The following is a 56,021-nucleotide window of genomic DNA, read 5'->3' as shown; positions in this document are numbered from 1 at the left end:
GTCGAGGAACAGGCCGAGTTCCTTGCGGTCCTCGGTGAGATAGGCGATGCCGGCATCGAGCGCCTCGCGCGGCGAGCCGATGGCGATCGGCTTGCCGTCGAGCTCCAGCGTGCCGGCGCTGCGCCGGTCGGCGCCGAAGATGAGCCTGGCAAGTTCGGTGCGACCCGAGCCGACCAGGCCCGCCAGCGCCAGCACCTCGCCGTGATAGAGGTCGAAGGAGCAGTCCTTCAGCAGCCTGCCGTCGGACATGCCGCGCACCGACAGCGCCACGGCGCGCTTTTCGCCCGGCGGGCGGTGATCCTTCTTGTAGAACGCCGAGAGATCGCGGCCGACCATCATCGAAACGAGGCGCGAGGCGCTGAGGTCGGCGCGCTCCAGCGTGCCGACATAGCCGCTGTCGCGCAGCACGCTGACGCGGTCGGCGAGCTGGTAGACCTCTTCCATGCGATGGCTGATGTAGATGATGGCGATGCCTTGCGCCTTCAGCGTCGCGATCACCTCGAACAGCCGCTCGGTCTCGCGCGAGGTCAGCGACGTGGTCGGCTCGTCCATGACGATGATGCGCGCATTGGTCGACAGCGCACGCGCGATCTCGACCAGCTGGCGCTCGCCCAGTGACAGGCCGGAAACCAGGGCACGCGCCGAAAAGGAAACGCCGAGCCGGCCGATGATCTCGGTCGCGCGCCGGTTGCACTGGTCGCGGTCGACGATGCCGAAACGGCGCGGTTCGTTGCCGAGGAAAATGTTCTGCGCCACGGTCAGATTGGGCGCCAGCGACAGTTCCTGGTAGATCACCGCGACGCCGCTGGCGCGCGCCTTGATCGGATCGCCGGTCGCGGCGGGCATGCCATCGATCAGGATCTCGCCCCCGGGATCGGGACGATAGGCGCCCGAAAGCACCTTCATCAGCGTCGACTTGCCGGCGCCGTTCTCGCCCATCAGCGCGTGCAGCTCGCCGGCCTGGACGGTAAGCGAAACATCCTGCAGGGCGCGGATCGCGCCGAACGTCTTCGAAATATGGCGCATTTCCAGCACCGGGTGGCGTTCCGCCCCCATGCCGGCTGTCTCCGTTTTGGCCTGCGCGCTCATCGGGCTGCGACCTTGCCGGCGGTCCCGGCGACCAGATCGCGCCAGCCGTCGCGGTAGCCGGCGAGGCTGGTGAAGCGCGCTGCTTTCACCGGCTCCGGCGGCTCGGCGGCGAATTCACGCCCGACGCTCTCGAAAGCCAGGGCCGCAGCGCCCGTGGCGCTGCCTTGCAGCGAAGCGCCCTGCATGAAGGCCTGCTCCGGCCGCAGCTGCGCCAGCAGGCTGGCGAGCAGGCCGCCAGTGTTGAGCCCGCCGTCGACGATCACGGTGTTGCTGGAATGGATGAGGTCGAGGCAGAGGTCGAGCATCAGCGCGACATAGAGCAGTGCCACGGCCGCACGCTCGCCGGCATCAGGCGTGCGTCCGACCAGCCGGCCCGAACGGCCGGGCATCGGCCCACCCGGCGCGAAGCTCGGCAGCGCCATCATGCCGGCATCGATCGCCCGCTGCACCGCCGCGCCTTCGACCGGGCCTTGCCAGCCGTCGCTGATGGCGGCGAATTCGCGCCCGCCCATGAAGCGGATGGTCGGCACCGGGCCGCCGTCCACATCGACATTGACCAGCATGTCGCGATCGCGGTCGAGCGCCTCGAGCGGACAGTCGGGATTGAGCACGATGACCCAGGTGCCGGTCGAAACCACTGTCACCGAGCCCAGCCCCTGCCGCCGATAGGCATGGAGCGCGGCATTCGAGTCGTGGACGCCGTTGTGGATGGCGAGCGGCCGCGACGCGCTGCCGAAGTCCTGCTCGCCGATGACAGTACCGGCACGCGCGAAGGCCGGCATCTGGTGGCGCCACCCCTCGGCGTCGACCAGTGAGGAAAAATCGTGACGACGCGGCGCCCACAGATGCGAATGGCAGCCGAGATAGGACACTTCGCAAACCGGCCTGCCGCCAAGGCGCCAGCTCCAATATTGCGGATAACCGAGGATCCATTTCGCCGTCGCGAAAGCGTCGGGTGCGGCCTCCTGCAGCCACAGCATGTGGCGGCCGTAGTTGAAACCGAGCGGCAGCCGCGGCGAGAACGTCTCGGCGTAGTCCGGAATGCGGCGATCGATCCGCGCGGCGATTTCGGCCGGCGGCTCCTGCTCATAGTCGAGGATCGGATGCGTCAGCGCCGCGTCGTCCACGAGGGCGAAGGTGCAGCCATGGCCCGACACCATCACCCCTTCCACGCCATGGTTTTCGATCGCAGCGGTGACGGCGCCGAGCGCCCAATCGTGGAGGTCGGCCTCATCGAGCACGCTGAAGCCGCCTTGGCGCGTCCATTTCGGCTGGGTCCGGCGCTCGTCGAGAATGCGTCCGTCCTGGCCGAAGACGAACAGCTTCGAATTGGTCTTGCCGAAGTCGAGCACCGCGACCTTCATGCGATGGCTCCCATGGTGGAAGCAATCCGCACCATGACGCCGGCATCCTCCAGCATGCGCGCGTCGGCATCGGAAAGACCGTCGTCGGTGACCAGCGTGCCGATGCGCGACAGGGGCAGCGCAACGTTACGGGCCTGGATCGAAAGCTTGCGGCTGTCGGCCAGCACGACGATCTGGTCGGCGCACTGGCTAAGCTCGACGATCGAGCGCACCAGCAGCGGGTGCGATTCCAGCAAGCCTTCCTGGCCGATGCCTTGCGCGCCGAGAAAGAACTTCGAAGCGTAGAAAGGTGCCGGATGGGTGAGCGAGTGAATGATGCCCGGCTCGCGATGCAGGTCGCCGCCGGCAACGGTCAGGCTGCAATGGCCATGATCGCTCAGATACGCCGCCAGCGGCATCGAGTTGGTGTAGAGCCGGATGCTGCGCTCGGCGAGCTTGACCCCGAGATGGAAACAGGTCGAGCCGCCATGCACGATAACCGCGTCGCCGTCGCGCACCATGGTCGCGGCTAGGTTGGCGATCTGCCGCTTGGCCTCGACCGCGAGGTCGCGATTCTCGTCATAGGGCCGGGCATAGGCGACGCCGGCCTGCGACGTGCCGTCGAGCGCCGAAACACCGCCATAGACCTTGCGCGCCTCGCCCGCCTCGTCGATCCGGTCGATGTCGCGCCGCACCGTCGCGGCCGAAACGCCGAGCCGCTCCTGCAGCTCCCGCACCGAGGCGAAGGGGCGATCACGCAAGAGTTCGACGATCTGACGCTGGCGGCCGGAGTCGCTCAACTGTTTCCTCCAAAACGCCGTTCTGCGACGGCAGTTGGTGTAACTTACTCAACATTAGCTCGATTGCAAGCCACAACTGACGGTATTCGATCACGGTTGACGGAACTCACTCTTATCTGCGATATCAACCCGTCGAATGCCCGACCACCGCATTCGACGGTTGGCGGATTGTTGGAGGAGATGCGTGATGGCGACCCAGGCGGATGCGCAGGAATTGGCGGCGCTGCGGGCGCTTTCGGCCGCCATCGGACAGGATCCGCATCTGACCCAGGCCGCCGGCGGCAACACCTCGCTGAAAGCCGGAGACACGCTGTGGATCAAGGCTTCCGGGACCTGGCTGAAAGACGCGCTCGCCGATGACATCATGGTGCCGGTGGCGATGGCGCCATTGCTCGAGGCGGTTGAACGACGCGATCCCGCCGCCGACCAGCCTCAGGCCTTCGCCATCGGCGCGCTCAACCCGCGCGGGCTGCGTCCCTCGATCGAGACCACGGTGCATGCCTTGATGCCGCAGCGCGTGGTCCTGCATGTCCACTGCGTCGACACCATTTCGCTTGCGGTGCAGGCCGATTGCGAGGTCCTGGCCGCGCGCCGGCTCGCAGGCATCCAATGGGCCTATGTTCCCTACCGCCGGCCGGGCCTGCCGCTGGCCCAGGGCATCTCCGAAAGGCTGCGGCCGGGCATCGATGTCCTGATCCTGGGCAATCACGGCCTCGTCGTCGCGGCCGAGACCGTCACCGGAGCGGAGGCGCTGTTGCGCCGCGTCACCGGGCTTCTGGCAAGGGCGCCGCGCGAAGCGGCCGCGCCTGACATCGCGGCACTGACCGCGCTTGCCGCAAACTCCGGCTACCGCTTGCCCATCGACACCGAGGCGCACGCGGTCGCCATCGATCCCGACAGCCGCCGCATGGCATCGGGCGGCAGCCTCTATCCCGACCATGTCATCTTCCTCGGCAAGGGTTCGGTGGTGGCTGCGCCCGGCGAGGACGTCGCCGCTGTCGTCAGGCGTCGCGGCGCCCAGCCCCTGTCGATCCTGTTCCCGGGGCTCGGCGTCCTGATGCGCGCCAATGCCAGCGCCGGCGCCGACGCCATGCAGCGTTGCCTTGCCGACGTGACGGCGCGGGTCGATGTCACGGCGACGTTGAATTACCTTACCGAGGCGGAGAACGACGAACTCGTCAACTGGGACGCCGAGCAGTACCGCCAGAAACTGAACGCCTCCGGTGGCTGACATGTCGCCCGTCGCCGGCTCGCCTCTCTCGGATCGCCTCGTCATCGGCGTCGATATCGGCACCTCGGGCGCCCGCGCCGTAGCCATGCGCCCGGACTTTTCAATTGCCGGCCAAGCCGCCGTCCGCCTCGACGCATTTGGCCAGGACCCGCGCAGCCCGGCGGCATGGTGGCAAGCGGTCCGGGCAGCGCTGGCGGAGTTGATTGCGGGCATCGACCGAACCACAGTCCGCGCCATCGCCGTGGATGGCACCTCGGGCACGTTGCTGCCGGTCGACGGTGCCGGACGGCCGCTCGCCGAACCGCTGATGTACAACGACAAGGTCGCCGGCGACGATATACTGGCCGCGATCGCGCGCGAGGCGCCGGCGGGCAGCGCCGCGCACGGCGCGACCTCAGGCCTCGCCAAGGCGCTTCACTTCCAGCATCTGCCGGGCGTGGCGGCGGTGCTGCATCAGGCGGACTGGATCGCCGGACAGTTCTCGGGCCGCTTCGACGTCAGCGACGAGAACAACGCCTTGAAAACCGGCTACGATGTCGAGGCCCGCCGTTGGCCGGACTGGATCGCGGCGACCGGAATGCGCATGGATTTGCTGCCTGACGTCGTCGAGCCGGGCGACGTCACCGGCACGCTCACCGCGGCGATGGCGGATCTGTTTGGCTTGGGCCGCGACGTGATCGTCGTTGCCGGCACGACCGATGGCTGCGCCTCTTTCCTGGCGACGGGTGCGGCGGGGGTCGGCGACGGAGTCACGGCGCTTGGCTCCTCGCTTACCATCAAGATCCTGTCCGACCGGCCGATCTCGGCGCCGCGATACGGCATCTACAGCCACCGGCTGGGCAATGCCTGGCTGGCCGGCGGGGCCTCGAATTCCGGCGGCAAGGTGCTGGCGCAGCATTTTCCCCTCACGCGCATCATCGAGCTCAGTGCCATGATCGACCCGGCGACCGAGACCGGCCTCGACTATTATCCGCTCGCCACATCGGGCGAACGCTTCCCGATCGCCGATCCGGCGCTCCCCCCGCGCCTCGTCCCGCGCCCGGTGGATGATGCCGACTATCTCAAGGCGATGTTCGAAGGCATGGCCGCGATCGAAGCGCTCGGCTATCGCCGGCTTGGCGAGCTCGGCGCGCCGGCGCTGACTTCGGTGCGCAGCGTCGGCGGCGGCGCGGCAAATCCGGCGTGGAGCGCGATCCGGCAGCGTAAGCTCGGCGTTGCGTTCTTGCCGGCTTTGTCGGACGAGGCCGCTGCCGGAACGGCGCGGCTGGCGTTGAAGGGTGCGAACGAGGCGGGGCTGCTATGAGCGGGAAACTGGCTGAACGCCTCGACGGCATCGGAGCGCTGGCGGAGCGCTACCAGGTCTTCCTGGTCGACCAGTTCGGCGTGCTGCATGACGGCTCGGCCCCCTATCCCGGCGCGGTGGCGGCCTTGGCGGCACTGAAGCGCGCCGGAAAGACCGTGGTGCTGGTCTCCAACTCCGGCAGGCGCGCCAAGCCCAACGAAGACCGTTTGCTGAGGCTCGGCTTCGAGGCCGGAAGCTGGGATCATTTCGTTTCCTCCGGCGAGGTGGCGTGGCGATCCTTCCACGAAATGGCGGCGACCGGAGCGTTGCGGCCCGGCACGAACTGCCTGTTGATCAGCCGCGATAATGACCGCACAGCGATCGAGGGCCTGCCTTTTGTGTTGACCGGAGCCGGCGATACCGCCAACCTGGTACTGATCGCGGCCAGCGAGGGCGACCGCTACGACCTGGACCATTATCGCCGCCTGCTGGCGCCGGCGGCGGCGCGAAAGGTGCCATGCTTCTGCACCAATCCCGACAAGATCATGCTGACGGCGGTCGGGCCTCGCTTCGGCGCCGGCGAGATCGCCGATCTCTACGAGAGCCTGGGCGGCAGCGTCACCCGCATCGGCAAGCCCGGCCCGGCGATCTTCGATGCCGCACTGGCGCTGGCCGGCGAGCCCGACCGCGCCAGCGTGGTCTGCGTCGGCGATAGTGTCGAGCATGACATAGCGGGCGGAAACGGCTCCGGCATCGCCACGGCGCTGGTCCTGAGCGGGATATTGGCGGACACTTCGGATCTTGTCGCTGTTTTCGACGAGGAGCAGGCCTGGCCGGACTACGTCACGGGGTCCTTCAGCTTCCGTTGACCGCCTCGAGCATGCGCCTTGCGCTCTCTTCGTCGGTGATCAGGATGGTCGGCGCGATCAGGTTCATGGCGCCGAGCAGCGCCGCTGTCTTCTCTTCGCCGCCGGACGTGAGAATGCGGATCGGCGCCTTGCGCAGCCGATCGACCTCCACCGACATCACATGGCTGTTGACGGGGTGGTCGACGAGATCGCCATTGCGGTCGAAGAAATGGAACAGAAGGTCGCCAACGGCGCCACGCGCAACCAAGGCCTCGCGGTCCGCCTCCTTAAGAAAGCCGCCGCGAGAGAAGGTAGTGGCCGAAGCGATGCCGCCGACGCTCAGCAGAACGGCATCGAGCACGTTGGCCATCTCAAAAACTTCCTGCAGGCCGCAACGCTCGACCAGCGCGATCTTTGTCTCGACGCTGTCGACGACGGCCGGCGTCGGGATCAGATAGCCGTCGCCCTGGAAGATTTGGGCGAAGCGCCAGGCGAACTCGGCCGGGTTGTAGCGGCGCACGACGCCCACACCGCCCAGCAGCGAAATGACCTTGAAGTCGGTGAGCGATTTGGTGCTGATGAAGGGCAGGCTCGAGAAAAGCGTCTGACCCCAGCCGACGCCGACGCGCATGCCGGATTTCATCGTGTCGGACAGGAAAATCCCGGTCTTCGCGCTGATCGCGGGAATCGGATCGGCATTGGGCGCGGTCAGCGGCGCCACCAGCGCCTGCTTCAGGCCGAACGTGCGCTCCAGCGCGCGCTCCAGCCGCACGATCTCTGACAACTCGCTTTCGATGGTGATTTTCACCTCGTTGCGGGATCTCGCCTCCGCCAGCATGCGCACGATGGTGACGCGGCCGACGCCGAGCACGTCGGCTATCTCGTTCTGCGTCATCTGCTCGACGAAATACATCCAGGCGGCGCGGATCCGGAGGCGGTCCGTACGGCTCTCGTTGACGACCTGTTCGGGCGCCTCGGCCCCGCCGTTTTCGCTATCGCCCTGCCGTCGCCTGCCCAACTGTCTGTCTCCCCGCTCGGCGATGTAGGAGTCCCTCGCCGATTCTCCACGCTGGTTTAATATCGCCTATTGATCTACCAATCGATAGGAACAATGTAGGGTCAGCGGCCGGCTCTCGGCGGCCGAGGCCGGTAGACGTTTTCGAGGCGATTCGCGATGCTCCGACAAATCTCCAGGGATGTCCGCGTCAATTTGAAGGACCGGCTGCGCGACGTCCGCGACATCATTCGCCAGAGCCGCCACGACAGCGACAGCGAGGCCAATCTCGTGCGGGAAGCAACCAGCCATTTGCCGCCGTTCCCGGGCAAAGGCATCGAAGGCCTGCTCGGCCATGCCGCCAGTGCCTTCGACGAAGCCTTGTCGATCGCCGAATCCTTTGTCCCGCATGACCGCCCGACGAAGATCGACGGAACGACTGTGAAAGGCCTTGGCATCTATTTCCCGGCCGGCAACGAGGAACGCCGGTCCAGCGCCGAGCGCGTCTTCCGGCGCGACATGTACTATCTGACCAGGACCGTGCTCGCCGCCCTGAAGATCGACAATGCCCGGATCCACGAGGCGGATTTCGCCGCCGTCCACGCCGCCATGCAAAAACGCCACGCCGGTCTGCTGGCCGCGATGCCCGCCAGACCCGGCCCCGCCGCGCTGCCGGCCGTCGCCGCTGCCTGTGCGGCGCTGCTGGTCGAGTGCCTCAACCACCGTCCTGTCCGCTTTGTCGAAGCCGAACCGGATGCAATCGGCGACCGGGCGCTCGACATAGCTTGCTTGGCCCCCGTCGTCCTGGCCTGCGGCCTGGCCACCACGGCCAGCGACGGTGCGCCTGAGCCCGACATGCTGGAGACCGCTGTTCTGGCGGCCGGCATCCGTCACGACCGCGTCGTCAAGGCCTGTGCCAAGGCGAGCCCGGTCGATGAATTGACACCTGTCTTCGCCACCTTGCTTGCCCATTTGCCGTAGCTGCCGGTTCTGGCCGAGACTATCGCCCGAGCGCCATGTCCGCGATGGTCTTCTTGGCGCGCTGGATCGAGGCCGGGCTCATCGAGAGCTCGGTCAGCCCCATCTTGAGAAAGGCCGGGATGAGGTCGGGGCGTCCGGCCGCCTCGCCGCACATGCCCACCATGATGCCGGCGGCCACGCCGGCTCTTGCCGTCAACTCGATCGCCGACATGACGGCCGGGTTGGCGACATCATTGAGCTTGGCCACGGTCGGGTTGAGCCGGTCGGCGGCCATGATGTACTGGGTCAGGTCGTTGGTGCCGATCGAGAAGAACGACACCTCTTTCGCCAGCGCCGGCGCGATCAGAACGGCGGCCGGCGTTTCGATCATCACACCAAGATCGAACGCCGCATGCGGCACGCCTTGCGCCTTCAGTTCCGCCGCGCACTCGGCAACCAGAACCCGCGTCTGCCGTACCTCCGATATGTCGGAGACCATCGGGAGCATCACCTTGATGTTGCCGTGCACGGCTGCCCTGAGCAGCGCCCTGAGTTGGCGCTTGAAGATATCCGGCCGGTCGAGGCACATGCGAATGCCGCGCCAGCCGAGGAAGGGATTTTCCTCGTCGGGAAATTCGATGCCGGCGATCGGCTTGTCACCGCCTATGTCGAGCGTGCGCACGATGACGGGATAGGGCGCGAATGCCTTGGCCAGCGCCGCATAGGTCTCGGCCTGCATGTCCTCGGAGGGCAGATGCATATGGCGCATGAACAGAAGCTCGGTGCGGAACAGGCCGACGCCCATGGCGCCGGCTTCCTGCGCTGCCGCGATTTCCTCCAGCGAGCCGATATTGGCGGCGACCTCGATGATCCTGCCGTCCGCGAGTTTTGGCGTCACGGTCTTGAAGACGGCCAGTCCGGCGCGCTCCTTGACCGCCGCCTCGACGCGGGCGGCGAAGTCCGCGCGGGTCGCCGCATCGGGGTCGACGATTACCTGCCCGCCATTGCCGTCCACGGCCACCTCGCGCGCGCTGCGCAGGGCATTGATCTGGTCGCCAAGGCCCAGCACTGCCGGAATGCCGTGCGAACGGGCGATGATGGCAATATGCGAGGTGGCCCCGCCATGGCCGCATACCACCCCGCCGATGCGCTTCAGCGGCGCCCGCGCCAGGTCCCAGGCGCCGATGTCGTCGGCGATCAGGATGGCGCCTTCGGGGATATTTTCGAGGCTGGCGTCATCCTGGCCGAGCAGCGCCAGACAGATCTGTCGTCCGACCGCATGGCAGTCGTCGGCGCGCGCGTTGAGATAGTGATCATCGACCGCGCTGAAATCGGCGGCTATGGTGGAGGCGGCGGTGATGACGGCTGAGACAGCGTCATTGCCGCTTTTGATCGCCTTCTCGGCCTCGCCGGTCAGGCTGTCGTCGGCGGCGATGTCCCGTAGCGCCGCGATGATGCCGCGATCTCCGGCGGACAGGGTGTCCTGCGCCAGCGCCTTGTCCATGCGCGCCTGAACGGCGGCGACGGCGGCGCGGAACCTGTCGATCTCGCCGGCGATCTCCTCCGCCTGCAGCATGCGGCCCTGTCCAGCGATGTCAGGCGGAAAATGCGCGAAGGCAGGCCCGATGGCGACGCCCTCGCTCGCCGCGACGCCGCGCAAACCGGCCACGCCTGAAGCAGCCGGTGCGGGTTCGGACGCCGGCACAATGTCCTCGCCCGTATTGGCGGCCGGTTGCGGATCGTCATCGTCGAGACCTGCCTTCGGATTCTCGAGATAGCCGATCAGCGCCTCGATCGCCTCGATGGCGTCCGCGCCATTCGCCCGCACGGTGACTTCCTGGTTTTCCTTCACCGCCAGCAGCATCAGCTTGACCGAGCTCTTGGCGCTGACCGCCTTGCCGTCCTTGACCAGCTCGACATCGGATTCGAAACCCTTGGCAAGCTTGACGAAGCGCGTGGCGGGACGGGCGTGCAAACCTTCATGCACTCTGACGATGGTCGAGCGTTCCATGGCAAATACTCTGTTGTGGCGCCGCGCCGACATGGGTCGCGGCGCGAATGCTTCAGGCGGCGATGGTGATGATCGCGTCTGTCTTCAGGGCGGCCACGAGCGCTTGGGTGTCGACCTGCGAAGCGCAGATCTCGCCCGGCCGCTCGGCCTCGGTGGCGCCATTGAACGAGATGACGACATGCCCCATCTCGAGCACCTTGCTCCAGGCGCTGGAGCCGACCGCCGTGATTGTCGCGGAAACAGGTCCAAGGGTGATCGACGCGCCCTTCTGCGGCGCGCCTTCGCTGGGCCCGAGTTCCGTCTTGTGGAGCACGGAAACCTCGGCAAGCTCCGGCGGCGAGCCATCCGCGAACAGGATGAGCACGCCCCCTTCGGCAAGGTCCGCTACTTCAGGCCCGATGGAAGTGACCCGTGTTCTCAGCAGAACCGTCATATGGCGAACCTCATTTCCTTACTTTCCTCGAGGGGGTCACGGACGCCCGTGAACCCCTCTATCTCCGTGCTTTGGCGCAATTCCCAAGGGAAAGCGCTACGCGCCTTTTTCCGGGAAAGCCGTTTCAGGCTTTCCCGGAATTTGCTTAGAACACGATCAGACTGACGACCCAGGCGATCAGCACCGAGACCGGGCCCATGATCTGGCGGCTGATGAGAACCGCCGGGACGCCGATTTCGATCGTCTTGGGCTTGGCTTCACCGAGCGCCAGGCCGACCGGGACAAAGTCGCAGCCCACCTGGGTGTTGTAGGCAAACAGCGCCGGCAGCGCCATCGCCGGCGAAATCGTGCCGTTGGCGATCTGCGGACCGATGATGGCGACGCCGATGACCTGCGCGATGACCGCACCCGGTCCCAGGATGGGGGACAGGAACGGCAGGCCGCAGATAGCCGAGATGATCAGCAGGCCGACGATGTTGTTGGCGAGCGGTCCCATCGGCTGGGCAAGCACGTCGCCGATGCCGGTGTACAGGATCAGGCCGATGAGCATGGTCACGAAGGCCATGAACGGCAGCACGTTGCGCACCACCTGGTCGATCGTACGGCGGCCGGCATTGAAGAAGATGCCGACCACGCGGCCCATGACGCGGCCGATCGAGCTGATCAGGCCGATCAGCCCGCCTTCGCTCGGCAGCGGCCGTGGTGCCGCGGCCGCGGTGTTGTTGCCTGGACTCATCGATGCTGCTCCCCCCGCAGTGGTGACCGCCTCGGATCCGTCCGCCATCGTGACATTGGCCGGCTTCACGCCCGAAACGTAGATGTCCTCGGTGATGAACTGGGCGAGCGGCCCAGCCTGGCCGACCGGCGTCAGGTTGACGGTCGGGATGCGCTTGCGCGGATAGACGCCGCAGCGTGCGGTGCCGCCGCAGTCGACGACGACGACCGCCATCTCGCTTTCGATCGGCGGCGCCTTGAAGCCGTCGACGGCCGTGGCGCCGGTCATGTCGGCGATGAGCTGTGCCACGGGATGGATGCCGCCTCCGGTGACGGAGACGATCTTGTCGCGCTGTGCGGTCGGCTCGATGACGAGCGGGCCGCCCCAGCCCGTGGAGCCCCGGGAGATCCTTACGGCTTTGTATGTCTTGGCCATGATGTCCTCCCCGCCCTTACAGCTCGATGCCCTGGCGGCGTGCCATGATGGCGGTGATGCGCTCGGTCAGCATGCCCTTGAGCAGGATGACGACGAGGCCGACGATGGCGTACCAGATCGCCACCTTGACGTGATAGCCTCCGGCGACGACACCCCGCTTCTCGAGGTCGAGCAAGGCGACCAGCATGCCGCCCCAGACGAAGTATTCGCCGGGGTTGATATGCGGGAACAGGCCGAGCGGCGGATGCACGTAGGAGACAGCCGCGTCATAGAAGGCGGGCTTGTGCTTTTCTTCCAGGAACGATCCGAAGGTGTAAGCCATCGGATTGGTGAGGAAGAACACCGCCAGCAGAGGCAGCAGTGTATAGCGGGTCAGCGCGATCCTGCCGGCGCCGCGTGCCAGGCCGTGGACGCGCTCCTCGCCGACCAGCTCGGTGACGGCGTAGAAGGCGGTCATCAGCACCACCAGTGTCGGGATGATGCCGGTGACGAAGCCGGCGAACACTTCGCCGCCTTTCTGGAAGATGCCGATGAAGTATTTGCCGATTGCGGTCAGCCAGCCGAGTTGCTCTTCCTGCTGCACATTTTTCAGCTGTTCCTTCAGCTGATCGGCGGTGACAGGCGCGCTGTCGGTCTGCGCCTGCGCCAACACCACGAGATGATCGGTGGCATGCTCGACGCCGAGCCTGCCATGCCAGGCAGCATCCGAGACCATGGTGCCTGCAACATGCAGGTTATGCACGGCCATGTCGGCATGCTGCGCCAATAACGAAAATACAGACATTTCTCCTCCTTATGCCGCCCGCCGGTTGATTCCGGCCGGTGCGCGGCGTCCTCTAGGCCCTTGCTACGTTCAAGCCGGACAAGCCCGGCTTCTTCCCCGGCTCCGACCGTGCTTTGTCGATCTGTTCAATCGCCCGTTTCACGGCCTCGGCCACACCGGGTTCCCCCTCCCCCAAGATCGCAGGGTTGGACCGGAGTTGATCGAGGGGAACACCCTCGAATTGTTGATGTCGTTTGAATTTGGTGAATACCGAGCGCCCGCTCATGACCATCATGCGGCGCACGATCAGGTCCGGCGTCACCACGACGAGCGCGATGGTGCCCTTGGCCAGCCGGCCGCGAAAATTGCCGGCCCCGACGAAGCCATCCTTGTACTGGTCGGTGACGCCCCGGAAGACGTCCGAATAGTGCCGCATCTGCAGCCAGACGCCGAGCGACTGCAGCGCCCACACAATAACCAGCAGAAGCAGTCCCCACTGCCAAATCGCCATTCGGTTCTCCTCCCGAAGCCTTCATTGAACCGCATCTTGGACGGATGCGCGACAACAGCAAAGTGAGAACATTTGTTTCCGAGAATGTCAATATGTATGATATTGACCTCGGTCACGGTCATCCACAGGGCCGTCGGCCGATTTCGGCGACGGCACGGTTGTGCTAGCCTGTCGTCAAACGGGATATGTGAAATGGAACTGCCCTTCAGGGATGAACTGGCCCTTATGCCCGACCTTCGCCATCGGTTGCGGCAATTGCGCTGGTTCCGCGCCACGTTTCGCGGCAGCGCCAAGGTGGTGTCCGACACATTCGGCGTGCGTTTTGAAATCGACGAAGCCAGGCTCACAAGGGCTTTTCTCGACTGGGTCGAGATCATGGAGGCGCAGAAGCGTTTCGCCGCGATCGACCGCGCCGACTTCATCGTCTTTGCCGCCGGCCTCGTGCTGCGCGAACTGATACGGCAGGCGCCGGCCAGGGAAGTCTCCGGCCTCAGCCATCTCGTCGAGACCGAGCAGAATGCCGGCACGCTGGAAATCGTCCGCTTCTGGCCTGAGGGGTTCCTCTACACCAATTATTGCGTTTCGGTGATTTCGGCGATCTACGAGCAGGAATTCGGCTCAGCGCCCAGCATCGACAAATGCGCCGACGACCTGCGCACATGGTGGTCCTATCGCGAGAACGTGACCGAGATGCCGGCCTATGCCGTGGCTTTCCTCGACCGCTTCCTTGGCGCCGAACCGAACTGGATCACGCCGGATCGCGCGCAATCGCGGCAGGCCATGCAAAGGGCGCTTGGGTCGGCCCGGGCCAGCGATGCGCTACGCCAGCTTTGACAGATTTTGGCGCCCGACCACCACGCTATTGAACATTTGACTTTTTGCCGGTAGCAAAGTGCAAAACTCCGGGGAGAAGCGCGTGGCGCGATCAAGGCCTATCATTTTCGATTGCGACGGCGTTCTCGTCGACAGCGAACCGCTGGCCGCGAGGGCCTATGAGCGCGTCTATGAAAAGCACGGCATGCCGGGCGTGCACGGCGGCATCATCGCTCAGTGCATCGGCATGAAGCAGTCCGACATCATCGTCAAAATCAGGGAATTGACCGGCCATCAGTTTCCGGCGGCGGCGGATGGCGACATCTGGACCGAGACCAGGATCCTGTTTTCGCAGGAACTGAAGCCGACACCAGGAATCGCCGCGTTTCTGGAGGCGCTTGAGGGCGACCGCTGCGTTGCCTCGTCGTCCTCCGTCGAGCGCATAAACCACAGCCTGGCAGTGACGGCGCTGGCACGGTTCTTCGGCGACGCAATTTACAGCTCCTCGATGGTTAAGAACGGCAAGCCCGCGCCGGACATTTTCCTGTTCGCCGCGGCAAAGATGGGCGCCAATCCGGCGGACTGCATCGTCATCGAGGATTCGCCCTTCGGTATCCAGGGCGCGGTTGCCGCCGGCATGACGGCGATCGGCTACACCGGCGGCGGCCACACCTATCCCGAGCATGGCGCGCGACTGAAGGCGGCCGGCGCCGATTTCGTCTGCACCGACTGGCAAGAGATCAGCCGGCAATTGTCCGGGCTCGGTGTCCCCGCCTAAGAGCTTGTTCTAGCGAGTGGGTAGTCCAAGCCGAACCCATTCGTCTGGCGGGATTACAGATCCTACACGTAGGCCGAACGACAAAACCCTGGTCACATCGCTGTCGACCTCGCAGCGGAAGCCCAGATGGTACCACGTGCCCGTTGCGCGAAAAGCGACATCCGGGGCGTTGAGAATATTGCCGGCCTTCAGCGGCACGCTTGGGATCAAGTCGGGGAAATATGAGGCGTCCAGCAATTGCTGCTGCAATGCGCTGGCGCAAAGTTTGGCACCACGCTGGGCGCGCGGCACGCCGCCCATCGAGGTCGTGGCCAGCGCATCGCCGGTAGCGTCTTGCGAATAGAGCTTGCGAACGCCCGGAAGCCCGGAATAGCGACGCGACGCGGCACTGGCGACATCAGGGGAAGTTGGGCTTCCCGCGCTCCCGTTGGAGGACTTCGAAACTTTTGAAGAGCCGGGCTTCGGCGCATTTGCGGGTTTGGGCGTCGGCTTTTCAGCCGATATGGGAAGCTCGACCTCAGTGTCGCCGTCATCGGCGGCCAACGGCGGTGCCGCGGCCGTTTGCTTGTCGGCGTCGGGGGTTTCCGCCTCCTCAGCATCCTTCAGGGACTCGGCATCCTTCGCGGCGGTTGCCGGCTTCTCGCCGGCCTCGGGCAACTCTGCCGGCTTTTCGGTGGCCGCCGGCGCGCCAGACTTGGTCTCCGCAGGCTCAGGCGTCACGGGCGGCTTGGACGTCTCCTCCTTGGCAGGCGCTGGCGAACTGTCTTGAGCGCTGGCTCCGTCCAGGGATTTCCTGGGGCCGGCGTCCTTGTCGCCGAACTGAAAGACAGGTCTCAAGGTCTCGATCGGCGGCGTCTTGCGCGACTGCTTTTCGGGCGGTTCTTCAGGCTTCGTTTCCGGCGGCTTCTCGGCTTTGGGCTCCTTTGGCGGTGCGGGAGCAGGTTTCGGTTTTGGCTGATCGGGCGGAGGCACGAGCGCGACATTTACCGGCTGGTCCTGCTGCGGCTCCTGGGCTGGCCTCGGCAGGTTGTAGAACACCAGCGCTGCGAGGAGCGCATGCAGGATCAGCGATGCGGGCAGCGCCCACAACAGATCCCGACGCCGCTCTCGTGCCTCGTCCTTCATGCTGACCGATGTGGAATGAAATAGCGGCGGCTTCAAGCATAGGCTTTGGATTGATGCAATTTAACCGCTGCACAGCTCGGTGATCTGGATGATCCGCGCCGCTGCGCCGCCCGTCGAGGCGTTGGCACGGCTGGTCGAGCGACCGTGCCGTCCTGAATATTCGCAACGACCCTGTTCTGTGACGAGTGACTAGCCTTGCCGCTGGTGCTGGATCTCGTCCAGAAACTGTCCGTCCAGCGGCGTTTCGCCAAACCAGTTCAGCCGGTTGATGCTGACGAAGCCGGCATCGATCGCCTCGTTCTCGTCGCCCGGCTCACTTGCGTGAGCGCGCCCGCGCGGGACTGTGATGACGGTGCGATCGCCGTCGCTCTCCAGGATTTCAGCCTTGCGGCCGATCTTGTCGCGGCCGATGCGCGGCTGCCGGATCCCGGCCGGCAGCGAAGCCGGCAGGTTGATGCTGAGCCAATGGCCATATGCCGCCCACTCTTCACGCGACCGCCAGAGCGAGGAGATCAACGCGCCGAGCCACTCGTCGTCGACACCGCTGAAGTCCGGATTCTTCACCCGGGAAAAGCCGATCGCCGGAATACCCCAGAATGTCGCCTCGCGCGCAATGCCCAGCGTCCCGGAATAGGCAAGGTCCTCGGCGACGTTGCGCCCGTCATTGACGCCCGCCAGAACCAGGTCGGGCTTTTGGCCATCCGCGAACAGCCAGGCCATCGCACTCACCACGCAGTCGGCCGGAGTACCGGAACACGAATACCAGCCGGGCTTGACGCGCCGCATGATCAACGGCCGCGCGATCGTCAGCGATGCGCCCGCGGCGGTGCGCTTGCCGTCGGGTGCCACCACCCACAAATCGTCACTCAGGCTGCCGGCCGCCTTGACCAGCCGGGCAAGGCCCGGCGCCTCGATGCCATCATCGTTGCAGATCAGGAGTCTCATGTCTCTTTTCCTCGGCGCACCGTGATGCTCTGGCCGGTGCGGCATTGCGGGCGCAGCGATGGAATATGGGCTTTCAGATCGTCAAGGAGTTCGCTCGCGCAGGAATGACCGAGCGCCTCCGGGCGCCCTGCCTTCTCCCAGATATCGACATTGCCCGACAGCGTTGGGTGGGTGGGCATGCGCACCCAGTCCGCCCGGCCGGCCTTGTGCAGCAGATCGCCGGGGGAGCCGGAGGGCAGATGCCCGGTCAGCAACACCGGAAAGCCGGCCCGGTCGGCGCGCGGCAGCAGGCGGGACGAAGGCCCGGCCTCGCCCATGCCGTCATCGGCCAGCAAGGGCAGCGAGGGCAGCGGGTCGGCGTCGGTCCAGTCTGCGGCACTACCCAGCCGCAAGCGCAGCATCTCGGATACGCCAGGCAGCAGCGCTGAAGTGGCGGCGATCTGCGCTTCGAGCGAAGCACGCATGCCGGCGTGGATGGCGAAGGGTCCCGGCAAGGCCGCGATCAATTCCAGCGACCGCCCCGACAGCGGCGTCGGCAGAAGGCATCCGTTCGAATGGCGCGCCACCCAGCCCGAAATGGCCTCGGCGCGCGCCGCACCCGGCACGGGATCGGCGCCATAGGAGGCGTCGAGAACGAGAAGATCGCATTCGGGGATCGCGTCCATCACGAAGACATTGCTGTCCGGCACCACGTCGGCCGAATAGACGACGCGGCTCTTGCCATCGTCGACGGCAAACCAGACGCCGCCGACGACATGTCCCGACCTCCCCGTCCTGATCGTGAGATTGCCGCTCTTCAGCAAATCGCCGGGTTCGAAAATCTCGATGCGATCTTCCGGAAAGGGAAACCGCTTGAGATCCCCGGGATCGGCATAGCCGGCGAGCGTGGCCGGAGCCTCGGCACGGGTCTCGGCCGTCATGAAAATCGGACCGGCATAGCCGCGCGACAAAAGCCAGCTCAGAGCACCGACGTGATCCTCGTGCGCATGCGAGACAAACAACGCGTCGATGTCGGCGATCGACCCGTCAAGTGCCGGATAGTACTCCGCCCCTGTGGCCCCGACCTTGATGCCGATATCGAGCAGGATGCGATCGTTTCCGCTGCGGACGGCAACGCTGGTGCGGCCCTTTTCGCCGAAGCCGCCGGCCAGGTCCAGCTTCATCACGACGCCGCCTCCGCCGGGATCAGCCAGCCAGACTTGATGCGCAGGCGCGCCTGGGCTCCGCTCTCCAGCACGACCGGGTCGGGCTGCTCGAAATGCAGGGTAAGATCAGGTCCTGCGGAAGGCGTAAATTCGATGCGCGCCGAGCCACCCTGGTAGATCACCCGCTTGACGAGGCCGTCGAAGCCGGGGCCGTCCGGCGAGACGTCGAGATCGGCCGACCGGCAGCAGATCCTTGCGCCGGCGCGCGGCCGCTCGCCTGCCCGGCAGCGGACGACCAGCTCGGTTCCGAGAACCCTGACCTTGCAATGACCCGCCTCCTCGGAGCTCAGCACGTCGGCCGGAAGCAGAATGCCCTGCGAAATGAACGAGGCCACCATTTCATTTGCCGGCTCATGATAGAGCTCGCGCGGCGTCGCGAGCTGGACCAGGCGACCGTGATCCATCACCGCGATGCGATCGGCCAGCGCCATGGCCTCGGCCTGATCGTGGGTGATGTAGACGATGGTCGTGCCCGTGCGCTTGTGAAAGGCGGCGAACTCGTCCTCCATCGAGGCCCTGAGATGCACGTCGAGATTGGCGAGTGGCTCGTCGAACAATACCAGCGAGGGCGCGGCGACCAGGCAGCGCGCCAGGGCCACGCGCTGGCGCTGGCCGCCGGAGAGGTTGGCCGGCCTACGGTCTCCTAACCCCTGTAGATTGACCAGGGCCAGCGCGTCGGCAACCTTCTGGCGGGCGACCGCCTTGTCCAGCTTTGCAACCTTGAGCGAATAGCCGATGTTCTCGGCGACCGTCATGTGCGGCCACAATGCGTAGTTCTGGAAGACGATGCCGACCCGCCGCTTCTCTGGTGGAACGCTGCCGCCTGCACCCGACACGACCTCGCTGCCGACGCGGATTTCGCCCGACGTCACCTTCTCGAAGCCGGCGACAAGCCGCAGCAGCGTCGTCTTGCCGCAGCCGGAAGGCCCGAGCACGGCAAGGAATTCGCCGTCGCCGACATCGATCGAAACGTCCTTGACCGCATCGAACTCGGCGAAGCTCTTGGTCACATGGTCCAGGGTCAATCGCGCCATGGCAGAACTCCACTCGGAAGATGAGGGGCAAGCAGGTTGGTCACCAGCATCAGCACGAAGGTGACCGCGACCGTGATGACGGACATCGCCGCCGCGTAGTTGGAATCGCCGCCCTGTTCGAACGAGAACATCACCACGCCGATTGTCTCGGAACCTGACGACCACAGCAGCGCCGAGACCGTGAGCTCGCTGAGCGCCGTCATGAAGATCAGCAGGCCGCCGGCGATCGCCGCCGGCGCCACCAAAGGAAAGACGATGGTGCGCATGCGCGTGAACAGGCCGGCGCCCGCCACTTGTGCAGCCTCCTCCAGCGTCCGGTCGATCTGGTGATAGCCGCTGATCGTCGGCCGCAAGGCCAGCACCAGGAAGCGGGCGAGATAGGCGTAGAGGATGATCCAGACCGTGTTGTAGAGCTGTATGCCGGTCAGCGGGATCGGCCGCAGGAACAGCAGCAGCGATGCGATCGCCAGCACCACGCCGGGCAAGGCATAGGGCAGTTCGACCGAAAGATTGAGCAGCCGCACCCAGCGCTGCTTGCCCCAGGCAATGAGATAGCCGATCGGCACGGCGACGAGGACCGCGAAGAAGGCGGCGGCGATAGACAGCCAGAAGCTGTTGAAGAAGGCGCGGCTGGCGGCAGCGTGCTCGAACAGCACGAAGCGGTAATTGTCGAGCGTCGCCGTCTTGGCGCTGAGCGCGATGCCGTAGCCGGGAACCAGCGACGTCAGCACCAGCCCGAACAGCGGCAGGAACAACACCAGTACGACCAGCAGCCACATGCCGGCCTGGACGACCGGACGCCAGCGGCCAAGCTCGTAGGGCTCGGCGGGCAGCGAGGTGGAGCTGATGCGGTAGTCGCGGCGCCGGCTCATGACCTCCTGGGCGATAATGCCGGCCATGGCGATGATGCCGATCAGCACCGACAGGAACGCCGTCTCGCCGAGCACGGCCGGCCCGCCGCCGGCCAGTTTTTGATAGATCAAGGTCGGCAGCACGAGATAATTGGCGGGAATGCCGAGAAAGGCGGGAATGCCGAAATTGCCGACGCAGGACACGAAGGCCAGTGCCGCTGCCGCCATGATCGACGGTGTCATCAGGGGTAGCACGATGGTGACGAGCACGGTGAACCAGCTCGCGCCGCCGGCTCGCGCCGCCTCGACCAGTTCGCGCGGCAGCTTGCGCAGGCCGGCGCGCACCAGCAGGAACACCAGCGGGCCATACTGCACGCCGAGCAGCAGGATGATGCCCGACGTGGAATAGAGCGGGTTTTTGGTGCCCAGCGGCGGTGCGGCGCCGAACAGCTTGAGGAACGGGCTGGCCGGTCCGAACAGTTGCAGCCAGGCAAGCGCCGTGACCTGCGGCGCGATCATCAGCGGCATGACGTAGCAGAGCACCAGCGCGCTTCGGCCGCGTATGTCGGTCAGCGTGATGAGCACCGCCACCAGCGTTCCCGACAGCACGGCAAGCACCGTGCCGCCTATGCCGACGACAAGCGTATGCCAAGTAGCGATCCAGGTCGCCGGACTTCTCAGTCCGGCCTCCAGGGCCATCGTTGACACCGTGCCGCCGGGTGCCACGATTTCCTTGATCAGGCGCAGCATCGGCAGCAGGGACAGCAGCACGATGACGACGGCTACCGCCGCCGTCAGGACCATTTCCTGGCCCCGGCTTTCCCTGATCGTTGATGGCATGGTTGCTTTCCTGAAATTCGACCAGCGCGCAGTGGGGATGCCGCCGAAGCGGCATCCCGGCCGGATCGCCGAGCCTTGTCAGCCGCCGAACAGTTCCGAGAACTTCGCCTTGTCGGCGTCGGTCTTGGCGACGATTGCCTTGGTGTCGAACGACATCACCTTGACCTTGACGCCTTCCGGCAGCCATTCGGGCCGGCCGACCGAGGCCCGTGCCGGCAGGTAGCCCATGGAAAGCGCCAGCTTCTGGCCTTCGTCCGAAAGAATGAAGTCGACGAACTTCTTGGCGCCGTCGACATTCTTGGCCGTCTTCATGATCGCGACCGGTTCGGTCACGGCCGGCACGCCTTCCGAGGGGAACACGAATTCCACCGGCGAGCCCTTCTTCTTGGCGTTCATCGCCATGAAGTCGACGAGGATGCCATAGGGCTTCTCGCCTGATGCCACGGACTTCAGCACCGCGCCATTGCCGCGCACGCTGACGGTGTTGTTGGCCTTCAGCTTCTGGAAGAAATCCCAGCCGTAATCGGCATCGCCGGCGAAGCCCGAAAGCAGGTAGGCGGCGGCACCTGAATAGAGCGGGCTCGGCATGACGAGACCATCGGCATAGGCCGGCTTGGCGAGATCGGCCCAATGTTCCGGCTTCTCGGCGGCCGCGGTGTTGTAGACGATGCCGGTGGTGATCAGCTTGCTGCCGAAATAGGTCTTGTCGGCGTCGTAAGCATCCGGCTCGATGCCGTCGAGCTTTGCCTCGGGATAAGGCAGCAGCCGGCCGTCCTTCTTCAGCAGCTCCATCGAGACCGCATCGGCGATCAACAGCACGTCGGCCTGCGGGCTGCCGGCGGCGAATTCGGCCGCCATCTTGGTGAGGATGTCGCTGGTACCGGAACGATAGATTGCCACGTCGATGCCGGGCTGCGCCTTCTTGAAGGCCTCGACGGTCTTGGCCGCATCGGCTTCCGGCTGGGATGTGTAGAGCGTCAACGTTTCGGCACTTGCCATGCCGGCAAACAAAGTTGCCGCGAGCGCCAGCTGGCTTCCCAGCAGCTTGATGAATAGCGTCTTCATAAGACCTCCTGTCCTGTCTGTGCACGACTGGCCCGGCCCCGGCCGGTTCCCTGTCTCTTCCTCCCTGCACGGCGCATATGACTGGTGGATGACACAGCGCGTGAGATATACAAAATATGTTCATATGTTCGATGTCAATTACAAATGAACAAAACTGTGCAACAATCGACACGCCGGACATCCGGTGCCAGTTGACACGCGGCCGGCCTTTCTCCGAAGAGGCGATGCGGGGCCCAGGCCAAGGCTCATGAGGACGAAAAGCGATGCCCGTGGAAAAACCCAGACCGGCCCGCTCCGGATTGCCGATGGTGTCGTCGGATCTCAACGTCAAGACGGCGTGGCTCTATTATGTGGAGGGCTTCACGCAGGAGCAGATCGCCGAGAAGCTCGACGTCTCCAGGGTAAAGGTCATGCGCACGCTGGCCGCGTGCACGGCCGAAGGCATCGTCGTCACCATGATCAACGCGCCGACCGCCGAACAGGTGGCGCTCGAACGTGCACTCGAGAAGCACTGGGGCCTCGACGCCGCCGTCGTCATCCCGACGCCTTCGGCGCAAGACCACCTGGAGAAGGCGATCGGCCACGCCGTGGCGGCCTATCTCGGCGAGCAGATGCAGGACGGCATGACGCTGGCAATCGGCGGCGGCGCGACCCTGCATGCCAGTTTGGGCTTTCTCGCCCGCCGGCAGCTGAAGCACGCCTCGGTCGTGGCGCTCGTCGGCAGTCTGCCGCATTCGCAATGGATCAATCCGTCCATCGTCGCCGCCAAGGTCGCCGATGTCTTCGAGGTCGACAGCTACCAGATCACCGCGCCGGTGACGGTCGACAACCCCTCGCTGCGTGACCTGCTCTGGGCGCAGCCGGCGCTGCAAGACGTGCGGCAGCGCGCTGCCGCCGCCGATATCGCGCTGCTTACCGTCGGCGACATGTCGCCGGACGCGACCATCTTCCGCCACGGCATCGTGCCGTCGTCGCTCATCGCGTCGCTGAAAGCGAAGGGCGCGGTCGCCAACATGCTGTGCTATTTCGTCGATGCCTCAGGCAGGCTGGTCGACCACGAAGTCAACGGCCGCGTCATGGCCATCGACCTCGATGTCGTCGGCCAGGTGCCGAATGTCGTGCTGGCCGCCGGCGGAAAACGCAAGGTGGCCGCGATCCTCGCCGCGCTGAAGGCCGTCAGCACCAATGTGCTGATCACCGACAGCGATACGGCGACGGCGCTGCTGGCAAAGGCTGGCTGACGCTGCTTCCAGTGCCGCTTAGATCAGGCCGCGTTCGCGCAAGAAATCCTCGACGCCGACATGGGTCATGGATTCGAATTCGGCGATCGCCTCGGCCACCCGCCTGCGCTGGGCCGCCAGCAGCGTGAACACCTGCTTCATCTCGCCGGAAACGCCGAAGCGGCCCCAGCGCTCCGCGATATGCGCAGGCAAGCCGATGTCGGCGCAGAACGCATCCAGGCTCTCATAGCCGAGACTGGCGACGAGTTGCTTGGTTTCGTCCGCCGACATGCGCGGCTCGAAAGCGTGATCGTGCAGGCGCTGCGCCACCAGCTTGATGTCGGACGGAGACGCGCCCATCACCTTGCCGAACAGGGTCTTGACGTCGGATGGATCGAATGCGGGCATGCTGACCTCCCTTGATCACAGTCCACCTGAAACATGGGCGAAGGGTTCGCGCCTGACAAGTCGATTCTGTGGTGAGCCGGCGCATCATTCGACGCCGGCTCACGTCAACGTGACCTACACCAGCATGCCCATCGGGTTCTCGATCAGCTTCTTGAAGGCGACCAGCAGTTCGGCACCGAGTGCTCCGTCCACGGCGCGATGGTCGGTCGACAGCGTCACCGACATCACCGTGGCGATTCTGATCTCGCCGTTCTTGGCCACCGCCCGCTCCTCGCCGGCGCCCACCGCCAGGATCGTCGCATGCGGCGGGTTGATGACGGCGGCGAAATCCTTGATGCCGAACATGCCAAGGTTCGACACCGCCGTGGTGCCGCCCTGATACTCTTCCGGCTTCAGCTTGCGGCTGCGCGCGCGGCTGGCCAGGTCCTTCATCTCGTTGGAGATCACCGACAGCGTCTTTTCATCCGCCTTGCGAATGATCGGCGTGATCAGGCCGCCGGGGATCGAGACGGCGACGCCGACATCGGCATGCCTGTGCTTGACCATGGCGCTTTCGGTCCACGAGGCATTGGCATCCGGCACCGCCTTCAAGGCCATGGCCATCGCCTTGATCACCATGTCGTTGACCGAGAGCTTGTAGGCGGGCGCCTCGCCCTTGTCGGTCTTCTTTAGCGGTGCGGCCGCATTGAGCTGCGTGCGCAGCGAAAGCAGCGCATCGAGCTCGCAGTCGAGCGTCAGGTAGAAATGCGGGATGGTGGTCTTGGCCTCGACCAGCCGGCGCGCGATGGTCTTGCGCATATTGTCATGCGGGACGAGTTCATAGGAGCCTTCCTCGAACAGGCGCAGCACGTCCCCCTCCCGCTTGAGGGGAGAGTGGCCGGCCGCAGGCCGGTCGGGTGGGGTCGCTTCGACGGGGCTCGGCGCAAAAGCGGTGCCTCCTGAGACGACCCCCTCCGTCCGCTTCGCGGACACCTCCCCCTCGAGGGGGGAGGAGAGTACCGCATCGATATCCGCCTTCACGACGCGGCCATGTGGGCCTGTGCCTGATATGCCGGAGAGATTCAGTCCTGCTTCACGAGCCAATCGACGCGCCAAGGGTGTAGCGCGGGTTTTTCCCTCCCCCTCGAGGGGAGGGTGGCCGGCCGAAGGCCGGTCGGGTGGGGTCGGTTCGACTGGGCTCAGCGCGAGGGCGGTGCCTTCTGAGGCAACCCCCTCTGTCGACTTCGTCGACATCTCCCCCTCAACGGGGGAGATTGGCGCCTTGTCCTGCTTGGCCCCGTAGCTTTCATCATCGGCATAGATCCACGCAACCGGCGCGCCGACGGGGATATCGACGCCTTCCTTGCCGGAGACATCGCGCAGGATGCCGCTGGCCGGCGCGTCGATTTCCATCGCCGCCTTGTCGGTCTCGATCTCGAACAGCACGTCGCCCTTCTTGACCCGGGCGCCTTCCTCGGCGAACCAGCGCGAGATCTGTCCGGTCGCCATGTCCATGTCGACCTTGGGAAGAATGACTTCGGTCGGCATGTCTCAGCGAACCCCTCTCACGAGGTCGCGGGCGGCGGTGATGATGCCGGGAACCTGCGGCACCGTCGCCTTCTCCAGCTCCGGATTGTACGGGATCGGCGTCTCCGCGCCGCCCAGCCGCACGATCGGCGCGTCGAGATAGTCGAACGCCTCGCTCTCGGCGATCATGGCGCTGACCTCGGCGCCGATGCCCAGCGTCTTGACCGCTTCGTAGACGCACATCAGCCGCGACGTCTTCTTGACGCTGTCGATGACGGTCTGCTTGTCCATCGGCCGGATCGTCCTGAGGTCGACGACTTCGACGTCGATGCCTTCCGCTTCCAGCGCGGCCGCGGCGTCGAGCGCCTTCTGCACCATGATCGAGGTGGCGACGATGGTGAGATCGCGCCCTTCGCGGCGGATATCGGCCTTGCCGATCGGCACCGTGTAGTAGCCTTCCGGAACGGGGCCCTTCATCTTGTAGAGCAGCTTGTGCTCGAAGATCATCACCGGATCGGGATCGGCGACGGCAGCCAAAAGCATGCCCTTGGCATCGTGCGGCGTCGCCGGCTGGATGACCTTTAGGCCCGGCACATGGCCGAGCCAGGCCTCCAGGCTCTGGCTGTGCTGCGCGGCGGCACCGGTGCCGGAACCGGCGGGAAAGCGCATCACCACGGGCACCGAAACCTCACCGCCCAGCATGAAGCGCATCTTGGCCGCCTGGTTGACGATCTGCTCCATGGCGAGCGTGGCAAAGTCGGAGAACTGGAACTCGAAGATCGGCCGCATCCCGGTGAGGGCCGCACCCACCGCGACACCCGCGCCGCCCAGTTCCGAGATCGGCGTATCCATCACCCGGTCCGCGCCGTAGCGCTCGACCAGATCGCCGGTCACCTGGAAGGCGCCGCCATAGACGCCGATGTCCTCGCCCATCAGGAAGACGCGTTCGTCCATGTCCATGGCGATCGCCATGGCTTCCTGGATCGCCTGGGCGTAGCTCAGTTCACGCGCCATCGCGTCCATCACGCCTGCTCCGTATACACGTAATTTCCGGTCTCGCTGACATCAGGCGACGGGCTCGCCTTGGCGAACTCGATGCCGTCGGCGATTTCCTTGGCCACCGCTTCGCGGATCGCCTCGATGCCCTTGTCGTCAATGAACCCGAAGTCGCGCAGCTCGCTTTCGAACAGGGTGATCGGATCGCGGTTCGACATCCAGTCCTCGATCTCCTCCTTGGTGCGATAGCGGTTGCGGTCGCTCTTGGAATGGCCGCGATGGCGGTAGGTCTTGGACTCGATCAGCGTCGGCCCCTCGCCCGCGCGTGCGCGCTCGACGGCCTTGTAGGACGCCTCGGCGACCTCCGAAAAAATGTTGCCGTTGACGATGACGCCGGGCATCGAATAGGCGGCGGCGCGCTCGGCGATGTTCTTGACCGCGGTCGAGCGGGCCGTCGACGTCGACATGCCGTAGCCATTGTTCTCGCACACGAAAATCACCGGCAGCTTCCAGATCGCCGCCATGTTCAGCGCCTCGTGGAAAGCGCCCTCATTGTTGGCGCCGTCGCCGAAGAAGGAGACCACGACCTTGCCGGTCTTCATCATCTTGGAGGAGAGCGCCGCCCCGACGGCGATCGGAATGCCGCCGCCGACGATACCATTGGCGCCCAGATTGCCCTTGGCCACGTCGGCGATGTGCATCGAGCCGCCGCGTCCCTTGCAGTAGCCGGTGGTCTTGCCGAAGAACTCGGCGAACATGCGCTTGACCTCGGCGCCCTTGGCGATGCAGTGGCCGTGGCCGCGATGCGTCGAGGTGATCTGGTCATCCTCGCCGAGCGGCATGCAGATGCCCATGGCGCTGGCTTCCTGCCCGATCGACAGATGCATGGTGCCGTGGATGAGGCCGCGCGTGTAGCTCTCCTCCGCGCCCTCTTCGAAGCGGCGGATGAGGTACATCTTGTAGAGCACCTGTCTGAGCTGCTCGGCGCTGTACTGGCGATAGACGAAGGGCAGGTTGGCGCGGCTGTCCGCGACGGCTTTGCTGGCTGCGGCCATGATCACACCTCCACGGTTCCGTAGACGAGCTTGTCCTGGCGCGCGCGCAGTTCGGCGATCTTGGAGCCGGGAGCCGGGGCGGCATTGGCGTAGGTGATGAGCTCGCCCTTCTTGATCGGCGCCGTCACCGAACCGCCTTGCAGCAGACCGCAGGGAATGGCCCTGGCGGCATGTGCTTCCGGCGCCGTCATGATCCAGGCGCGGTAGCAATATTCGCCGATCGCATCGAGCTTCTCGCCCGGCTTCATGTCCTTCTTGGCCACGGCTGCGACTTCGGCCACCGGCTTTGCCAGCGGCACCATGTCGGCCTTGCCGTAGAGCACGACGCGGGCGCAGGTCAGGGGCACTTCGAGCGAGGTCAAATGGTAGGGCCGATGGAAGGTGAAGTACGGGCCCTTGCCCATCTTCAAATCTTCCATGCGCTCCGAAATGCGCGGATGCGACATGTCGGCGACGACGAACACGCCGGGCGCGACACCCTTGCCGATCGAATAGTCGACGACGCCGACCTTCGACAGCACGCCGCCGTCCTTCTGCGGCACCAGCACCTTGGACAATTCGCCGAGCGTCGCCGCCGGACCATGCATGCCGGCCTTGTCGGGCACCAGCCCGGTGGCGTTGGCGATCGCCGCCATCTCGACCATGGTCTTGGAGCCGTCGACGAACTCGACCAGCATACGCACATTCATGTGCCGGCGCTTGGCTTCCTCTTCATAGTCGGGCGGCGTGGCGTCGATGTTGAGCGGATTGTTCTTGCCCTTGCCGGCGGCGACGATCGGATGGCCCATGGCCGAGACGAATTCGATAAGCTCCATGCAGGAAGACGGCTCGTCGCCGGCGCCCAGCGAATAGGTGACGCCGAGCCGGTCGGCCTCGCTCTTGAGATAGGCGCCGATGGTGACGTCGGCCTCGACATTCATCATCACCAGGTGCTTGCCGTGCTCCATGGCGCGCAAGCCGATCTCGGCGCCGACGGCGGGAACGCCGGTGGCGTCGATGACGACGTCGATCAGGTCATTGTTGATGACCAGGCTGGCGTCGTTGGTGACCGCCACCTTGCCGGCCTCCATGGCGGCCGTCATCGCCGAGGCGTTCGACACTTCGCGCGCATGCCCGGTTTCCTGGAAGGCGATATCCACGGCCTTACTGGCGGCGGGCAGGTTCAGCTCGGAAATGGCGCCGATCTCAATACCGGACATATGGGCGACGCGGGTGACGATGTCGGTTCCCATCTCGCCCGAACCGATCAAGCCGATGCGGATTGGCTTGCCCGACCTGGCCCGCACCTCGAGATCACGGGCAAGGCCCGTCAACGAAACATTGGAAGCCATACCGCTCATTCCTCCCGTAATGCTGCTATTCAATCACCTGACGGGTATTGAACATCTGTATTTCTGTCAAGACTAATGTCCAGATTCGTAGCACTTTTGTACCCTTTCCAGCATCACGAGCAAGGTGGGAAAACCGGCAAATCCGACAACCAAACGGCTCGCGACGGTTCGACGCATTCGGGCCCAGAAAGTTCGGGCTCAAGACGCGCTTGCGCGTCCCGACGCCGAGGGCTGTGCCTCTTGCAGCATCAGCGAGGAACAGAACCCCTCGCCTGGGCTCTATTGTGCCGTCCAGCCGCCGTCCATCGGCAAGGTCGTGCCGGTGATCTGCCTGGCTGAATCCGAGCACAGGAACAGCGCCAGGGCGGCAAGGTCCTGGACGGCGACGAATTCCTTTGTCGGCTGTGCGGCCAGAAGCACATCGCGCTTGACCTGTTCCTCGGTCATGCCGCGCGCCTTCATGGTGTCGGGGATCTGCTTCTCGACCAGCGGCGTCCAGACATAGCCGGGCGCGATCGCGTTGACGGTGATGCCGTCCTGCGCGACTTCCAGCGCCACCGTCTTGGTCAGGCCTGATATGCCGTGCTTGGCCGAGACATAGGCGGATTTGAACGGCGAGGCGACGAGCGCATGAGCGGAAGCCGTGTTGATGATGCGGCCCCATTTGCGGCTCTTCATGCCAGGCAGCGCCGCTTTTATCGCGTAGAAGGCCGACACGAGGTTGATGCGGATGATCGCTTCCCATTTGTCGTCCGGGAATTCCTCGATCGGCGCGACATGCTGGATGCCGGCGTTGTTGACCAGGATGTCGAGGCTGCCGAACGCCTCTTCCGCCTCATGCACCATGGCGCTGACCGCCGCGCCGTCCATCATGTTGGAATCGGAGTAGCGGCATTTGACGCCGAAATCCTTCTCGATGCCGGCGCGCTCCTGCTCGATCGCCGTGGCCTCGCCCAGGCCGTTGATGGTGAGATTGGCGCCTTCGGCGGCGAAGGCGCGGGCGATGGCCAGGCCGATGCCGCTGGTCGAGCCGGTGACGAGCGCATTCTTCGAAGACAGGGAACCCATGGGTGATCTCGATATGGTGGGAGGGAACACGAAAGATAGGGCGCGGTCTTGTGCGCCGCAACATGACGATGCCACAGCCATATATCCGCGCATGCCCGACTCGACCGGCTTCGGCGACTACACCGAGACCGGTCACGTCATTCCGGTGCGCTACAAGGCCAGCATGGCGACTATGTCCACTCGATGTACCTCGACGACGCGCCGATCACCGGCGCGAGCGCGGTTTTTCCTCCGGAATTGCCTGGAAACCGAACCGCCCTGATGGTCCGTCAGGGTCGCTTGGCCCGGGCAGGGCCAACATCGGGCGACCCGGCGATTTCCAGCAGCGACGACACCAGCAATTGCCGCTCGTCTGGGGAAAGCACGTCCGCGTCGAACAGGTTCATGCTGCGCAGGCCCTCGATGGCGAGATAGCAGACCAGCAGCGACTTGAGATCCGGCGTCTCGCTCTTCAGTCGTTGGAAGAGTTGTCGCTTGAACGTCTTTATCGGCGACATGAAGTCCGGATCCTCGGCGATCGCCGAAAATATCCACGACGCCGATGGCTGCTTGTCCTCGCAATCCTTGGCCGAAAGCCTGATGTAGACGGCGAGCGGATTTGCGCCATTGTCGTTGCTGCTGGCGGTCTCCAGCGCCTGCTCGAATTCGCGCAGATAGCCTTCGACCAGGCCCTGCATCAATTTGGCCTTGGTCGGGAAATTGTAGAGCAGTCCGCCCTTTGATACGCCGGCGCGGCTGGCGACGGCATCCAGGGACAGGCTACCGGGACCGGATTCCCGTGCGACGTCCGCCGCCGCAGCGAGAATCCTCTCGCGCGAGTTCGTTCGTTGGGCTTTCATGGCGCCTCCCATCGCAAGCTTAGGCCCAATTGACAAGACCGTCCAGACGGTACAGTAAGACCGCGGTCATTTGAAATCGGGGCCCGCAGTCGATATGTGTCCCGATATCCGCGCTTCGCGCCGGATTTCGACTGAGGGGACTTCCTTGTTCAAGCGCATACTCCGTTTCGTTATCATCATTGTTGTGTTGGCCGTGCTCGTCATCGTGGTCGGCGGCATCGTCGGGTTCAATTTCCTGCGTGACAACGGCATCAAGCAGTATTTCGCCACGATGAAGCCGCCAGCGGCAACCGTGTCGACAACTATCGTCAAGCCGTCGAACTGGACGCCGGGCATCGAGGCGATCGGCACGGTCCGCGCCGTGCGCGGTGTCGACCTGACGGTTGAGACCGCCGGCATCGTCAAGGAGATCCCCTTCCATGCCAACGAGAAAGTGGCGGCCAATGCGGTGCTGCTGCAGCTCGACGACGCCGTAGAGCGTGCCGATCTCGCGGCACAGAAGGCGCAGGCGGCGCTCGATCAGACATCGCTGACCCGCGCGCTCGAACTGACCAAGCGCGGTGTCGGCTCGGACTCGACCTTGGACACCGCACGTGCGGCCGCGTCCGCCTCGGCATCCCAGGTCAACAGGCTTCAGGCAGTGCTCGACCAGAAGCAGCTGACGGCGCCCTTTGCTGGAACCGTCGGCATCCCGAAGATCGATCTAGGCCAATATCTGGCGCCCGGCACCGCCGTGGTGACGCTGCAGGATCTCGACACGATGCGGGTCGACTTCACGGTTCCCGAACAGCAACTGCCGCTGCTCAAGATCGGGCAGACGGTTCGGCTGGGCCTCAGCGGCGGCGACATGCCTTTTGCCGGGACCATTCGCGGTATCGATCCCAAGATCGACCCGTCCAGTCGGCTGGTGAACATCCGGGCGGAAGTCGCCAATCCCGAAGGCAAGCTGACCCCCGGCCAGTTCGTGCAAGTGCGTGTCGAACTGCCCGAGGAGCAGAATGTGCTGGCGCTGCCGCAGACGGCGCTGACCACCAGCCTCTATGGCGACTACATATTCGTGGTGCACCCGGCAAAGCCCGCCGAGGCGCAGCCGACCAAGCCGGAGACAAACCCCGCCGCGGCGGCGACCGACAAGCCGGCCGACGCCAAGCCCGCGGCCGATGCCAAACCGGCCGAAGCCGCGAAGCCTGCCGCCGATGCGGCAAAACCAGCGGACAAGGCCGCCGCCGATCAGGCCAAGCCGGCCACGGGGGGCGAGCAGCCTGCCCTGGTCCTGTCGCAGGTATTCGTCAAGCCCGGCCGCCGCAACGAGGGCATGGTCGAGATCGTCGAGGGCCTCAAGGCGGGCGATGAGGTTGTCACGGCAGGTCAGAATCGCCTCTTCAACGGCATGTCCGTCAACGTCGACAACACCATCGACCCAACCAAATCGGCGAACAAGCAGGCCGACCAGCAATGAGCGTTTCCGATCTCTTCATTCGCCGGCCCGTCCTCTCCACGGTCCTTGCATGCATGATCCTGCTCCTGGGTTTCCAGGGCATATTCAGCCTGTCGATCCGCCAGTATCCGAAGGTTGACGAAACCGCGATCACCATCACGACGGCCTATCCGGGCGCCAGCGCCGACCTGATCCAGGGCTTCATTTCCGCTCCGATCGCGCGCGCCGTCGCCTCGACCGAGAACATCGATTACGTCACGTCGTCGAGCCGACCGTCCTCCAGCACCGTGACGGTGCAGATGAAACTCGGCTCCAACCCGGACGTCGCGCTGACCGAAGTGCTGTCCAAGGTCCAGGGCGTGCGCGGCACCTTGCCGGACGCCTCCAAGGATCCCGTCATCGTCAAGGGCACGGGCCAGCAGTTCGCGATGATGTACATCTCGATGCAGAACCCGAACATGACCAAGGAGCAGCTGACCGAGTATATCGAGCGCGTCATCAGGCCCCGCATGTCGACGGTCGAAGGCGTCGCCGACGTGCAGATCTTCGGTGCCCAGGAATACTCGATGCGCGTCTGGATCGATCCGGTCAGGCTCGCCGCGCGCGGCGTGACGGCATCGGAAGTGCTGACGGCGATCAACAACTCCAACTTCCTGTCGGCGCCCGGCAACACCGAGAACGAATATGTCGTCTCCTCGATCACCGTGCGCTCGACGCTGCAGACGCCGGAAGCCTTCGCCGAGCTGCCGCTGCGCTCGACCGACGGCAATGTGGTGCGGCTGCGCGATGTCGCCCGCGTCGAACTGGGCGCCGAGAACACCGACACCAGGGTTTCCTTCAACGGCAAGCCAGGCACCTTCCTCGCCATCTTCCCGACCCCGGCTGCCAATCCTCTGACCACGGCGGCGGCGCTCACCAGGCTGGTGCCTCAAATCCAGGAGACGTTGCCGAAGGGCATGACGATCGAGATCGTCTACGACGCGACCGGGCAGATCAGCGCCTCGATCGACGAAGTGTTCAAGACCATCGGCGAGGCCGTTGCCATCGTCGTCGTCGTCATCCTTCTGTTCCTTGGCTCTTTCCGTTCGGTGATGATGCCCATCGTCACCATCCCGCTGTCGCTGATCGGCGTCTGCTTCCTGTTGTTCGCGGTGGGCTATTCGATCAACCTTCTGTCCCTGCTCGCCATGGTTCTGGCGATCGGCCTCGTCGTCGACGACGCCATCGTGGTGGTGGAGAATATCCACCGCCACATGGAAGAAGACCACATGTCGCCGATGCAGGCGGCCTTCAACGGCATGCGCGAGATCGCCACCGCCATCGTCGCCATGACCATGACGCTGGCCGCGGTGTTCGCGCCATTGGCCTTCACCGGCGGCCTGACCGGCGCGCTGTTCCGCGAATTCGCCGTCACGCTCGCCGGCTCGGTGGTGCTGTCGGGCGTGATCGCCATCACCATCACGCCAATGATGTCGGCGCGCCTGCTGAAGTCCGGCACGCCAGGCCGTTTCCAGCGCATTGTCGACGGCACTTTCGCGCGGGTCGAGCACGTCTATGAGCGGGCCGTCACCGGGTCGCTCAACTATCGCCCGCTGACGCTGATCATCGTGCTGGCGCTTGTCGGGGTGACCGGCTTCATGTTCACCAAGACCTCAACCGAACTGGCGCCGGAAGAAGACCAGGGCTTCCTGCTCTCGCTTGTAACGGCGCCGCGTTACGCGACATCCGACTACACCGAGACTTACGTCAACCAGATGCTCGGTCTGGTGAAGGATATTCCCGAGACGCGGGCGCAGTTCTCGGCCGTCGCGTTCGGCGGCACGACGAACAGCGCCTTCGTCGGTTTCGCCTTCAAGGACTGGGCGGAGCGCAAGCGCAACTCGAAGGAGCTGCAGGCCGACATCACGGCCCGTCTCGCCAAGGTGGCGGGCGTCCAGGCCTTTGTCTTTGCGCCACCGACGCTGCCGGGCTCCGGCGGCGGCCTGCCCATCGCCCTGGTGGTGCGATCGACCGGCGACTCCTCGGAAGTTTACGACGTGGCCGAGAAGATCAAGAACAAGGCACAGGCCTCCGGCCGCTTCATCGTCGTGCAGAATTCGATGGCCTATGATGCGCCGCAGGTGACGGTGACCATCGACCGCGACCGCGCCGCGGCGTTGAACCTGCCGATCGCCGATATCGGCCGGACGCTGACGCTGCTGGTCGGCGGCGCCGAAGTGGCGCAGTTCGACCGCGACTCCAACAGCTACGACATCATCCCGCAGGTGCCGAAAGAATTCCGCGACAATCCCGAAAAACTCGGCGAGTACTTCGTGCGCAGCGTAACGGGCGAGATGGTACCGCTGTCGGCGGTGGTGAAGATCTCGACCAATGCGTCGCCGGCCGCGATCGAGCAGTTCAACCAGCTGAATTCGTCGACGATCTCGGCGCTGCCGCTGCCCGGCGTCACCACTGGCGATGGATTGAAAGTCCTCGAGGACATAGCCAGGGAGAGCCTGCCCGACACCTTCTTCATCGACTATTCGGGCCAGTCCAGGCAGGAGAAGGAACAGGGCAACACGATCCTGATCGCTTTCGGGGCGGCCGTCATCGTCATCTATCTGGTGCTGGCGGCGCAGTTCGAAAGCTTCCGTGATCCGCTGATCATCATGATGGCGGTGCCGCTGTCGATCTTCGGTGCCATCGTGCCGCTCAATCTCGGCCTCGGCACACTCAACATCTACACGCAGGTCGGACTGATCACGCTTATCGGCCTGATCACCAAGCACGGCATCCTGCTGGTCGAGTTCGCCAACCAGCAGCGCGAGATCCACGGTATGCGGCGGCGCGACGCCATCATCGCTTCGGCCAAGGTGCGGCTGCGGCCGATCCTGATGACGACGGCGGCGATGGCGCTTGGCGTGGTGCCGCTGATCACGTCCAGCGGCGCCGGCGCCGCGGCCCGTTATTCGATGGGCCTGGTCATCTTCACCGGCATCCTGGTAGGCACCATGTTCACGCTCTTCGTCGTGCCCATGTTCTATACCTTCATTGCCAGCAAGGACTTGCCCCAGCTGGCCGAGAAGCCGGATCCCAAATTGATGCCGGCATTGCCGAGCTGATGGAAACGGCATTGCCGAACTAACAAAAACTAACAAAAAAGAGGCCGGAAACGTCCCGGCCTCTTTTTTGGCTGTGCTCGATTACCGCGGGAAAATGTTCCGGCGGGAGCCCTGAACGGATATGGCTGCTGTGCCGATCCGTTGCCAGCCAGCTACTTGACGATGACGATGCTGGTGTTGGCCGGCCCGAAGGTTTCGACGAGCTGGTAGAAATCGGCGGCATTGTCGGGATGTAGCCGCACGCAACCATGCGAGGCCGGCCGGCCAAGCCGCTTGATGGCATAGGTGGCGTGCACCGCATAGCCGCCGCTGAAGAACACCGAATGCGGCATCGGCGCGTTGTCGTACTTCTTCGAATACCACATTTCATGCATGCGCGTCGGCTTGAACGAGCCGGTCGGCGTCACATGCGCCCTGTCGCCGGTGGAAACCTTCCAGGCGAAGGCCGGGCGGCCGTCGACCGAGACTTCCATGACCTGTTGCGAAAGCGAGACGCGCGCCACGATCTTGTTGGCGGCATGCGCGGTACCCGTGCCGGCGCCGAACAGAAGCGCCGCACCCGTCAGGGCAGCGGCGGCGGTTATGTTGATGAGCTTGGCGGAAATAGCAGTATGCATGATGTCCCTCTCTCTGCCGGGCTGGCCGGCCCCAAATTCGATGAGCGGCTTATCGATGCATCATGTTTCGGAGAGATTTCGTGAAATGCTCGTTTGTGTTTCGAATATGTTTCCTCTGGTTAACGGGCCAAAGTTCCCAAATGGCGGACATTGACGCTGTCACCCTGGACAGGAGTAGGCACATAGGTATCCAGCCCGAAACGAAAGTTCGGATTGGCCAAACTTGAAAGGTTGGAGCCCTATTTCGAAACAGAATCTGCAACAAAGCGCATTTTCGGCGGCATGAAGCGGATACAGGCCGCCGGCAGAGTTGACGTAACGAAAGCAGACGGCAACGACCACGGGAACGAAAACGAACATGCGGTCCTGGTTTCTCGGGATCAGCATCGCAGCAGCAGCCACTAGCGGCGCCGGCACGGTTGCCGACGGTTCCATGGCCCGCCTCGCGGCGATGAGTTCGAGTGAGATCTCAACCCTGCATACCGTTCTGTTTTGTGCCACGGTCTGGATTGTTCCAGCCTGCGCATCGTCCGGCTCAAGGCCCACTGGCGGGTTGGCCTTCAGCTGCTGGCATTGCGCGGCCCCTCCGGCAACTTGCTGCTGAGAGGACCGAAGGCCCGCGCCGTGACGGGGGGCTCCGTAGACGGCGCGGGCACTTCGGGAGTTCCTGAAGTATGCCGAGGCGTCACGCGCCCACCCAAGACGGGCGTTGGTCTTCGGAAAACAAGCTGCCGCAACATGATTTACTGGGGATTGACGCAATGAAAACGAAACTTGCAGCTTCGGTGCTTTCGGCACTGCTCTACGCACAGGGCCTGCTCGGCTTTGCCGGGCTCGCCACCGTGCTCTTGAAAGAGCGCGCGCATGCAGGCGAGTTCGTGGCAGGCAGCGACATGCCGCCGGGGCCATCGCTACTGGTGGTGCGCTGAGCGCAGGGCAATCGGGCCCGAGGTGAAAACCGGTTTGGAAATCCGATGCTCAACCAGAGGAATTGCGTGAGCGCCCAGCCGTCAATCGGCGAATTGCGCCGGCGGATCGAAACGGTAGCCGGCGCCGCGTATGGTGATGATAGCTTCCGTATCGAGCTTGCGGCGCAGCCGCACGATGCGCGAATCGATCGAGCGGTCGAAAGCGTCGACATTCTCGGCCGGCGCCGCCGCGATTATGTCGTCGCGCGTCAGCACCTTGCGGGGACTGGCCAGGAACAGCCGAAGCAGCGCCACCTGGCCGGGCGAAAGCTGCTCCTCCGTGCCCGAGCGGTGCATGACGATGGCCGACCTCAAATCGACGGTCGCGTTCTCCAACACGATCAGTTCCTGGGCGGCCCTGCCCCGCCGCGTCAGCAGGCCGCCGACACGGGCGGCGAGTTCCCTGACATTGAGCGGACTTTCGATGACGTCGGCCGCACCGAGCTCGAGCGCCAGCACCTTGTCGACGAGGTCGCACGGCCGGCAGATCAGGATGAAATCCGGTCCGCCTTCACCGCCCCCGCCTTGGCTGCCATAACGCCTGAGCAGATCACGTCCCTCCGCCTGGCTGAGGCTGTCACCGACGACGACGACGTCGACGCCCTTTCCCGCCAGCATAGATTCCGCTTCCCAGGGCTGGCGCGCCTGACGCACGTCGTGGCCTCGCCGCTCAAGGTGATCGGCGAGTTCGGTCGCCACCACGTCGGCGACGCAGATAAGCCCGATAACGGCGCGTGCAGCCATGTTTTCCAACCATTTCCTGGCAACCCGATATGAGTGCTGGACATCATGTTTATACCCAATCTACTTTCCACCGAAAGTGGGAGCGAGCGCATCGTGCGGGCAAGAATTTTAATTGTCGAGGATGAGCCCGATCTAAGAGAGGCGGTCGCCGAATATCTCGGCGCCGCCGGCTATGACGTGGCGACCGCCGAAACCGCGGCCGCCGCGCGCAGCCTGGTCGAAACGCAATCATTCCACCTCGCCATCCTCGACATCGCCATGCCGGGTGAGGATGGGCTATCGCTCGGCCGCTGGTTGCGCTCGAGACTGCCGATCGGCATCATCTATGCCACCGCCGCCGGCACCGCGCTTGATCGCATCGTCGGACTTGAGCTCGGCGCCGACGACTACATCGTCAAACCCTACGAGCTGCGCGAGGTGCTGGCCAGGGTCCGCAGCGTGCTGCGCCGGGTTCCGCAGCACGCGCCGATGCACGGCCAAAAGGCGAGCGATCCCCGCCGCTCCGTCGCTTTCGGCTCCTTCCAGGCTGATCTCGACGGCAGGCTGGTCACCGGCGCCAACGGCGCGGTGATCGACATGGCCAAGAGCGAGTTCGACGTGCTGGAGGTTTTCCTGACCCGCGCCAACCGGCTGCTGACACGTGCTGCCATTTCCGAAGCGATCGGCCTCACCGAAGATCCGGAATCCTCGCGCGCGGTCGACATTCGCATCATGCGCCTGCGCAAGAAGATAGAAACGGATCCGGCCAGCCCGAAATTCCTGCGCACGGTGCGCGGCGAAGGCTATATCTTCTCGCTGCCGGCCGGCGACGGCCACTAAGTGGGCGCGGGGGATTGCTCCCGCGCCTGTGCTGGTCTGTGGACGGATCCGTCGCAATACTTGTCGCCCAAAAACGCTCTTGGTTTTGGGACAACGCATAAAAACAAGGATTTGAGACGCGGCGCATGAAATCCGCTTGGCACCGCAACAATGGCTGAAAATGACCGCTGAAGCAGCAGGCACGGACATGCAAGACGGCCGGCAAGGCGCGGCGATGGCGGCCGTGCGCGTGGTGCGGCGGCTGCGCGAGGCCGGCGACTGGCAGCGCGAGATGGAAGCCATACTGGAAACGCTTTGCCACGCAATGGACTGCCAGCGCGGCATCCTGTTCCGCCTGCGCGAACTGCCCGGCCAGGGATTTGCCCAGTCGGTGGCCGCCTACTGGATCGATCCCGTGGTCGGTGGCGAGCTGGCCTCGCCGACGGTGATCGTGCAGTCGATCATCAACGCCGATCCGCTGCTGGAACGGCTGCAGGAGGATGAACGGCAGGGCAAGATTTTCGCCGGCCATACGCGCGACCTCGAGGGCTTCCTGAGAGCCGACTTCGAGAAACAGAGCATTAAATCGTTCCTGTCGGTGTCCGTATTCGCGCATGGCCACCTGTGGGGGACGCTGGCGGTCAATGACTGTATCGAGGAGCGCGAATGGACCGATGAGGAAGAAGCGACGCTGCATATCATCGCGCTGGCCATCGGCGACGCGATCGAACGCTCGCCCTCCGACGCCCACGCCAGCGAGGTCATCCGCCGCACCATGCTGCAAGCCTCGCTCGATGCCATCCTCGTCATCGACGAGACCGGCTCGATCGTCGAATTCAATCCGGCCGCCGAGAAGATGTTCGGCTTCCTGCGCAGCGATATCCTCGGCAAGGACCTGCTCGACACCATCGTGCCGATCTATTACCGTAAGGGCTATGCGTCGGGGGCCGAATACATGTCCGGCCGCGGCGCGCCAATGGTCGGACAGCGGCTCGAGACGGTGACCCAGAACGCCGCCGGCGAGATTTTCCCCATCGAACTGACGGCAACCGAGATGCGGGTCGCCGACCGCCGCCTGATCTTCGGCTCCATCCGGGACCTGCGCGACAAGCTGCGCGCCGAGGAGGAGATCAATCGGCAGCGCGAGAAGTTGCACCAGAACGAGAAGATGGCGGCGATGGGTTCGCTGCTTGCGGGCGTCTCGCATGAGCTCAACAACCCGCTGGCCGTGGTTGTCGCCCAGTCGACGCTGCTGCACGAATTCGCCTCCGATCCGCAGACCAAGGTTCGCGCCGAGAAAGTTCGCGCCGCCGCCGAGCGCTGCGGCCGCATCGTCAAGAGCTTCCTGTCGATGGTCCGGCTGCATCCGACCGAGCGGGCCGAGACGGACCTCAACCAGGTGATCCGCGCGGCGCTCGAGGTGACCGCCTACGGCGCGCGCTCGAGCGGCATCATCATCGACACCGATTTCGCGCCTGGCCCGTTGCTGGCCATGGCCGATGCCGATCACGTCACCCAGGTGGCCGCCAATTTCCTCATCAACAGCCAGCATGCGCTGGCAGGCATAGGCGGCGACCGGCTGATCAAGGTGCGGACCTTCCGCAGCGAGCGCGGCGATCCCGGTTTCTCGGTCGAGGACAATGGGCCTGGCGTACCGGAAGCGATCCGGTCCCGCATCTTCGAATCCTATTTCACCACCAAGCCGGTCGGCGTCGGAACCGGCATCGGCCTGTCGATCTCGAAATCGATCATCGAGCGGCACAATGGCAATGTCTGGTTCGAGGAAGTGCTGCCAAGTGGCGCCCGTTTCGTCGTCCAGCTGCCGGCCATTGTAGCCGGCGTCGCCATCGCCGGCGAGGGCCAGCCGCGATCGAGCGGGCTGCGCCACGCCTTGATCATCGATGACGAGCCCGACGTCGCCGGTTCGCTCTCCGACATACTCGAACTGATGGGCATCAAGTCACGGATCGCGCCCCTCTGGGACACGGCCACAGCCATATTGGCTGGCCACATGCCGCCCGACATCGTCTTTTCGGACCTGCGCATGCCTGGAACAAGCGGCATGACCATCTATCGAGAGTTGCTTGCCGAAAGACCGGAACTGGCGCGGCGTTTCGTGCTGGTCACTGGCGACCTGATCGGCGCCAAGGCCGAAATCGAGGCGCTGCCGCCCTTGCAGCGCCCGCAGATCCTGGAGAAACCGTTCAGCACGCTGGATGTGCGCAGCGTCCTGTCCGCCATTGCCGACCAGGTGGTTTCGAAGGGATAGACCGCACCAACCGGTAAAAAAAGCCCCCGGCCGACATGCGGCGGGAGCCGAAGGGAGCGCTGGACGCGCTCGGGGAGCGCCGCGGCACGTTCCAAAGCGGAGCCGCTTCGGAACCATGTTTCAGTCGAACTCAGAAAATATTCGGCGTATTGGTCAGCGGCGCGGCATTGGCGATCATCCGGACCGCACGGGCTTTGTGGGCTCCGGACTGCTCGGCTATGGCCCGCAGGCAATCGGCGCTCTCGGCGCCCCAGGCCTGCCCCTTGCAGGCAAAGTCGATCATCGGCATCGGCAGGCGTGCGGTTCTGGTGGTGGTCATTGCGCCGCCGACGACGTTGGCCGGTGGATTGAGCGAAGCAAAGGCCGGGCCGACCGTCGGCGCGAACGCCATGCCGGCGAAGGCGCAAGCAGCCAGCGCCATGAACATCGCCATGGGGTGGTCGCTGGCGCGCCGGCGCAATGCCAGCTTCGGGCGGCGGCTAACGCGCTCCGGAGCCTGGGACCGGCGGTCATTGCTGGCAATCTGAACTTTCGCATGCATCATCATCCCCTTCGTTGACTTTCTTTTTTTGATAAAACGAACTTAGTCGCGCTCTGTATCAGCGGAAAGCTGGCGTGAATCTGATATTGTAACCGCCTTGAAACGGCCCCGTGGCCAGACCACATCAAGTGGGCATCTCGCGCAGCCGATCCCGGCTCGGCGGACCGGCAAGCGGGCAAGACGTGCGGCGACGCCCCTTTTGTCTCGGCTTCCCTCCTGGCAGGATTTGCTTCGAAAACACGCCGGAACCAAGCTTTGAAACCCGGGCTAACGCCCGGATTCTCCGGGGTTTTCGGGGCGAGCCATTGCATCGGATTGGATTGAAATCGGCGCGCCAACTTTCTTTCGAAAATATGCTTGTTTCCCCAAGCCATTGCATTTCAATGAAAAATATGATTATATTGAACGGATATTCAATAAAAAGAAGAGACGTTTTATGAACCCGCATCTCCGTGACGTGGCCATTCCCAACGATTGGGACCGGCGGGGACTGCCTGGCTGGAGCTACCATTCCGATGCCCTCCTCGAACTCGAGAAGGAGCACGTTTTCCGCAACCACTGGCAGATCGCCGGACATGTCAGCGACATCCCTGACGCCGGCGATTACCTGACCATGGACGTCGTCGGCGAACGCGCTCTGATCGTGCGCGGCAAGGACGGCGTCGTGCGCGGTTTCAACAATATGTGCCGCCATCGCGGCAGCCGTGTCGTCGCCGACAGCCAGGGCAACTGCAAGAACGCGCTAGTGTGCCCGTTCCACGGCTGGGTCTACAATCTCGACGGCACGTTGCGCGGCGCTGCCCGCCCGCGTTCCTTTCCCGATCTCGACAAGACCGAGTTCGGCCTGATGCCGCTCGATCTGGAGGTCTGGATGGGCTTTATCTTCATTCGCTTCCGCGCTGGCGGCCCGCAGCCCTCCGTCGCCGAGCTGATGAAGCCGATCGAGCCCGAATTCTCGCACTACAAGGCCGCCGACATGGTGCCCTCCTGGGGCATCTGGACCCAGAAAACTCCGGTCAACTGGAAGTCGGTGCGCGACGTCGACAATGAGGGCTATCACGTCGCCATGGCGCACCCGGCTCTGCAGGACCTCTATGGCGCGACCTATTTCGACGAACCCTTCGTCAACGGCGTGTCGCGCTCCTTCGCCAGCTACAACCCGCATGCCGGCCGTCGCTGGAGCGTCAGGAACTACGTCAAGATCGCGCCGGAGCCGGCGCATCTGCCGGACTATCTGAAGAAGGCCTGGGTCTATTATGGCATCTTCCCCAATGCCGTCCTCTCGGTGATGCCGGAATCGGTGCAGTTCTATCAGGAATTCCCGCTTTCGACGGGTGAGACCCTGCTGCGCGGCGCCATCTACCGCTATCGCGACGAAAGCCGCGAGCAGGCTGCGGCCCGCTATCTCTCCTTCCGCATCGACCGCGACACCATGTCGGAGGATGTCCAGCTTTCGGTGTGGTCGAACGAATCCATGCTGTCGGAAGCCTTCGAGGGTTTTTACCTCTCCGACCTCGAATACGGCGTGCGCACCCACCACGACCATCTGCGCAGGCAGATCCCCGTGCTTGGGCTCGAGACGGCGCCGGAAGAAAAGGACATGTGGAATTTGAACGACGCGCTGCGGTCGCGTGGATAGGCGACGCCGATAATTGGCGAAACCATCGGTGAGAGCGCTCCTCTCCCAGTCCTATGCGGGGCGAAGAAAGAACGTCATCCCCGCCACACCCCTTCTTTCCTGAGATCATCCATCGTGCGAGAAATGCCCTCGCGCAAAATGCCGACCATGTCGTCGATCTGCTCGCGCGTGATGACCAGCGGCGGCGACATCACGCACATGTTGATCAGCGGCCGCACCAGCAGGCCGAGCTCGTGGCAATGCGCGTCGATGCGTTTGCCGACATCCTTGTCGAGCTGCAGCGGGTCCTTGCTTTCGCGGTCGGCGACACATTCGACGCAGCCCATCAATCCCAGCCCGCGCACCTCGCCGACCAACGGCAATTCTTCCAGCGTCTTCAGCTGCGCCTGGAAGTAGGGCGCGACCGCTTGCGTATGAGCAAGTACGCCCTGTTCCAGAAGGTCGAGATTCCTGAGCGCCACTGCGCAGCCGACCGGATGGGAGGTGTAGGTCAGGCCATGGCCGAACATCGCGTCGGGATGGTTCGACCGGCGCAGTTCCTCCAGCAGCCGTTCCGATATGATGACGCCGCCGAGCGGGAAATAGCCTGACGTCACACCCTTGGCGAAGGTGATCATGTCGGGATCGATGCCGAACACATCGCCGGAGGCGAAGACATGGCCCAGCCGTCCAAAGCCCGTCACCACCTCGTCGGAGACATAGAGGATATCGTTGTCGCGGCAGATCTCGCGAATGCGCTTGAGATAGCCGTCCGGCGGCACGATAACGCCGCCGGAGGCCTGCACCGGCTCGCCGACGAAAGCGCCGATCCGGTCAGCACCGACTCGCGCGACGGTGTCGCGGAACTGGTCGACGAGGAAGTCGGTGAAATCAGCCATGCTCATGCCCTGCGGACGACGGAACGGATCGGGCGAGGACAGCTTGATCACCAGCTCGTCGGCGCCGTCCATCCAGTCGCGGTCACGCGGGCGGCCATTGAGCGAGGCCGACAGATAGGTCGAGCCGTGATAGGCGCCGCCGCGCGACAGGATCAGCTTCTTCTCCGGCCGGCCCCGCACATTGTTGTAGAACTGCATGAAGCGCAGCGCCGTCTCCACCGCCGAGGAGCCGCCTGTGGTGTAGAAGACGTGGCTGAGATCGCCAGGCGCATGACCTGCTATGCGACCGGCAAGTTCCGCCGACGGCGCGTTCATCGTGTACCAGGGCGTATTGTAGGACAGTGCCATCGCCTGGTCGTACATCACCCTGGCGAGCTCCTCGCGCCGATGGCCGACATTGACGCACCACATGCCGGCCGGCCCGTCGATCAAGCGCTTGCCGGTGCCGTCGGTGATGTAGATGCCGTCGCCTTCGCCGATCAGCGCGCGCGCTTCCGCGCCGACCGAACCGGCATACGGCCAGGGCTGGACGAGATGGCGCCTGGCCAACTCGACGGCGTCGGCGGCTCCAGCTCCGGCCATTTCGCACGCCTTCAGGTCCCTCGCAGCCGCCATCGTCATCTCCACATCATTCGTCGAATTCAGGATTTCGAAATTTGGCCGGCAGTGCCGGAAATTTCCGGCACAATCCGCACCATTTTGAATGTCCGTTCAATCAATATCTCAGAAATAGCGCTTGATTTCAATCCGCGGATGCGGGCATGATGAAAGAAAGCCGGCAAGCTCGGAGCGCGATCAGCAAAACTGGTCACCGGTTTTGCGTTCGATCGCGCTCCAAAACAAAATTGGGAACAAACAGCCGGCGCCAGTCCAACGGGATACCGCATGGCGGGACGCTCCAGGCCAGCAACCGAGATCACAGCCGGAGCCCTGCCCCCCGGAGTCTGGCAATGACGGCGGCGGTGGAAGGGTCGCCCCCGTTGCGCATGACGCGGGCCAGACGAAATGCCCTTCTGCAATCCGAACCCGTGCAGGGCTTTGCCCTGATCAGCCCGACCTTTCTCTACGCGCTCATCCTCCTGGTCCTGCCGATCCTGGTGGTCATCGCCCACTCCTTCTGGACGCAGAACTATCTGACCATCGACCGCACCTTCACGCTGGAAAACTACCGCGTCGCCCTGACCGAGCCGATCTATCGCGATCTGTTGTGGCGCTCGCTGTATATCTCGCTGACGGTCAGCTTCTTCACCGTCGTCCTGGCTTATCCGATCGCCTATTTCATTTCCTTCCACGGCGGCCGCCACAAGAGCCTGTGGCTGTTCCTCATCACCATCCCGTTCTGGACCAGCTATCTCCTGCGCGTGATGTCGTGGAAGGTCATTCTCGGCTATAACGGCGTCTTGAACTCCGGGCTGATCGGCCTCGGCATCATCAACGAGCCGTCGACGGCGCTGCTCTACAATTCGAGCGCCGTCATCATCACGCTGACCCACGCCTGGGCGGCCTTCGCCATCCTGCCGATCTTCGTCTCGCTGGAGAAGATCGACCGGACCCTGGTGGAGGCGGCTACGGATCTAGGCGATGGTCCCTTTCGTTCGTTCCTTCGCGTGACTTTGCCGCTGTCGGCGCCAGGCATCATCTCGGCGGCGCTGATCGTGATGATCCCGACGGTCGGCGACTATGTCACCCCCAAGCTCGTCGGCGGCAAGGACGGCGTCATGATCGCCAACGCCATCCAGGCGCAGTTCGGCAAGGCCTCGAACTGGCCGCTGGGCGCCGCCCTTTCCGTCACCACCATGCTGGTCGTGACGTTGATGGCCGGCGCTACGGTGCTGGTCATCCGTGCCGCCCAGAGGCTTGCGCGATGAGCGCGGCGCGACGTCTGCTGCCGGGCGGCTGGCTGTCGGCTTATGCCTTCCTCTATGTAGGTTTCCTTTATCTGCCTGTGATCTTCCTGCCGATCTTTTCGATCAACACGGCGGCTACGCCGAAATTCCCTCTCACCGGCTACACCCTCAAATGGTACGAGGACCTGCCCAACACGCCGGCGCTGCTCGACGCCACCTGGAACAGCCTGATCGTTGGCGTCTCGGCGTCCGTCCTTTCGACGGTTCTCGGCATCCTCGCCGCCCGCTCGATCACCCGCTACCGCTATCCCGGCCGGCGGGCCATCAACGGCCTGATCATGGCGCCGCTCGTGCTGCCGGAAGTCATCGTCGCCATCTCGATGCTGCTGGTGATGCTGCAGCTCGGCTTGAGCCTCTCCCTGTTCACCGTCGTGCTCGGCCATGTCCTGGTCTGCATCCCCTATTCGATGACGGTGCTGACCTCCGGCTTCGAGGGTTTCGATCGCAGCCTCGAGGAGGCCTCGGCCGACCTCGGCGAGAGCGCCTTCGGCACCTTCCGGCGGGTGACGCTGCCGATGGTGGCGCCGGCAATCATCTCCAGCCTGCTGGTCTGCTTCACCATTTCGCTGGACGAGTTCATCATCGCCTTCTTCCTGACCGGTACCGAGGCGACGCTGCCGATCTATATCTGGGGCCAGTTGCGCTTCGCGGCGAAACTGCCGGGCGTGCTCGCGCTCGGCACGCTGCTGCTGGTCGCCTCCTTCCTGCTGATGACCGTCGCCGAAATCCTGCGCCGCCGCGCCGCCAGACGCAGCCAGAACGAGGGAGGGCTTTATGCCTGAGCAGGCCCCATCCGCACGAACCCTGTCCGAACGGACGATGATCGAGATCAACGGCGTCACCCGCAGCTACGGCGCCTTCAAGGCGCTCGACGATGCCTCCTTGACCATTCGCGAGGGCGAATTCTTCTCGCTGCTCGGCCCGTCCGGCTGCGGCAAGACCACGCTGTTGCGCATGATCGCCGGCTTCGACAACCCGACGAGCGGTTCGATTTCGGTCGGCGGCCAGCCGATGGAAGGCATTGCGCCCAATCGCCGACCGACCAACATGGTGTTCCAGAGCTATGCGATATTCCCGCATCTCAATGTCGAGCAGAACGTCGCCTATGGCCTGAAGCGGCTGAAGCTCCAGGGCGGCGAGGAGAAGCGCCGCGTCGTGGAAGCCTTGGCGCAGGTCTCTCTCACCGGCCTCGGCAAGCGTCTCGCCACCGAGCTGTCCGGCGGCCAGCGGCAACGCGTCGCGCTCGCCCGCGCGCTGGTGATGCGGCCCAAGGTGCTGCTGCTCGACGAGCCGCTGTCGGCGCTCGACAAGAAGCTGCGCGAACAGATGCAGGTCGAGTTGCGCCGCCTGCAGCAGGCCGTCGGCATCACCTTCGTGCTGGTCACCCACGACCAGTATGAAGCGCTGGCCATGTCCGACCGCATCGCCGTGATGTTCGGCGGCAAGATCGCGCAGGTCGCCTCGCCCAAGGAGATCTACCAGCGGCCGGTCAACCGCCAGGTTGCCGACTTCCTCGGCGGCATGAATTTCGTCAAGGCCGAGATCGTCGAGGAGAACGGCGGCTCGCTGGTCGTCGACACGCGGGGCTTCGGCCGTGTGAAGACCGACAAGCCAAAGGCCTTCGTGCGCAATGGCAGCGGCGCCACGCTCGGCATCCGCCCGGAGCGCCTGCGCGTGTTGTGGGACAACGCGACGGCCAAGTTCGAGGTTGCCGGAAAGGTGGTCGAACGCCACTATTTTGGCGAGATCACCCATCTGATCGTCGAGATCCCCGGCCTGGAAAAGCCGCTCTCTGTGACCGAAACCAACGATTTCGGCGCCGACGACATTCCGGTCGGCACTTCGATCCGCCTTGCCTACGATCCCGAAGCCCTGGTGGCGATGGCCGACTGAAGGTCGGCGACTATCTTGCGCGCGGCGATGCGCCCGGCAACGATCGCCCCTTCGACATAGCCGGGGAATGACGGCGACAGCTCCGACGATGCGAAATGAACAGGCGGCGCGCCGGCCAGGAGCACGGGCTCGGCATCGGTCGCGGCAACGTCGACGATGAGGTCGCTGTAGCCGCCGCCGCTCCAGCGGTCATGCGTCCAGTCGCGCTGGCTGAACTCCGCGATTTCGGCCGCGTCGGGGCCGAGGGCTTCCACCAGTTTCCCGGTCACTTCGGCGCGCAGTGCCGCCTCGCCGAGCTCACCCCAGCGCAGGGCGAGCGGGCCGCCGACGAAGACGACCAGCGCCGCGTGGCCTTCATCCGGACTGGCATCGCAGGCGAACAGCCCCGGCGGGTCGCGCCACATCACCATGCCGCTCAAGCCGCGGCGGCGCCAGAAGGCAGCGGGGTAGCGCACCAGCACCTTGATCACGGCGCCGCTTTCCCAGACGCCGAGTGCCTTCGCCAGGGATTCGGGCAAGGCGGGTGCGAAGCCCAGTTTCGCCACCATGACCGGCGGCACCGCGACAAGTGCCGCCCGCGCTTCAATGACACCCGCCGCCGAGACGATACGAACGCCTTGCGGTCCATGCTCGATGCACGAAACGGCTGCGTTGAGCCGCAGCCGGTCGCCGAGATCGCTGGCCAGGTCCTCTGCCACTGACTGCATCGTCTCGCGCAGGAAATACTGCAGCTCCGGCACCTCATTGGTGATGCGCCGATCATTGTCGATCAGGTGCCAGAGCGGCAGTTTCTCCAGCGCCAGGCACCACAGGCCTTCGATCATCGAGCGGAAGGCTGCCTTAACGGCATCGGCATCGTCCTGCCGGTCGAGCCAGGCGGCAACGGTCAGCCCGGCAATCGAGGGATCGTCCGGCGCGATCGCGTTCATCCGATCGCGGATCGCCATCGAACCAGAATAGGTTCGCTTCGCCTCGGCGGCGGAGATCGGCGGCTGGGCGATAAACGCGCCCTCGACATGGGTTTCGACCAGCATCTTGCCGCGCGCTTCGACAAGCGCCATCAGCTCCGGCATGTCCTCGCACAGGAACTGGCCGCCACTGTCGATGCGCTCGCCGGAACCGATCTCCGCCGACTCGACGCGCCCGCCGACACGGGCGCGCGCCTCGAGCAGCACGAAATCGACGCCGGCCTTTTTCAGCTCGAGCGCGGCCGACAGCCCGGTGAAGCCGGCGCCGATGATGACGACATCGGCTCTTGTGGACTCGCTGTTCAATAGCCGGCCTTGATCTTCTCGAACTCGGCGACCATGCGCTGCTTCAGTGCCGGCGGCACCGGCTGCTGGAACAGCGTCTTGTCGAGGAATTTGTCGAGATTGTCGAAGCCGCGGTCGGCCAGCACCTGGTGATCGACCGCGGCCATGCCGGCACCGTTGCCATGGCCGTAGCCGAAGGTCTTGACCATATAGTCCGACACCCCCGGCGCATTGACCGCGCTGAGGAAATCATAGGCCTGGTCGAGCTTGCCCGGCGCGTCCTTCATCAGTACATAGCCGCACACCCAGGTCGAGATGCCTTCCTTGCTGTCGCGGTTCATGGCGATCGGCAGGCCTTGCCCCTTCAGCGTCACATAGGTCTCGTTCCAGCCCCAGACGAGATCGACCTCATTGCCGATGAAGGCCTGGTTGAGATCGGTGTCGTCGGTCCAATAGAAACGGATGTTCTTGTGCACGTCGCGAAGGAAGGCGGACGCCTCCTGGAACTGAGCATCGGTCATCCTGGTCCAGTCTTTCAGCCCGATGACCAGGCTCGCCAGCGCATAGGCGTCGTCGACATTGTCGCCGATGGTGACGCGGCCCTTGAACTTCGGGTCGGCGAAGATCCTGAGCGATTGCGCCTGCTCCGGCGTCACCTTGTCGGTGCGGTAGAGAAGCGAGGTGTTGCCCCAGTCGAATGGCATGAACCACGCTTTGCCGTCGTCAGTGGTGGCGAGATCCTTCATCGCCATGATGCCGGGATTGAGGTCTTTCCAGCCTGCTATCCTCGACGTGTCGAGCGGCTGCAGCATGCCCGCCTCGCGCCACTTGACCACGCTTTGCGAACAGGGATGCGCGATGTCGGCCTTGAAGCCGGCTCGCATCTTTTCGAAGGCCTCGTCCTCGTCGCCGAAGAAGGCGAAGGTCGGCTCGGCGCCGTATTTGGCGGCATAGGCGGGGTGCAGCAGCGGGTCCTCATAGCCGGACCAGTCGAACACGACGAGGTCGCCGCCACCTTCCGCCCAGGCATAGACGGTGCCGGCGCCGATCACGCAGGCGACGGCAAGGGCAAGGCGGCGTAGCATTGGCTTCATGGTGCGAATTCCCCCGTCGCGAAAGGCTGCCGCGAGGTTATGAGAATTCGCCTCTCTTGGCGAGCCCGCCCGCCCACCATCTCCGCAGACGGGCGGGCGGCCGAACCGGCTCAATATCCAGCTTTGATCTTCTCGAACTCGGCGATCATCTTGAGCTTGAGCTGCGACGGCACCGGCGACTGGAACAGCGTCTTGTCGACGAATTTCTGCACGTCGTCATAGCCTTTTTCCTTCAGCACGGCCTGATCGACGCCGGCCATGCCCTTGGCGTTGGCCTGGCCATAGCCCCAGTCCTTGACCAGCACCTTGGCGGTTTCGGGATCGTTGACGGCGTTCAGATAATCATATGCCTTGTCGACATTGCCGGGCGCGTCCTTGAACAGCACATAGCCGCAGACCCAGGTCGAAATGCCTTCGTTAGTGTCCTTCTTGGCCGTGATCGGCACGCCGGCGGCGACCGATTGCACGGTGGCGTCGTTCCATGCCCAGGCAAGATCGACCTCGCCGCCGCTCAAAAGCTGCACCACGTCTGTTGTGTCGGTCCAGTAGGAGCGCACGTTCTTGTGCACCTGGCGCAGGAAATCCGACGCCTGTTTGAACTGGTCGTCGGTCATCTTGGTCCAGTCCTTGACGCCGATGGCGAGGCTCGCCAGCGCATAGGCGTCGTCGACATTGTCGCCGATCGACACCCGGCCCTTGAACTTCGGATCCGCGAACGCCTTCAGCGACTGCACGTCCTTGGCGTCGACCTTTTCGGAATTATAGGTGAGTTGGGTGTTGCCCCAGTCCCAGGGCATGAACCAGGCCTTGCCGTCCGCGGTCGTGGCGAGATCCTTCATCGCCATGATTCCGGGATTGAGATCTTTCCAGCCTGTGATCTTCGATGTGTTGAGCGGCCGCAGCAGGCCGGCCTCGCGCCATTTCACCACGCTCTGCGAGCAGGGATGGCCGAGATCGGCCTTGAAACCCGAGCGCACCTTTTCGAACGCCTCGTCCTCGTCGCCAAAGAAGGCGAAGGTCGGCGAATCGCCGTTCTTCTCGACATATTTCGGATGGAAGCTCGGATCCTCATAGCCGGACCAGTCGAACACGACCAGGTCCTTGTCGGCGGCAACCGCCAGGGCTGCGGCCGAGGCCGCCAGCACGCCGGTCAATGCCAGGGTCAATGTCAGGCGTCGGGCCAATGTCAGCCGCTGGATTGATGTCTTCATTGCTGTTCCATCCTCTTTTATTTTATCGATTGCTTCATGCCTTGCGACGGGTGGCGGCTGCTCCCTGGTAATGTTTGGGGAATGCGGCCGACAGGAATTCGTTGGCTGCCTGCAAGGCGCTCTCGCGGGTGGTGTCTTCGGTGCCCATCATCAAGCGCAGCCACAGCCCCTCCAGCATCGCGCTGAGCGCCAGCGCCATGACCTGCGGCTCGTAGTCATATCCGCCGCTTTGCTTGAGCGTCGCGCAAAGCTCGATGAAGATGTTCTGGTAGACGGCATCGCGGGCGCTGCTCAGCGCCTGGTAGGTCGGCCGCGACTTGGCCTCGCCCCAGAAGGCGCACCAGGCCGCCAGCTTGCGCTTGTTGCAGATCGAACGGTCGAAATCGGCCGCGACCAGGGTCCGCAACTGGTCGGCGGGGTCGTTCCCCGCTTTCTCCAAGGCATTGCGCCAATGCGCCGAGTACTCGTCATACATATGCTGCAAGGTCGCGATCAGCAGTTTTTCCTTGCTCTCGAAATGGAAATTGACGATGCCGCGCGACAGGCCCGCGCCATCGGCGACGTCGGCCATCGTCGTCTCCGAATAGCCGCGCTTGGCCAGCGAATCGATCGTCGCCTCGATCAGCTGAAGCTGCCTGACCTCCTTGGAGGCCTTGCGCCCGCGTTTCTCGGGTTCGCTCGATGCCTCGGCGGACTGCTCTTGGCGTGCTGCAATTTTCATGGGTGCGGTCATGCTCCACATCGCCGGCTAGCCGACCATCTTCGGTTTTTGCCCGCGAAGATGAGTGGGACGGTGCTCGCCACTGTCAAGCACCTTCTGCATGGCCTCCCAGGTTCGTATGTTCTTGTCGACATAGGCGGCGCCCACTGCCGCCGCGACCGTCGGATAGAGCGGCCCCTTCAGCCTTTCCAGTTCGCCCCGCGCCACCTCGCGGTACCAGGGATTGCGGTCGCGAACCGCGATCTCGGCAAAGCCCGCCTGGCGCATCGCCTGTGCGTAACGCGCCGGCGAGGCCATCGCGAAGGACAGCCCTTCGGCGGCGACATAGGCCTTCATCTCCGGTGATGGTTCGCCGTCATGCGAGATCATCCAGTTTGATGCCGCAAAGGCGCCGCCGGCCTTGAGCACGCGGAATATCTCCGCAAACAGCGCATCCTTGTCGGCGACATGCAGCAGCGCATCCTTGGAGAAGACGACGTCGAACGACTGATCCTCGAAAGGCAACCGCCCAGGCGGCGCCTGGATGAAGCTGGCGCGGTCGGCAAGCCCGCGGGAGGCTGCCCGGCGCCTGGCCGTTTCGATCACCGGCCGCTCGACATCGAAGCCGGTGACGTGCGCGGCGCCATGCCGTTCGACCAGATGCAGCGTGATGCCTCCGGACCCGCAGCCGATGTCGAGCACGGTCTTGCCTGCGAGCGAAAGTCCCTCGAGCACGCGGTCGACTTCGTCGGGCCCGCCCGGCGACAGGTAGCCGTCGCCCCACAGCGCCTCGAGGAAGCGGATGGCGGCTCCGTCGTACTCCGGCTCGGCCTCGGCCGTTTCGATCATCAACCCTCGATCCCCAATCGACGAATGTCCGTCTCGAACGCCTGCAAAGCCTAGCCCAGGTCTGGGAAAACGCAACATCATTTGTTGAACATTCATTCAATACGGCTGGACAAAACGACGACTACCGTGCCAAATTTCGCGCATTGAGGGGACGGATTACGCCAAAATGAACAGCGGATCGCATGGAAAGACTGGGCCAAAATGAAAGCTTGGGATGCGATCGTCATCGGCGGCGGACACAACGGACTGGTCAACGCCTGCTATCTCCAGCGCGCCGGGCTCGACGTGCTGGTGGTGGAGAAGAATCCCTGGGTCGGCGGCGCCGCCACCAGCCGGGAATTGACGTCGGGCTTCCTCTATTCCAACTGTTCCTATGTTTGTTCGCTGTTTCGCCCTGAAATCATGCGCGACCTCGAACTGCCGCGCTTCGGCCTGCAGGTTATTTCCTATGAGGGCGGCGCGGTGTTCACCAGGGATGGCGACTATCTCGCCAATTACCGGGACCATGATGCACACCGGCGCGAATTTGCGCGCTTCTCGAAACGCGATGCCGAAGCCTACGACCGTTATGCGCGCGACGTGACGCGCCAGTGCCGTTTCATCCAGCCGCTGTTGATGCGCACCGCGCCCGACCCGACCAGTCTGCGGCCGCGGGATCTGGGCGAGCTCCTTTATCTGGGCAAGAAATTCGCGGGCTTGTCGGCGGAGGAAATGGCGCTGACGCTGCGCTTCTGGACCATGTCGATCTCGGACTTCCTCGATGAATATTTCGAGACCGATGTCATCAAGGCCAATTTCGCTTTGTCCGGCATCATCGGCACGGCGCTCGGGCCGATGTCGCCCGGCACGGCTTATGTGCTGCTGCACCACTATATGGGCGAGGTTGACGGCTCGGTCGGCGCCTGGGGTTATGCGCGCGGCGGCATGGGCGCGGTGACCAAAGCGCTGGCGGCATCCTTCAAGGCGTCGGGTGGAACCATTCGCACCGGCGCCGAGGTCGACCATGTTCTGGTGAGCCGCGGCAAGGCCAAGGGTGTGGTGCTGGCCGGCGGTGAGGAGATCCGTGGCAAGCTCGTCGTCTCCAACGCCGACGTGAAGCGAACCTTCCTGAAGCTGGTCGAGGAAAAGGAACTGCCCGAGATTTTCCTGCGCCGGGTCAGGAACTTCAAGATCCGAGGCTCGTCCGGCAAGGTCAACATCGCGCTGGACTCGATGCCCGAATTCCCCGCTCTGCCGAAGGATTCGCCGGTTTATCGCGGCGACATGCATTTCACCGATTCGATGGAGCGCATGGAGCGCGCCTATGACGACTGGAAGGCCGGGCGCTGGTCGGCCGATCCTTTCCTCGACATGGTCATCCCGACGACGCTCGACCCGACGATGGCGCCGCCGGGAAAACACTTCATGAGCTGCTTCGTGCAATACGCGCCGCCCAAGGTGAACGGCCATGAATGGACCGACGCCGATCGCGACGGATTCGCCGAAAGCGTGGTTACGCAGATTGCCGACTACTCGCCCGGCTTTCGCGACCGCATCGTCCACATGGAGGTGCGCACGCCGCGCGAAATCGAGGCCGAGGTCGGGCTCACCGAAGGCAACATCTTCCAGGGCGAACTGACCTTCGACCAGCTCCTGTTCAATCGCCCGGTGCCGGGCTACGCGCAATACCGCTCGCCGGTCGGCGGGCTTTACATGTGCGGCTCCTCGACCCATCCCGGCGGCGGCGTCATGGGCGCGCCCGGACGCAATGCCGCGGCCGAGATCCTGCGCGATCTCGCAAGATCGACCTCGCATATGAGCCCGGCCCATGACGTCATATGATGCAATCGTTGTTGGCGGCGGCCATAATGGCCTCGTCACTGCTGCCACGCTGGCGAAGGCAGGGCGCAAGGTGCTGCTGCTGGAAGCGGGAGCCGAACTCGGCGGCGCCGCGCGCACGGAGGAATTCGCGCCGGGTTTTCATGTCTCGTCGATCGCCCATCTGCTGAACCGCCTGCATCCCGACGTGGTGAAGACGCTGGAACTGGAGAAGCATGGCCTGCGGATCACCCCAGACGACTTCGCGCCGTCGGTTGCGCTGTCGATGGACGGCTCCCCGCTGGTCCTGCACCGCGCCTATGGCGAAACGCTGAGCGGCGCAAGTTCGTCCGAGCAATCCGCGTGGAAGCAGTTGCGCGCGCAACTGCTGCGCTACGCCGGCATCCTCGAACCCTTCCTCTCGCGTCGTCCGCCCGATCTGGCCGGCATGTCGCTGCTGGAGGCGGCGGCGTTCGGCCAGACCGCTCTGACGCTGAAAAGGCTCGGCAAGGAAGATATGCGCGATTTCCTGCGTGTGCTCTTGATGAACGTCGCCGACCTGCTCGACGAGCAGCTTGCCGACAACAGGCTGAAAGGGCTGCTTGCCTTCGATACGACGCTCGGCAGCCATCTCGGTCCGCGCTCGCCCACCTCGCTGCTCGGCCTCTATTACCGGCTGGCCGGCGAGGTCGGCGGTGCGGCCGGCGCGCAGATAGTGCCGAAGGGCGGCATGGGCGCGGTGATCGCCGCCATCCGCGCCTCGGCCGAAAAGGCCGGCGTGAACGTCCGCACATCGGCGCCTGTCGCAAGGATCATTGTCGAGAAAGGCCGTGCCGTCGGTATCGCATTGGACAATGGCGAGGTGCTGCGCGCCAGGACGATCGTCTCCGCGACAAATCCGGCGACGACTTTGCTCGACCTTGTCGGTCCACGCGAACTCGACACCGGCTTCGTGCGCAAGGTGAACAACATCCGCATGAAAGGTGATGTCGCCAAGCTTCACCTGGCGCTCGACAGGCCGCCGCAATTCACAGGTGTCGATGCCGCCGGCCACAGGGGGCGGCTGGCTATCGCCCCCTCGCCCGATCATGTCGAGCGCGCCTTCAATCCATCCAAATACGGCGCGTTCTCGCCCGAACCGGTGATGGAGATCACGCTGCCCAGCCTCGCCGATCCATCACTCGCGCCCGACGGCGCCTGCGTGCTGTCGGCGGTGGTGCAATACGCGCCCTATGCTCTGAAAGAGGGATGGGGCGCCGGCAAGGCGAAATTCCTGGAGGCAATCATGGCTCAGCTCGAAGCCTACGCGCCAGGCATCGGCAAGACGGTGCGCCACACCGAGCTCTTGACGCCCGCCGACATCGAAACGCGCTACCGCATGCCGGGCGGCCACTGGCACCACGGCGAGTTGCAGGCCGACCAGATGCTGATCTCGCGCCCGGTCTCGGGCTGGTCCGGCTACGACACACCGCTCGACGGGCTGTTTCTCGCCGGTGCCGGTTCACATCCCGGCGGCGGCGTCTCCGGCGCACCTGGATTGAACGCCGCTCGACGCATCATTGCGATGAAGGGGTAAGGCGATGTTTCAGTTGGCGGCAGTCGCGTTCTACGGCGAAGGATCGCCAGCATGAATCAGCAACCATCATCCGCCCGCATCGCCGCCCAATCCCACTTCCGCACGTTGCGTCTCGGCACGCCTTTCCAGCCGCGCATCGATGCTCTGGCCAAGACCCAGGATTGGTACAACTGGGCGGGCTACCGCGCCCCCCATTCGCTGTGGGACGAGGAGCTCGAATATTTCGCCATTCGCAGCCAGTCGGCGCTCTTCGA

52 protein-coding genes and 1 pseudogene (2 of these 53 only partly in view) are annotated in these 56,021 nt (G+C 64.4%); 21 read left to right on the top strand and 32 right to left on the bottom strand.

Features of this window, described 5'->3' with window-relative positions; genetic code table 11:
• The 3 genes in view from FJ951_RS25685 to FJ951_RS25675 are tightly spaced (each overlapping or abutting the next) and all read right to left on the bottom strand, a layout consistent with a single transcriptional unit that may run on beyond the window.
• Nucleotides 1-1,089 carry the 5' portion of a sugar ABC transporter ATP-binding protein gene (locus FJ951_RS25685; RefSeq protein WP_140517932.1) on the bottom strand. Its footprint begins 483 nt before the window's first position, so the window shows 1,089 of its 1,572 coding nt (coding positions 1-1,089); it begins with the start codon at nucleotides 1,087-1,089; the stop codon falls past the left edge of the window.
• A complete protein-coding gene (locus tag FJ951_RS25680; protein ID WP_140517931.1) occupies nucleotides 1,086-2,453 on the bottom strand; it encodes an FGGY-family carbohydrate kinase in 1,368 nt (455 codons plus the stop codon). The genes FJ951_RS25685 and FJ951_RS25680 overlap by 4 nt, the downstream gene beginning before the upstream one ends.
• The gene (locus FJ951_RS25675) at nucleotides 2,450-3,232 is read right to left on the bottom strand and encodes a DeoR/GlpR family DNA-binding transcription regulator (protein WP_140517930.1); all 783 of its coding nucleotides are present in this window, start codon (nucleotides 3,230-3,232) and stop codon (nucleotides 2,450-2,452) included. Before FJ951_RS25675 ends, FJ951_RS25680 begins: the two co-directional genes overlap by 4 nt.
• A 187-nt stretch (nucleotides 3,233-3,419) precedes the next feature.
• On the opposite strand from FJ951_RS25675, the gene FJ951_RS25670 reads away from it, so the two are divergent.
• From FJ951_RS25670 to FJ951_RS25660, 3 genes are read left to right on the top strand one after another with little or no spacing between them, the layout of a single operon-like run.
• Nucleotides 3,420-4,463: a class II aldolase/adducin family protein gene (locus tag FJ951_RS25670; RefSeq protein ID WP_140517929.1), complete on the top strand. Its 1,044-nt coding sequence runs from the start codon at nucleotides 3,420-3,422 to the stop codon at nucleotides 4,461-4,463.
• Between the two features lies 1 nt (nucleotide 4,464).
• Entirely contained in the window at nucleotides 4,465-5,766 is a 1,302-nt protein-coding gene (locus FJ951_RS25665) for an FGGY-family carbohydrate kinase (RefSeq protein WP_140517928.1), read from the top strand.
• A complete protein-coding gene (locus FJ951_RS25660; RefSeq protein WP_140517927.1) occupies nucleotides 5,763-6,614 on the top strand; it encodes a TIGR01459 family HAD-type hydrolase in 852 nt (283 codons plus the stop codon). Before FJ951_RS25665 ends, FJ951_RS25660 begins: the two co-directional genes overlap by 4 nt.
• Here the strand turns inward: FJ951_RS25660 and FJ951_RS25655 are convergent.
• Nucleotides 6,601-7,611, bottom strand: coding sequence for a sugar-binding transcriptional regulator (locus FJ951_RS25655; RefSeq protein ID WP_140501598.1), 1,011 nt, complete (start codon nucleotides 7,609-7,611; stop codon nucleotides 6,601-6,603). The two genes, FJ951_RS25660 and FJ951_RS25655, sit on opposite strands and share 14 nt — an antisense overlap.
• 156 nt (nucleotides 7,612-7,767) lie before the next feature.
• On the opposite strand from FJ951_RS25655, the gene FJ951_RS25650 reads away from it, so the two are divergent.
• Nucleotides 7,768-8,568, top strand: a complete 801-nt coding sequence (locus tag FJ951_RS25650; protein WP_140517926.1) for a hypothetical protein — start codon at nucleotides 7,768-7,770, stop codon at nucleotides 8,566-8,568.
• 19 nt (nucleotides 8,569-8,587) lie between these two features.
• Here the strand turns inward: FJ951_RS25650 and ptsP are convergent, their stop codons facing one another.
• The 5 genes from ptsP to FJ951_RS25625 all read right to left on the bottom strand — a co-directional run bounded on the left by ptsP (nucleotide 8,588) and on the right by FJ951_RS25625 (nucleotide 13,415).
• On the bottom strand, nucleotides 8,588-10,558 hold the full coding sequence (gene ptsP / locus FJ951_RS25645) for a phosphoenolpyruvate--protein phosphotransferase (RefSeq protein ID WP_140517925.1): 1,971 nt from the start codon (nucleotides 10,556-10,558) through the stop codon (nucleotides 8,588-8,590).
• A 52-nt stretch (nucleotides 10,559-10,610) separates the two neighbouring features.
• Nucleotides 10,611-10,991 carry a PTS glucitol/sorbitol transporter subunit IIA gene (locus FJ951_RS25640; protein WP_140501604.1) on the bottom strand — a complete coding sequence of 127 codons (381 nt, stop codon included), beginning with the start codon at nucleotides 10,989-10,991 and terminating at the stop codon, nucleotides 10,611-10,613.
• A gap of 145 nt (nucleotides 10,992-11,136) precedes the next feature.
• Complete coding sequence (locus tag FJ951_RS25635; RefSeq protein ID WP_140501606.1) at nucleotides 11,137-12,141, bottom strand: PTS glucitol/sorbitol transporter subunit IIB; 1,005 nt, start codon at nucleotides 12,139-12,141, stop codon at nucleotides 11,137-11,139.
• Between the two features lie 16 nt (nucleotides 12,142-12,157).
• Nucleotides 12,158-12,925 (bottom strand): PTS glucitol/sorbitol transporter subunit IIC, encoded by a 768-nt coding sequence (locus FJ951_RS25630; RefSeq protein WP_140501608.1) that lies wholly within the window; start codon nucleotides 12,923-12,925, stop codon nucleotides 12,158-12,160.
• Between the two features lie 52 nt (nucleotides 12,926-12,977).
• Nucleotides 12,978-13,415, bottom strand: coding sequence for a transcriptional regulator GutM (locus tag FJ951_RS25625; RefSeq protein WP_140517924.1), 438 nt, complete (start codon nucleotides 13,413-13,415; stop codon nucleotides 12,978-12,980).
• Between the two features lie 192 nt (nucleotides 13,416-13,607).
• Here FJ951_RS25625 and FJ951_RS25620 point away from each other — a divergent pair, with 192 nt between their 5' ends.
• On the top strand, nucleotides 13,608-14,249 hold the full coding sequence (locus tag FJ951_RS25620; protein WP_140517923.1) for a hypothetical protein: 642 nt from the start codon (nucleotides 13,608-13,610) through the stop codon (nucleotides 14,247-14,249).
• 82 nt (nucleotides 14,250-14,331) lie between these two features.
• Entirely contained in the window at nucleotides 14,332-15,006 is a 675-nt protein-coding gene (locus FJ951_RS25615) for an HAD family phosphatase (protein WP_140517922.1), read from the top strand.
• 9 nt (nucleotides 15,007-15,015) lie between these two features.
• Here the strand turns inward: FJ951_RS25615 and FJ951_RS25610 are convergent, their stop codons facing one another.
• The 6 genes from FJ951_RS25610 to FJ951_RS25585 form a co-directional block, all read right to left on the bottom strand.
• Nucleotides 15,016-16,131, bottom strand: a complete 1,116-nt coding sequence (locus tag FJ951_RS25610) for a DUF930 domain-containing protein (RefSeq protein WP_140517921.1) — start codon at nucleotides 16,129-16,131, stop codon at nucleotides 15,016-15,018.
• A gap of 189 nt (nucleotides 16,132-16,320) precedes the next feature.
• Nucleotides 16,321-17,076, bottom strand: coding sequence for a 5'/3'-nucleotidase SurE (locus FJ951_RS25605; protein ID WP_140517920.1), 756 nt, complete (start codon nucleotides 17,074-17,076; stop codon nucleotides 16,321-16,323).
• Nucleotides 17,073-18,239 carry an MBL fold metallo-hydrolase gene (locus tag FJ951_RS25600; protein WP_140517940.1) on the bottom strand — a complete coding sequence of 389 codons (1,167 nt, stop codon included), beginning with the start codon at nucleotides 18,237-18,239 and terminating at the stop codon, nucleotides 17,073-17,075. The genes FJ951_RS25605 and FJ951_RS25600 overlap by 4 nt, the downstream gene beginning before the upstream one ends.
• Entirely contained in the window at nucleotides 18,239-19,315 is a 1,077-nt protein-coding gene (locus tag FJ951_RS25595; RefSeq protein ID WP_140517919.1) for an ABC transporter ATP-binding protein, read from the bottom strand. The genes FJ951_RS25600 and FJ951_RS25595 overlap by 1 nt, the downstream gene beginning before the upstream one ends.
• Nucleotides 19,303-21,006 carry an iron ABC transporter permease gene (locus FJ951_RS25590; protein WP_140517918.1) on the bottom strand — a complete coding sequence of 568 codons (1,704 nt, stop codon included), beginning with the start codon at nucleotides 21,004-21,006 and terminating at the stop codon, nucleotides 19,303-19,305. Before FJ951_RS25590 ends, FJ951_RS25595 begins: the two co-directional genes overlap by 13 nt.
• A gap of 78 nt (nucleotides 21,007-21,084) precedes the next feature.
• A complete protein-coding gene (locus FJ951_RS25585) occupies nucleotides 21,085-22,071 on the bottom strand; it encodes an ABC transporter substrate-binding protein (RefSeq protein WP_140500630.1) in 987 nt (328 codons plus the stop codon).
• 263 nt (nucleotides 22,072-22,334) lie between these two features.
• Between FJ951_RS25585 and FJ951_RS25580 the strand changes: the two genes are divergently transcribed.
• On the top strand, nucleotides 22,335-23,312 hold the full coding sequence (locus FJ951_RS25580; protein WP_140517917.1) for a sugar-binding transcriptional regulator: 978 nt from the start codon (nucleotides 22,335-22,337) through the stop codon (nucleotides 23,310-23,312).
• 18 nt (nucleotides 23,313-23,330) lie between these two features.
• On the opposite strand, the gene FJ951_RS25575 is transcribed toward FJ951_RS25580, so the two are convergent.
• From FJ951_RS25575 to FJ951_RS25550, 6 genes are all read right to left on the bottom strand, one after another.
• Entirely contained in the window at nucleotides 23,331-23,699 is a 369-nt protein-coding gene (locus FJ951_RS25575; RefSeq protein ID WP_140500628.1) for a hypothetical protein, read from the bottom strand.
• Between the two features lie 114 nt (nucleotides 23,700-23,813).
• Nucleotides 23,814-25,226, bottom strand: a complete 1,413-nt coding sequence (locus tag FJ951_RS25570; RefSeq protein WP_140517916.1) for a pyruvate dehydrogenase complex dihydrolipoamide acetyltransferase — start codon at nucleotides 25,224-25,226, stop codon at nucleotides 23,814-23,816.
• Nucleotides 25,227-25,229: 3 nt separating this feature from the next.
• The gene (locus tag FJ951_RS25565; RefSeq protein ID WP_140517915.1) at nucleotides 25,230-26,228 is read right to left on the bottom strand and encodes an alpha-ketoacid dehydrogenase subunit beta; all 999 of its coding nucleotides are present in this window, start codon (nucleotides 26,226-26,228) and stop codon (nucleotides 25,230-25,232) included.
• Nucleotides 26,228-27,256: a thiamine pyrophosphate-dependent dehydrogenase E1 component subunit alpha gene (locus FJ951_RS25560; RefSeq protein ID WP_140500625.1), complete on the bottom strand. Its 1,029-nt coding sequence runs from the start codon at nucleotides 27,254-27,256 to the stop codon at nucleotides 26,228-26,230. Before FJ951_RS25560 ends, FJ951_RS25565 begins: the two co-directional genes overlap by 1 nt.
• 2 nt (nucleotides 27,257-27,258) lie before the next feature.
• The gene (locus FJ951_RS25555) at nucleotides 27,259-28,587 is read right to left on the bottom strand and encodes an NAD(P)H-dependent oxidoreductase (RefSeq protein WP_140500624.1); all 1,329 of its coding nucleotides are present in this window, start codon (nucleotides 28,585-28,587) and stop codon (nucleotides 27,259-27,261) included.
• A gap of 279 nt (nucleotides 28,588-28,866) precedes the next feature.
• Nucleotides 28,867-29,655 (bottom strand): 3-hydroxybutyrate dehydrogenase, encoded by a 789-nt coding sequence (locus FJ951_RS25550; protein WP_140517914.1) that lies wholly within the window; start codon nucleotides 29,653-29,655, stop codon nucleotides 28,867-28,869.
• An 88-nt stretch (nucleotides 29,656-29,743) separates the two neighbouring features.
• Between FJ951_RS25550 and FJ951_RS28915 the strand changes: the two are divergent.
• Nucleotides 29,744-29,868 (top strand): annotated as a pseudogene (locus FJ951_RS28915) (acetoacetate decarboxylase family protein); the annotation flags it as partial.
• A gap of 56 nt (nucleotides 29,869-29,924) precedes the next feature.
• On the opposite strand, the gene FJ951_RS25540 reads toward FJ951_RS28915, so the two are convergent.
• A complete protein-coding gene (locus tag FJ951_RS25540; RefSeq protein ID WP_140517913.1) occupies nucleotides 29,925-30,494 on the bottom strand; it encodes a TetR/AcrR family transcriptional regulator in 570 nt (189 codons plus the stop codon).
• A gap of 145 nt (nucleotides 30,495-30,639) precedes the next feature.
• Between FJ951_RS25540 and FJ951_RS25535 the strand changes: the two genes are divergently transcribed.
• The gene (locus FJ951_RS25535) at nucleotides 30,640-31,953 is read left to right on the top strand and encodes an efflux RND transporter periplasmic adaptor subunit (protein WP_140500621.1); all 1,314 of its coding nucleotides are present in this window, start codon (nucleotides 30,640-30,642) and stop codon (nucleotides 31,951-31,953) included.
• Entirely contained in the window at nucleotides 31,950-35,033 is a 3,084-nt protein-coding gene (locus tag FJ951_RS25530) for an efflux RND transporter permease subunit (protein ID WP_140517912.1), read from the top strand. The genes FJ951_RS25535 and FJ951_RS25530 overlap by 4 nt, the downstream gene beginning before the upstream one ends.
• Before the next feature lie 152 nt (nucleotides 35,034-35,185).
• Here FJ951_RS25530 and FJ951_RS25525 read toward each other — a convergent pair whose 3' ends face one another.
• The gene (locus FJ951_RS25525) at nucleotides 35,186-35,650 is read right to left on the bottom strand and encodes a L,D-transpeptidase (protein ID WP_140517911.1); all 465 of its coding nucleotides are present in this window, start codon (nucleotides 35,648-35,650) and stop codon (nucleotides 35,186-35,188) included.
• 213 nt (nucleotides 35,651-35,863) lie between these two features.
• On the opposite strand from FJ951_RS25525, the gene FJ951_RS28555 reads away from it, so the two are divergent.
• Together FJ951_RS28555 and FJ951_RS25515 are read left to right on the top strand one after the other, a co-directional pair.
• Nucleotides 35,864-36,055, top strand: coding sequence for a hypothetical protein (locus FJ951_RS28555; protein WP_181165414.1), 192 nt, complete (start codon nucleotides 35,864-35,866; stop codon nucleotides 36,053-36,055).
• A gap of 356 nt (nucleotides 36,056-36,411) precedes the next feature.
• A complete protein-coding gene (locus tag FJ951_RS25515) occupies nucleotides 36,412-36,579 on the top strand; it encodes a hypothetical protein (protein ID WP_140500618.1) in 168 nt (55 codons plus the stop codon).
• A gap of 81 nt (nucleotides 36,580-36,660) precedes the next feature.
• Here FJ951_RS25515 and FJ951_RS25510 read toward each other — a convergent pair whose 3' ends face one another.
• Nucleotides 36,661-37,362 (bottom strand): response regulator transcription factor, encoded by a 702-nt coding sequence (locus FJ951_RS25510; RefSeq protein WP_140500617.1) that lies wholly within the window; start codon nucleotides 37,360-37,362, stop codon nucleotides 36,661-36,663.
• Between the two features lie 45 nt (nucleotides 37,363-37,407).
• On the opposite strand from FJ951_RS25510, the gene FJ951_RS25505 reads away from it, so the two are divergent.
• Nucleotides 37,408-38,181: a response regulator transcription factor gene (locus tag FJ951_RS25505; RefSeq protein WP_181167426.1), complete on the top strand. Its 774-nt coding sequence runs from the start codon at nucleotides 37,408-37,410 to the stop codon at nucleotides 38,179-38,181.
• A 160-nt stretch (nucleotides 38,182-38,341) separates the two neighbouring features.
• Nucleotides 38,342-40,429, top strand: coding sequence for a sensor histidine kinase (locus tag FJ951_RS25500; protein ID WP_181172281.1), 2,088 nt, complete (start codon nucleotides 38,342-38,344; stop codon nucleotides 40,427-40,429).
• Nucleotides 40,430-40,559: 130 nt separating this feature from the next.
• Here the strand turns inward: FJ951_RS25500 and FJ951_RS25495 are convergent, their stop codons facing one another.
• The gene (locus FJ951_RS25495; protein WP_140517910.1) at nucleotides 40,560-40,970 is read right to left on the bottom strand and encodes a hypothetical protein; all 411 of its coding nucleotides are present in this window, start codon (nucleotides 40,968-40,970) and stop codon (nucleotides 40,560-40,562) included.
• 436 nt (nucleotides 40,971-41,406) lie between these two features.
• On the opposite strand from FJ951_RS25495, the gene FJ951_RS25490 reads away from it, so the two are divergent.
• Nucleotides 41,407-42,609: an aromatic ring-hydroxylating dioxygenase subunit alpha gene (locus FJ951_RS25490; protein WP_140517909.1), complete on the top strand. Its 1,203-nt coding sequence runs from the start codon at nucleotides 41,407-41,409 to the stop codon at nucleotides 42,607-42,609.
• Between the two features lie 74 nt (nucleotides 42,610-42,683).
• Here the strand turns inward: FJ951_RS25490 and FJ951_RS25485 are convergent, their stop codons facing one another.
• The gene (locus FJ951_RS25485) at nucleotides 42,684-44,102 is read right to left on the bottom strand and encodes an aminotransferase (RefSeq protein ID WP_140517908.1); all 1,419 of its coding nucleotides are present in this window, start codon (nucleotides 44,100-44,102) and stop codon (nucleotides 42,684-42,686) included.
• A gap of 26 nt (nucleotides 44,103-44,128) precedes the next feature.
• The gene (locus FJ951_RS25480) at nucleotides 44,129-44,374 is read right to left on the bottom strand and encodes a hypothetical protein (protein ID WP_140517907.1); all 246 of its coding nucleotides are present in this window, start codon (nucleotides 44,372-44,374) and stop codon (nucleotides 44,129-44,131) included.
• A 63-nt stretch (nucleotides 44,375-44,437) separates the two neighbouring features.
• On the opposite strand from FJ951_RS25480, the gene FJ951_RS25475 reads away from it, so the two are divergent.
• Genes FJ951_RS25475 through FJ951_RS25465 form a run of 3 tightly spaced genes read left to right on the top strand, consistent with a single transcriptional unit; the run spans nucleotide 44,438 to nucleotide 47,287 of the window.
• Nucleotides 44,438-45,355: an ABC transporter permease gene (locus tag FJ951_RS25475; protein ID WP_140517906.1), complete on the top strand. Its 918-nt coding sequence runs from the start codon at nucleotides 44,438-44,440 to the stop codon at nucleotides 45,353-45,355.
• On the top strand, nucleotides 45,352-46,176 hold the full coding sequence (locus tag FJ951_RS25470) for an ABC transporter permease (protein ID WP_140517905.1): 825 nt from the start codon (nucleotides 45,352-45,354) through the stop codon (nucleotides 46,174-46,176). The genes FJ951_RS25475 and FJ951_RS25470 overlap by 4 nt, the downstream gene beginning before the upstream one ends.
• Nucleotides 46,177-46,213: 37 nt before the next feature.
• Nucleotides 46,214-47,287, top strand: a complete 1,074-nt coding sequence (locus FJ951_RS25465; RefSeq protein ID WP_140517938.1) for an ABC transporter ATP-binding protein — start codon at nucleotides 46,214-46,216, stop codon at nucleotides 47,285-47,287.
• Here the strand turns inward: FJ951_RS25465 and FJ951_RS25460 are convergent.
• The 5 genes from FJ951_RS25460 to FJ951_RS25440 all read right to left on the bottom strand — a co-directional run bounded on the left by FJ951_RS25460 (nucleotide 47,251) and on the right by FJ951_RS25440 (nucleotide 52,394).
• The gene (locus FJ951_RS25460) at nucleotides 47,251-48,561 is read right to left on the bottom strand and encodes a flavin monoamine oxidase family protein (protein ID WP_181172280.1); all 1,311 of its coding nucleotides are present in this window, start codon (nucleotides 48,559-48,561) and stop codon (nucleotides 47,251-47,253) included. The genes FJ951_RS25465 and FJ951_RS25460 overlap by 37 nt on opposite strands.
• Complete coding sequence (locus FJ951_RS25455; protein WP_140517903.1) at nucleotides 48,558-49,634, bottom strand: extracellular solute-binding protein; 1,077 nt, start codon at nucleotides 49,632-49,634, stop codon at nucleotides 48,558-48,560. The genes FJ951_RS25460 and FJ951_RS25455 overlap by 4 nt, the downstream gene beginning before the upstream one ends.
• 110 nt (nucleotides 49,635-49,744) lie before the next feature.
• Nucleotides 49,745-50,845 carry an ABC transporter substrate-binding protein gene (locus FJ951_RS25450; protein ID WP_140517902.1) on the bottom strand — a complete coding sequence of 367 codons (1,101 nt, stop codon included), beginning with the start codon at nucleotides 50,843-50,845 and terminating at the stop codon, nucleotides 49,745-49,747.
• A 34-nt stretch (nucleotides 50,846-50,879) separates the two neighbouring features.
• On the bottom strand, nucleotides 50,880-51,566 hold the full coding sequence (betI, locus tag FJ951_RS25445; RefSeq protein WP_224647079.1) for a transcriptional regulator BetI: 687 nt from the start codon (nucleotides 51,564-51,566) through the stop codon (nucleotides 50,880-50,882).
• Nucleotides 51,567-51,593: 27 nt separating this feature from the next.
• The gene (locus FJ951_RS25440; RefSeq protein WP_140517901.1) at nucleotides 51,594-52,394 is read right to left on the bottom strand and encodes a class I SAM-dependent methyltransferase; all 801 of its coding nucleotides are present in this window, start codon (nucleotides 52,392-52,394) and stop codon (nucleotides 51,594-51,596) included.
• A 201-nt stretch (nucleotides 52,395-52,595) separates the two neighbouring features.
• On the opposite strand from FJ951_RS25440, the gene FJ951_RS25435 reads away from it, so the two are divergent.
• The 3 genes in view from FJ951_RS25435 to FJ951_RS25425 are tightly spaced (at most 51 nt apart) and all read left to right on the top strand, a layout consistent with a single transcriptional unit that may run on beyond the window.
• Entirely contained in the window at nucleotides 52,596-54,215 is a 1,620-nt protein-coding gene (locus FJ951_RS25435; RefSeq protein ID WP_140517900.1) for an NAD(P)/FAD-dependent oxidoreductase, read from the top strand.
• Nucleotides 54,202-55,767 (top strand): NAD(P)/FAD-dependent oxidoreductase, encoded by a 1,566-nt coding sequence (locus FJ951_RS25430; protein WP_140517899.1) that lies wholly within the window; start codon nucleotides 54,202-54,204, stop codon nucleotides 55,765-55,767. The genes FJ951_RS25435 and FJ951_RS25430 overlap by 14 nt, the downstream gene beginning before the upstream one ends.
• 51 nt (nucleotides 55,768-55,818) lie before the next feature.
• Nucleotides 55,819-56,021, top strand: partial view of an aminomethyltransferase family protein gene (locus FJ951_RS25425; protein ID WP_140517898.1) — the beginning only. Its footprint extends 1,021 nt past the window's final position; the window shows 203 of its 1,224 coding nt (coding positions 1-203); it begins with the start codon at nucleotides 55,819-55,821; its stop codon lies beyond the right edge, outside the window.

Origin of the sequence: Mesorhizobium sp. B2-2-3, assembly GCF_006442405.1 — a bacterium.
Lineage (GTDB): Bacteria > Pseudomonadota > Alphaproteobacteria > Rhizobiales > Rhizobiaceae > Mesorhizobium.
This window is presented reverse-complemented; position numbering and strand designations above follow the sequence as displayed.

Coding starts and splice junctions, on each gene's coding strand:
- FJ951_RS25565 (WP_140517915.1), bottom strand. CDS start 26,228: ATGGACGCGATGGCGCGTGAACTGAGCTACGCCCAGGCGATCCAGGAA.
- FJ951_RS25665 (WP_140517928.1), top strand. CDS start 4,465: ATGTCGCCCGTCGCCGGCTCGCCTCTCTCGGATCGCCTCGTCATCGGC.
- FJ951_RS25440 (WP_140517901.1), bottom strand. CDS start 52,394: ATGATCGAAACGGCCGAGGCCGAGCCGGAGTACGACGGAGCCGCCATC.
- FJ951_RS25485 (WP_140517908.1), bottom strand. CDS start 44,102: ATGGCGGCTGCGAGGGACCTGAAGGCGTGCGAAATGGCCGGAGCTGGA.
- FJ951_RS25530 (WP_140517912.1), top strand. CDS start 31,950: ATGAGCGTTTCCGATCTCTTCATTCGCCGGCCCGTCCTCTCCACGGTC.
- FJ951_RS25650 (WP_140517926.1), top strand. CDS start 7,768: ATGCTCCGACAAATCTCCAGGGATGTCCGCGTCAATTTGAAGGACCGG.
- FJ951_RS25555 (WP_140500624.1), bottom strand. CDS start 28,587: ATGGCTTCCAATGTTTCGTTGACGGGCCTTGCCCGTGATCTCGAGGTG.
- FJ951_RS25500 (WP_181172281.1), top strand. CDS start 38,342: ATGACCGCTGAAGCAGCAGGCACGGACATGCAAGACGGCCGGCAAGGC.
- FJ951_RS25455 (WP_140517903.1), bottom strand. CDS start 49,634: ATGAAGCCAATGCTACGCCGCCTTGCCCTTGCCGTCGCCTGCGTGATC.
- FJ951_RS25680 (WP_140517931.1), bottom strand. CDS start 2,453: ATGAAGGTCGCGGTGCTCGACTTCGGCAAGACCAATTCGAAGCTGTTC.
- FJ951_RS25470 (WP_140517905.1), top strand. CDS start 45,352: ATGAGCGCGGCGCGACGTCTGCTGCCGGGCGGCTGGCTGTCGGCTTAT.
- FJ951_RS25640 (WP_140501604.1), bottom strand. CDS start 10,991: ATGACGGTTCTGCTGAGAACACGGGTCACTTCCATCGGGCCTGAAGTA.
- FJ951_RS25570 (WP_140517916.1), bottom strand. CDS start 25,226: ATGCCGACCGAAGTCATTCTTCCCAAGGTCGACATGGACATGGCGACC.
- FJ951_RS25450 (WP_140517902.1), bottom strand. CDS start 50,845: ATGAAGACATCAATCCAGCGGCTGACATTGGCCCGACGCCTGACATTG.
- FJ951_RS25635 (WP_140501606.1), bottom strand. CDS start 12,141: ATGGCCAAGACATACAAAGCCGTAAGGATCTCCCGGGGCTCCACGGGC.
- FJ951_RS25590 (WP_140517918.1), bottom strand. CDS start 21,006: ATGCCATCAACGATCAGGGAAAGCCGGGGCCAGGAAATGGTCCTGACG.
- FJ951_RS25560 (WP_140500625.1), bottom strand. CDS start 27,256: ATGGCCGCAGCCAGCAAAGCCGTCGCGGACAGCCGCGCCAACCTGCCC.
- FJ951_RS25430 (WP_140517899.1), top strand. CDS start 54,202: ATGACGTCATATGATGCAATCGTTGTTGGCGGCGGCCATAATGGCCTC.
- FJ951_RS25580 (WP_140517917.1), top strand. CDS start 22,335: ATGCCCGTGGAAAAACCCAGACCGGCCCGCTCCGGATTGCCGATGGTG.
- FJ951_RS25605 (WP_140517920.1), bottom strand. CDS start 17,076: ATGAGACTCCTGATCTGCAACGATGATGGCATCGAGGCGCCGGGCCTT.
- FJ951_RS25515 (WP_140500618.1), top strand. CDS start 36,412: ATGAAAACGAAACTTGCAGCTTCGGTGCTTTCGGCACTGCTCTACGCA.
- FJ951_RS25660 (WP_140517927.1), top strand. CDS start 5,763: ATGAGCGGGAAACTGGCTGAACGCCTCGACGGCATCGGAGCGCTGGCG.
- FJ951_RS25670 (WP_140517929.1), top strand. CDS start 3,420: ATGGCGACCCAGGCGGATGCGCAGGAATTGGCGGCGCTGCGGGCGCTT.
- FJ951_RS25505 (WP_181167426.1), top strand. CDS start 37,408: ATGTTTATACCCAATCTACTTTCCACCGAAAGTGGGAGCGAGCGCATC.
- FJ951_RS25595 (WP_140517919.1), bottom strand. CDS start 19,315: ATGGCGCGATTGACCCTGGACCATGTGACCAAGAGCTTCGCCGAGTTC.
- FJ951_RS25480 (WP_140517907.1), bottom strand. CDS start 44,374: ATGCGGTATCCCGTTGGACTGGCGCCGGCTGTTTGTTCCCAATTTTGT.
- FJ951_RS25620 (WP_140517923.1), top strand. CDS start 13,608: ATGGAACTGCCCTTCAGGGATGAACTGGCCCTTATGCCCGACCTTCGC.
- FJ951_RS25585 (WP_140500630.1), bottom strand. CDS start 22,071: ATGAAGACGCTATTCATCAAGCTGCTGGGAAGCCAGCTGGCGCTCGCG.
- FJ951_RS25465 (WP_140517938.1), top strand. CDS start 46,214: ATGATCGAGATCAACGGCGTCACCCGCAGCTACGGCGCCTTCAAGGCG.
- FJ951_RS25475 (WP_140517906.1), top strand. CDS start 44,438: ATGACGGCGGCGGTGGAAGGGTCGCCCCCGTTGCGCATGACGCGGGCC.
- FJ951_RS25510 (WP_140500617.1), bottom strand. CDS start 37,362: ATGGCTGCACGCGCCGTTATCGGGCTTATCTGCGTCGCCGACGTGGTG.
- FJ951_RS25625 (WP_140517924.1), bottom strand. CDS start 13,415: ATGGCGATTTGGCAGTGGGGACTGCTTCTGCTGGTTATTGTGTGGGCG.
- ptsP (WP_140517925.1), bottom strand. CDS start 10,558: ATGGAACGCTCGACCATCGTCAGAGTGCATGAAGGTTTGCACGCCCGT.
- FJ951_RS25435 (WP_140517900.1), top strand. CDS start 52,596: ATGAAAGCTTGGGATGCGATCGTCATCGGCGGCGGACACAACGGACTG.
- FJ951_RS25550 (WP_140517914.1), bottom strand. CDS start 29,655: ATGGGTTCCCTGTCTTCGAAGAATGCGCTCGTCACCGGCTCGACCAGC.
- FJ951_RS25575 (WP_140500628.1), bottom strand. CDS start 23,699: ATGCCCGCATTCGATCCATCCGACGTCAAGACCCTGTTCGGCAAGGTG.
- FJ951_RS25495 (WP_140517910.1), bottom strand. CDS start 40,970: ATGCATGCGAAAGTTCAGATTGCCAGCAATGACCGCCGGTCCCAGGCT.
- FJ951_RS25525 (WP_140517911.1), bottom strand. CDS start 35,650: ATGCATACTGCTATTTCCGCCAAGCTCATCAACATAACCGCCGCCGCT.
- FJ951_RS25600 (WP_140517940.1), bottom strand. CDS start 18,239: ATGAAGCTGGACCTGGCCGGCGGCTTCGGCGAAAAGGGCCGCACCAGC.
- FJ951_RS25610 (WP_140517921.1), bottom strand. CDS start 16,131: ATGAAGGACGAGGCACGAGAGCGGCGTCGGGATCTGTTGTGGGCGCTG.
- FJ951_RS25540 (WP_140517913.1), bottom strand. CDS start 30,494: ATGAAAGCCCAACGAACGAACTCGCGCGAGAGGATTCTCGCTGCGGCG.
- betI (WP_224647079.1), bottom strand. CDS start 51,566: ATGAAAATTGCAGCACGCCAAGAGCAGTCCGCCGAGGCATCGAGCGAA.
- FJ951_RS25490 (WP_140517909.1), top strand. CDS start 41,407: ATGAACCCGCATCTCCGTGACGTGGCCATTCCCAACGATTGGGACCGG.
- FJ951_RS25630 (WP_140501608.1), bottom strand. CDS start 12,925: ATGTCTGTATTTTCGTTATTGGCGCAGCATGCCGACATGGCCGTGCAT.